38 protein-coding genes (1 of these 38 cut by a window edge) are annotated in these 45,966 nt (G+C 31.2%); 29 read left to right on the forward strand and 9 right to left on the reverse strand.

Going from position 1 to position 45,966, the window contains the following annotated elements; genetic code table 11:
• From ACFSTE_RS02575 to ACFSTE_RS02600, 6 genes are all read left to right on the forward strand, one after another.
• Positions 1–1,041, forward strand: partial view of a hypothetical protein gene (locus tag ACFSTE_RS02575; RefSeq protein ID WP_378258358.1) — the final stretch only. The gene continues 2,097 nt to the left of window position 1, outside the view; 1,041 of the gene's 3,138 nt are visible here — the last part of the coding sequence; its start codon lies beyond the left edge, outside the window; it ends in the stop codon at positions 1,039–1,041.
• Positions 1,042–1,043: 2 nt separating this feature from the next.
• The gene (locus tag ACFSTE_RS02580) at positions 1,044–2,015 is read left to right on the forward strand and encodes a hypothetical protein (protein WP_378258360.1); all 972 of its coding nucleotides are present in this window, start codon (positions 1,044–1,046) and stop codon (positions 2,013–2,015) included.
• Between the two features lie 156 nt (positions 2,016–2,171).
• Entirely contained in the window at positions 2,172–2,612 is a 441-nt protein-coding gene (locus ACFSTE_RS02585) for a hypothetical protein (RefSeq protein WP_378297935.1), read from the forward strand.
• Between the two features lie 69 nt (positions 2,613–2,681).
• A complete protein-coding gene (locus ACFSTE_RS02590; RefSeq protein ID WP_378258364.1) occupies positions 2,682–3,494 on the forward strand; it encodes a hypothetical protein in 813 nt (270 codons plus the stop codon).
• Between the two features lie 34 nt (positions 3,495–3,528).
• Complete coding sequence (locus ACFSTE_RS02595; protein WP_378258366.1) at positions 3,529–3,897, forward strand: WG repeat-containing protein; 369 nt, start codon at positions 3,529–3,531, stop codon at positions 3,895–3,897.
• Between the two features lie 167 nt (positions 3,898–4,064).
• Positions 4,065–4,301, forward strand: coding sequence for a hypothetical protein (locus ACFSTE_RS02600; protein WP_378258368.1), 237 nt, complete (start codon positions 4,065–4,067; stop codon positions 4,299–4,301).
• Between the two features lie 532 nt (positions 4,302–4,833).
• On the opposite strand, the gene ACFSTE_RS02605 is transcribed toward ACFSTE_RS02600, so the two are convergent.
• The 5 genes from ACFSTE_RS02605 to ACFSTE_RS02625 all read right to left on the reverse strand — a co-directional run bounded on the left by ACFSTE_RS02605 (position 4,834) and on the right by ACFSTE_RS02625 (position 9,724).
• Positions 4,834–5,070: a hypothetical protein gene (locus ACFSTE_RS02605; protein WP_378258370.1), complete on the reverse strand. Its 237-nt coding sequence runs from the start codon at positions 5,068–5,070 to the stop codon at positions 4,834–4,836.
• 1,381 nt (positions 5,071–6,451) lie between these two features.
• A complete protein-coding gene (locus ACFSTE_RS02610; protein ID WP_378258372.1) occupies positions 6,452–8,254 on the reverse strand; it encodes a DUF3987 domain-containing protein in 1,803 nt (600 codons plus the stop codon).
• Positions 8,241–8,819, reverse strand: a complete 579-nt coding sequence (locus ACFSTE_RS02615) for a BT4734/BF3469 family protein (protein ID WP_378297937.1) — start codon at positions 8,817–8,819, stop codon at positions 8,241–8,243. The genes ACFSTE_RS02610 and ACFSTE_RS02615 overlap by 14 nt, the downstream gene beginning before the upstream one ends.
• Positions 8,820–8,895: 76 nt before the next feature.
• Positions 8,896–9,192, reverse strand: coding sequence for a hypothetical protein (locus tag ACFSTE_RS02620; RefSeq protein ID WP_378258376.1), 297 nt, complete (start codon positions 9,190–9,192; stop codon positions 8,896–8,898).
• Between the two features lie 250 nt (positions 9,193–9,442).
• Positions 9,443–9,724, reverse strand: coding sequence for a hypothetical protein (locus tag ACFSTE_RS02625; RefSeq protein WP_378258378.1), 282 nt, complete (start codon positions 9,722–9,724; stop codon positions 9,443–9,445).
• A gap of 277 nt (positions 9,725–10,001) precedes the next feature.
• Here ACFSTE_RS02625 and ACFSTE_RS02630 point away from each other — a divergent pair, with 277 nt between their 5' ends.
• The 22 genes from ACFSTE_RS02630 (at position 10,002) to ACFSTE_RS02735 (ending at position 33,849) form a co-directional block, all read left to right on the forward strand.
• The gene (locus ACFSTE_RS02630; protein WP_378258379.1) at positions 10,002–10,853 is read left to right on the forward strand and encodes a hypothetical protein; all 852 of its coding nucleotides are present in this window, start codon (positions 10,002–10,004) and stop codon (positions 10,851–10,853) included.
• A 745-nt stretch (positions 10,854–11,598) separates the two neighbouring features.
• Positions 11,599–12,708, forward strand: a complete 1,110-nt coding sequence (locus ACFSTE_RS02635) for a hypothetical protein (protein ID WP_378258381.1) — start codon at positions 11,599–11,601, stop codon at positions 12,706–12,708.
• Positions 12,709–13,928: 1,220 nt separating this feature from the next.
• The gene (locus ACFSTE_RS02640) at positions 13,929–14,228 is read left to right on the forward strand and encodes a DUF983 domain-containing protein (protein WP_378258383.1); all 300 of its coding nucleotides are present in this window, start codon (positions 13,929–13,931) and stop codon (positions 14,226–14,228) included.
• The gene (locus tag ACFSTE_RS02645) at positions 14,225–14,857 is read left to right on the forward strand and encodes a Crp/Fnr family transcriptional regulator (protein WP_378258385.1); all 633 of its coding nucleotides are present in this window, start codon (positions 14,225–14,227) and stop codon (positions 14,855–14,857) included. Before ACFSTE_RS02640 ends, ACFSTE_RS02645 begins: the two co-directional genes overlap by 4 nt.
• Positions 14,858–14,926: 69 nt before the next feature.
• Positions 14,927–16,657, forward strand: a complete 1,731-nt coding sequence (locus ACFSTE_RS02650; RefSeq protein WP_378258387.1) for a SulP family inorganic anion transporter — start codon at positions 14,927–14,929, stop codon at positions 16,655–16,657.
• Between the two features lie 72 nt (positions 16,658–16,729).
• The gene (locus tag ACFSTE_RS02655) at positions 16,730–18,139 is read left to right on the forward strand and encodes an MBL fold metallo-hydrolase (RefSeq protein WP_378258389.1); all 1,410 of its coding nucleotides are present in this window, start codon (positions 16,730–16,732) and stop codon (positions 18,137–18,139) included.
• Between the two features lie 9 nt (positions 18,140–18,148).
• Positions 18,149–18,484 (forward strand): rhodanese-like domain-containing protein, encoded by a 336-nt coding sequence (locus ACFSTE_RS02660; protein WP_378258391.1) that lies wholly within the window; start codon positions 18,149–18,151, stop codon positions 18,482–18,484.
• Positions 18,485–19,003: 519 nt separating this feature from the next.
• On the forward strand, positions 19,004–19,561 hold the full coding sequence (locus ACFSTE_RS02665) for a YeeE/YedE family protein (protein ID WP_378258393.1): 558 nt from the start codon (positions 19,004–19,006) through the stop codon (positions 19,559–19,561).
• A gap of 3 nt (positions 19,562–19,564) precedes the next feature.
• Entirely contained in the window at positions 19,565–19,978 is a 414-nt protein-coding gene (locus ACFSTE_RS02670; RefSeq protein WP_378258395.1) for a DUF6691 family protein, read from the forward strand.
• Positions 19,979–20,447: 469 nt separating this feature from the next.
• Positions 20,448–21,152 (forward strand): hypothetical protein, encoded by a 705-nt coding sequence (locus ACFSTE_RS02675; RefSeq protein ID WP_378258397.1) that lies wholly within the window; start codon positions 20,448–20,450, stop codon positions 21,150–21,152.
• Positions 21,153–21,524: 372 nt separating this feature from the next.
• Positions 21,525–23,585 (forward strand): GNAT family N-acetyltransferase, encoded by a 2,061-nt coding sequence (locus ACFSTE_RS02680; protein WP_378258399.1) that lies wholly within the window; start codon positions 21,525–21,527, stop codon positions 23,583–23,585.
• Between the two features lie 6 nt (positions 23,586–23,591).
• Entirely contained in the window at positions 23,592–24,014 is a 423-nt protein-coding gene (locus tag ACFSTE_RS02685; RefSeq protein WP_378258401.1) for an ASCH domain-containing protein, read from the forward strand.
• Between the two features lie 478 nt (positions 24,015–24,492).
• Positions 24,493–24,843: a hypothetical protein gene (locus ACFSTE_RS02690; protein ID WP_378258403.1), complete on the forward strand. Its 351-nt coding sequence runs from the start codon at positions 24,493–24,495 to the stop codon at positions 24,841–24,843.
• Between the two features lie 876 nt (positions 24,844–25,719).
• A complete protein-coding gene (locus ACFSTE_RS02695; RefSeq protein WP_378258406.1) occupies positions 25,720–27,174 on the forward strand; it encodes an arginine decarboxylase in 1,455 nt (484 codons plus the stop codon).
• A 20-nt stretch (positions 27,175–27,194) separates the two neighbouring features.
• Positions 27,195–28,139 carry an agmatinase gene (gene speB / locus ACFSTE_RS02700; protein ID WP_378258408.1) on the forward strand — a complete coding sequence of 315 codons (945 nt, stop codon included), beginning with the start codon at positions 27,195–27,197 and terminating at the stop codon, positions 28,137–28,139.
• Positions 28,129–29,103 carry a deoxyhypusine synthase family protein gene (locus tag ACFSTE_RS02705; protein WP_378258410.1) on the forward strand — a complete coding sequence of 325 codons (975 nt, stop codon included), beginning with the start codon at positions 28,129–28,131 and terminating at the stop codon, positions 29,101–29,103. Before speB ends, ACFSTE_RS02705 begins: the two co-directional genes overlap by 11 nt.
• Before the next feature lie 303 nt (positions 29,104–29,406).
• Complete coding sequence (locus ACFSTE_RS02710; RefSeq protein WP_378258412.1) at positions 29,407–29,823, forward strand: VOC family protein; 417 nt, start codon at positions 29,407–29,409, stop codon at positions 29,821–29,823.
• Positions 29,824–29,826: 3 nt separating this feature from the next.
• Positions 29,827–30,606, forward strand: a complete 780-nt coding sequence (locus ACFSTE_RS02715) for an RMD1 family protein (RefSeq protein WP_378258414.1) — start codon at positions 29,827–29,829, stop codon at positions 30,604–30,606.
• Positions 30,607–30,622: 16 nt separating this feature from the next.
• Positions 30,623–32,011, forward strand: coding sequence for a 30S ribosomal protein S6--L-glutamate ligase (rimK, locus tag ACFSTE_RS02720; RefSeq protein ID WP_378258416.1), 1,389 nt, complete (start codon positions 30,623–30,625; stop codon positions 32,009–32,011).
• Complete coding sequence (locus ACFSTE_RS02725) at positions 32,008–32,595, forward strand: SET domain-containing protein (protein WP_378258418.1); 588 nt, start codon at positions 32,008–32,010, stop codon at positions 32,593–32,595. The genes rimK and ACFSTE_RS02725 overlap by 4 nt, the downstream gene beginning before the upstream one ends.
• A gap of 48 nt (positions 32,596–32,643) precedes the next feature.
• Positions 32,644–33,060 carry an NUDIX hydrolase gene (locus ACFSTE_RS02730; RefSeq protein ID WP_378258420.1) on the forward strand — a complete coding sequence of 139 codons (417 nt, stop codon included), beginning with the start codon at positions 32,644–32,646 and terminating at the stop codon, positions 33,058–33,060.
• Between the two features lie 432 nt (positions 33,061–33,492).
• Positions 33,493–33,849, forward strand: coding sequence for a hypothetical protein (locus tag ACFSTE_RS02735; RefSeq protein WP_378258422.1), 357 nt, complete (start codon positions 33,493–33,495; stop codon positions 33,847–33,849).
• A gap of 564 nt (positions 33,850–34,413) precedes the next feature.
• On the opposite strand, the gene ACFSTE_RS02740 is transcribed toward ACFSTE_RS02735, so the two are convergent.
• From ACFSTE_RS02740 to ACFSTE_RS02755, 4 genes are all read right to left on the reverse strand, one after another.
• On the reverse strand, positions 34,414–34,851 hold the full coding sequence (locus tag ACFSTE_RS02740) for a hypothetical protein (protein WP_378258424.1): 438 nt from the start codon (positions 34,849–34,851) through the stop codon (positions 34,414–34,416).
• A gap of 250 nt (positions 34,852–35,101) precedes the next feature.
• Entirely contained in the window at positions 35,102–36,475 is a 1,374-nt protein-coding gene (locus ACFSTE_RS02745; protein WP_176027720.1) for a phosphatidylinositol-specific phospholipase C domain-containing protein, read from the reverse strand.
• Between the two features lie 335 nt (positions 36,476–36,810).
• Positions 36,811–37,626: a phosphatidylinositol-specific phospholipase C gene (locus ACFSTE_RS02750; RefSeq protein WP_378297939.1), complete on the reverse strand. Its 816-nt coding sequence runs from the start codon at positions 37,624–37,626 to the stop codon at positions 36,811–36,813.
• A 945-nt stretch (positions 37,627–38,571) separates the two neighbouring features.
• A complete protein-coding gene (locus tag ACFSTE_RS02755) occupies positions 38,572–38,871 on the reverse strand; it encodes a transposase (RefSeq protein ID WP_378258430.1) in 300 nt (99 codons plus the stop codon).
• Between the two features lie 694 nt (positions 38,872–39,565).
• Between ACFSTE_RS02755 and ACFSTE_RS02760 the strand changes: the two genes are divergently transcribed.
• On the forward strand, positions 39,566–45,966 hold a 6,401-nt coding region (locus ACFSTE_RS02760; RefSeq protein WP_378297941.1), incomplete at its 3' end, for an amino acid adenylation domain-containing protein.

Below are 45,966 nucleotides of genomic sequence, written 5' to 3' on the forward strand. Positions count from 1 at the left end.
AGAGCAGCCAGAAGAAAAGAAAAAGAAACACAGGCAGCAATTAACAACCAGCCTGATGTACAAAAAGCCCTGCAAAAATTACAGGAGAACGAAAAAGAGATTAAACATCTTAAAAACAAATCCTACCCTATCGATAAATACCCATCACAAAAAGCATTGGATAAACAAAAGGCTAAGGATAAAGAAAGCTTATTAAGTCGCTACAGAAACCGGGATAACCTGCAACAAAGACTAAAAAGAAAAAGTGAAAAAGCAGAAATCAAGATCAGCAGGAATCTTGTAAACTTCAAAATTATTTACCCCAGCCTGTCCTTTGCTTTTGATTGGTACTTAAAAGGCACAAAAACATCTAATGCCAATATCACACAAAACATGGGGCATAAAGTGGGTACAGTACTAAAAGGTAAAATAAACGCCGACCCAATAATAGGATTAGAAATTAAACTGGATTTTCTGGCACTGGCACAGCGGTCACACCCTGCCGTACTGGCATTAATAGCCGCTGCTGATATTGCTATGGGTATGATTGGCGATGGGAGCAAGATCACCTGTGACCTCACTGCCACAGGCAAAATCAGCGGATATCTGCAAGGAGAGATCAATACCCTTACGGGAGAAAACAGTTTTAACCCCGATACCGCAAAATCATCTAGCGCAGAAGTAGCCACACTAAAAGGAAACCTAACCGTAAAACTGGAAGCTAGTATCAAAGCTGTAAAAAATGCACGTGTTTTTAAACATCAGGTAACCCTAACCGGGGCATTGGGGGTTAGTGCTACTGCATCAGACTCTGTACATGCCAAAATTGCAGCCGATACCAAAGGGTTTTATATGGATATAAGTAATACCTTTGAAGGATTGGAACTTATTGGATATGCTATTGTAGAAGGAGAGATAACTGAAGGTAAAGAAATAGAAGCAATCAATAAGGACACAAAACCAAAAGGAAAGAAAGCAGGAATCAAAGGTGAGTTTAAGTATAGAGTGATTGATAAACAACAAGCCATTCCTATAACCAAATTTTATTTTAACGATAACTAAGTATGAAACAACTATTCATCTGCCTATTAGCCATCAGTATAAGCAGTTGCGCACAACAACAAGAATCAAAAATGACACAAAAAATTAGCCAGATCTATAAAGAAGTAAAGTATAAAAACGAAGCCATTAACTACCATGCCGATTTTTATAACAGCGATTGTAGTTTTGAACTTTTGGTAAATGATATGAAGGTTTATAGTTATTATGATACAGGGGGCATTGGTACCAGTTTTCCTATTAATTATAAAATTCTTAAACCGGGCATACAAACCTATACCATACGCTTATACCCGCAAAAGAAACAAGATGGCAGCTTTATAGATAGTTTGGTCAAAAAAACCTCGTTTAAGCTGGTGGTATCCGGCGTTCGTTTTAGAGAAGGGGGTATCGATACCCTGGATGAGGGGTTTACCTTTACCACCCCTACCATACAGGGTACTAATGACGAAGGGGCGGAAGATGTACCCATCTTTGCCGGGCATGGGCTGCCTTATGTAGAATATACCGGCACCTTTGAAGCAAAAGTACCCTATACCATGACAGGTTGGTCACAATCTCAGGATTTAACCAAAGAAGACCCTGATCAATTGCTAAAAGAAGTGATTGCTATGTATAAACAATATGGGCAAGCCATTGTAGACAAAGATGAAGAAACCTTATTTGCTATGATCTATACCAAACAAAAGGAAATGGCACAGGCTGTCTATGCCGATAGTACATCTGTTCAAGAGGATTTGGATAAATATAGAAAATATTTTGATTATAATAATCTAGTAATTGAATCATTAGAAAAATATAAAATGCAATTTTACGGAAATGGAAAAGTAGTTACTTTAATGCGTATTAATGATGAACATAAAGGCAAAAATGCTATGCGAGTAAAATATATAGAAGGGGATTATTATGTTAGAGAATCTCTTATAATAAATTTCCACCGCCCTAAAGCAGGAGGGCCTTTAGAAATTATTAGATAATAGAATTAACTTATAAGGTTTTTAATCATGCAATTCAGGATAAAATGTTCAAAAATTTTAACTATATCTTCATTACTTATTTTTGCTTGTAACACCAGACCTCAAAAAAACAATCCTGACTTAGAGTGTTTTATAGCTAAACTTGAGGATAAAGACATGCATACAAAAGGAGAGTTGCTCAAAGAAACGATAGAAGTATTTAATGGGTTATTAGCTATCTATAATGAGGGGAACTCTTTAGTCCCAGAACAAATCAATATCGAAAATGAAATATATGATACTCCCTTTGTAATAGACACTACTAAAATCCCTGGTTTTTTTAACCAATTTCAAGAGGTTTCTCATATCCAATTCCCAAAAGATAGTCATAATTACGTGAAATTTCATGTAGAAAACGAAACAAATATTTTTATAAACCCAAATACTTTAGACGCAGGTATAGAAGTAGAGTTTACTCCGAAAACCATATATTATCGTGATACCATAGCTAGTATACCTAATTATAAAGTTAATTTTGACGATCAAATAAGGTGGGGAGTTTCTCGGGTAGTAGATAGTATTAACATTCAGTGTAGAGTTAAATACGTATCTGATTAAGATACCATAACAATTTCTAAAAATAACTCTAAGATTACATATAAAGGCGGAGAAATTGTTTTAAAGGAAATGAAAAATAATTTTGCTCACATACAGTTTAGCGATACAATTCATGGTCTTTTGGAAATAGAAGGTGTTACTTCTAAAGGGAAAATAGTTAACAAAAGATATCAAAGTGATTCTGAAATTCCTCTTATAGATGCTCAAAAGAAATATACCGAATTAATTGATGCTCTAAAGGAGGTAAGAAAAGAAGTGTATTTAGAACAATTAAATAATAACAATGAAGAATTTAGAAGATTATCGTATAACAAACTTTCTAAATTAGATTTTTTTAATCCAGATAGTGATAATGACGGATACTATTATAAAAACATATATTTTAATGGAGAAGTTGATAAAATCAAACTGTACATAAAAAAAAGTACTCGTGAATCAAGTATGAATTTTATGTCTATCTCTAATACAAATTATGGTTCTCTAATTGCTGAACATTCAGAAGATTTTGTCAGTTACAGAATACTAACTGATACAGGAGAACTAGTTACTAAAATACAATCTGAAAATTACCGTGTACTAAGTCAAGACTTTAGATATTATGAAATTAATGGCGAATATTTTCATTTAAATTTAAACAAAAAAGAACTAGATCATATCATAGCAGATAGTATTATTGCATTTGATAATGATATAGTGGCCATTAAAAAAGATAGAGATCATGAAGAATATGAATTATTTTCTTCTGAAAAAATAAAAATATCAAATTATAAGTATTCAAAATTCGAAAATGACTATGGATTATTATTTGGGTTCAGAGAAGGTTGTTTTTATATCATAAACTCCGAGGGGAAGGAGGAAGCAAAGCTTAAAAGGGGTTGTTGATATAGAGTTTGGTTCTGAAGGAAGATTTCAAATAATGAATAAAAATGATCAGTATGGATTATTAGATAGCAAAGGAAAAAGAATAACTCTTATGATATATCATTATATTGGTCTTTTTAGTGAGGGTTTAGCATTAGTTCAAAAGCATAATGATGGAAATTATGGGTTCATCAATACCAGTGGCAAAGTGGTACACCCATTCATCTATGAAGATGCCTATTTTTTCATAGATGGAGTTACAGCTGTTAAATTTGAAGGAACATACAAATTGATTAATACAGAAGGAAAAGTTATAGTAGATAGTAAATCCGATAACCTTTTTAAGCCCTCAGTAAATGGTAGAGAATATCATTTTGATCACTCAAAGGTATATAATAGTAAAGGAGAATTGATGTCAGAATAATATGTGGTTGAGAGTCTTCGTTCAAAGATATTTAATTAAATAAATATACCCCAAAGCAAGAGACCAATTAGAAATTATTAGATAATGAAGTTGATATATAAATTATTTGTTTTTTTTGATTTTATTGTTCCACAACCAGTTGCGCACAGCAACAAAATAAGTCCTTATTGTTTCCATGCTTTGGTATTGAAAAAAATATTGATGATTGGCTTTCTACTATAGAAAAGGAATTAGTGGTAAACAAAATAATTGATAATAAAAACAGTGAAATCTATCTTGACTTACACCTAATCTCAATATTTAATGCATATGATTCGGAATTTGATTATTCTCAAAGAGAAACGGTTAATCAAATCTATAATGATAATGGTATTACTATTAATACTCGGAGTGCTATTGCTTGATTTTAGTTGGTGTTTTTTATGTGTCTGTTTTACAGGTTTTTTATCTTGTTTTTAAAGTAGCCGAATTATATGATAACAATCTAAATTTTTCCGATCTGTTGTAAGTAAATAATAAAAAGGGGGATAACTAAATTAAAAAAGAATAATAATCCCGTTAACGCTAAAGATTATTACAGAAACATATATCAAGAGCCCCCTTTCTTGGCAAGATACATGCTTTGATATAATTTTACTAATTTTTCTGAGTTGTTTTTATAATTGCTGAATTCGGAAAATTACTTTTGAGCTATCTGAGTACAGATGACTTTAAAATTCTTTAAATTTTCCTGACCTATTAATATGTATTTGCTATTGATCTGGTGTTCCAAAACCTTAATTTCTAAGAGTCAAATTCGAGGTAACTTATCAATTAGGGTTCTTTTTTGTTTATCTAACTATTTATAAGAGGATAAATCTGTTGTTTAGTTTTGCTATTTTTCTTTACATAGTAAAGCTATAAACAGAACTAAAAATTTACAATTTTCGATTCAATTCATAATCTATGTGCGTCTCGTAGTTTTTTTGTTGCAGCAACTACTTGAGCATATTCTCTGATTATATATTTTGAGATAAATAACACTCCGTATAAAGCAGCTACAATAGCTACACTTTTTACAATAGGAGATTTTAAAAGTTCCTTGGAATAAATTATTATTTCTTGATTAATTTCTTCTTCTGGAGAAGATTTGACTGAAGGTCTTTTTTTTCTGATTACGGATTCTCTTCTCATAATTTTTTATGTTTATGAAGTTTCCTAGAATTATAAATATTATAGGCGATCTATCTATTGTTTTATGATGAAATAATTTTTAAAAATAGATGTGCTAATGCTAGGGAAGTATGATGAATATATTGGAAATTTCAGAAAAACAATTGATATCTCCAAGTTAAAAAGCTATATGAGTATTTGAAATCGATACGCTATCGTTGTGTAAAAGAAATGTTAAAGAAAATATAAATTCCCTCTTAAGCCATTAATAACAGGATATTCCAATTTATCCCCCCTGTAAATTAATCATAGGAAAACCGTAGTAAAAAAGGTGCAGAAATAATTTTCAAGCCTAATCTCATTTTATGCTTGCTTTATCAGGAATTCAGGAAATATGGTTCAAAATGGTATGGTAGACTAGGCGTATACTATGCTATAAAACTCATTTTAAGCTCTTTTAAGAGGTTTGGTTCTGCTTCCAATACAAAACCCTTGATAGTTTTTTGTTTTCTAAAAACAGCTTTATTTGGGGTTTAAAATTATTGATTTACGGGCTTGGTAGAATTAATCATTTCTTTGTGGTATAGTTATATTTATTTTTGTGGAGGGAATTACTAAGTCTTCCTTATAGGAAAGAGCTGTAACTTTTCCTTATAGGAGAGAGTTGTAACTTTTCTCTATAGGAAAGAGCTGTAACTTTTCCTTATAGGAGAGAGTTGTAACTTTTCTCTATAGGAAAGAGCTGTAACTTTTCCTTATAGGAGAGAGCTGTAACTTTTCCTTATAGGAAAGAGCTGTAACTTTTCCTTATAGGAGAGAGCTGTAACTTTTCCTTATAGGAGAGAGTTGTAACTTTTCCTTATAGGAGAGAGTTGTAACTTTTCCTTATAGGAGAGAGTTGTAACTTTTCTCTATAGGAGAGAGTTGTAACTTTTCCTTATAGGAAAGAGCTGTAACTTTTCCTTATAGGAGAGAGTTGTAACTTTTCCTTATAGGAGAGAGTTGTAACTTTTCTCTATAGGAGAGAGCTGTAACTTTTCCTTATAGGAAAGAGTTGTAACTTTTTCTTATAGGAAAGAGCTGTGTTTTTTAAAGTCACAAGAGGTAAGTTGAAATTCTAGATATTTCATCTTGTATAGGTGGTTTTATTATAAATACAATCATTAGAAACACCTCTATAAATTATTAGGTATCGATTATAGTTCTATATTATACATTTTAATACTATCATGATGTATAATAATACACATTTATTTGAATCTAAATAGCAAAAAAATGCATTTCATATAGTAGGATAAATGTAAATTACTGCATCCCTTTTAAAATTATAATAACTTAGATTAATTGTTGAATAAGAAATGAACCAAAACCTCACATTGTATCACATGAGGTTTTTAAGAAATTAAATAAACTTTTCTTCTTTTTTTAGTAGGTGTATATACTGACCGTGACCAACCCTCTTTAGATATTCTTTTCTCAGGAATTGATTGATGTAACGTTCAGCAGTTTTTTCAGGAATTTGAAGCTGTAGTGCTATGCTTTTATATTTCTGAGTAGTAAAAGTATTTGGTAATCCATCCAGTAAGCTTTCTTTTTTGCTTTTACCTTTTGAGTGTAGTTTTTTCTTTTCGGGTAAATAACGATATACTTTTTGTGTATGCACCAGTAACTTCTCCACAATGGCAATAGCATTTTTTATGTCAATATCTTGGGAATATAAGATACTGGAAAGTGTAGCGTTTTCCAATGACCGTATAGTTGTAAAGATTAATATGATTCGATAGCATATTAATCCCAGTCTTAGTAATGAAGCTTCTAGGTCTGTTTTTTGCAAGAACAGGAATTTATCATATTGTTTGCTAAAAAAAGCATTGAATAGCTCTATCTGTTGAGGTTTTAAAAGAATCCTGATCTGGCTTCCAAAACCTTCTAAGGATTGATAGTATTGGAGGTATTTATTACCTAAGTCATTAAAGGTCTTATCTAGAGATTGCTTATTATCTAGGGGAAATACATTTCTCCACTTTTTTTGTCGTTGCATTTCAAAAAAAATAAACCGACTAAATAGCCCGTTTTCTGCATCCGGCATTAAAGATAATACCTGGTCTATAGTACCAGAAAGCACAGCAGATAGTTGTGGCTTTTGAATATCTACATATTCATTAGCACTACGCCTATAATAACTTATTGGTTCATGATGGAACGCTTTTCTAAATCCATCACTATAATTACCATGTTCGCTTTTAAATGCTTGAGCAAGTGTATCCCCTTCGGTTTCAAATATAAGTCCCTTTCCATCATTATTTGCTAATAATTCAAAAGCTCCCGTGGCACTGCTATTGGCGGGGATAAATAATAGTTGTTCTCTGGGTTGTTCAGGTTTTAGTGGTCTTTGTTCCTTTTTATTTTTTTTAATGTCTAAATACTCACCGATTTCTATTTGATACTGTTCTTTTTGAGCATTGGTACTATCCCTTTTATGTTTGTGAATGGGGTATACCAATTTTCTGCACAGGTTAATTTTTCCTTTACCAGAAGAAGCGGGTGCGGTGACAAACAAAAACAAGTTGGGATATACTATACTGTTATCATACATTCCACAGACATTGGGTAAACAAGCGCTTATTGCTGTTAAACTTCCCAATAACAATACATCTTTTTCCTGATCTGTGATTGCATGTTTAGTTACCTGTTTAAAAAACTTAGGTAGTAGCTTATAAATTGCTGCAGGGATTCCTGGTAAAGGCGATTCTGGTATTTGCAGGGCTTCATCTTCAGGAGTTATCATTTTAGGTTTGGAAGTTGATAAAGCAACAACCTTTGTTTTGGTTTGAGAGGGTGTTACTCCTGCCGACTTTGCCAAATGGAAAAAAGTGCCTAATGAAACTCCGGAGTTATTACTTTGTAAACATTTTTGGTATTGTTTTCGAGCGATGGTAGCATCATATTTTGGATAATTACTACTGACACTTAAAAATAATTCTTCTCCCATATTTCCAAATGCATCTGCAAAGGCAAATCCGATTTTAATCCAATTTCCATAATTTCCAGTAATATCGATACCTGTACTTTCTAATAATAAGACTACTTCTTTTACTTTTTCATAATCATCGATTTTCAAAGCAGGTATAGCACCTTGTGAATTTTGTGCTTTTTCCTTTTGATTTTCTGATGACAAGTATTTTTTAGGATCAAATTTTAACATCACTTATATATTTTTGGTGGATAAAGGGGTTAGGGTCATAGGGTAATAAGCAAGCTCTGCAGACATCGCTACCTGAAGTATCTATATGAATGTTATAAGTTTGTTTTATGTAGTTGCTCACTGCCTGAAAATATTCAGTATGTGAAACTTCATCCAATGCTATTTTAATAATCCATTTTAGTCCATTTCCTCCAGGAGAGATGAATAATAGCTGAGAAGAAAAATAAGGGTCTTTTAATAATGTTTTTCTGATATCTGTTAATTCTGTAGTGTTTGGGATATCATCAATGTCAATAGTTAATAGTTTAGAATGTGTTTGCAAGGCATTATTGTTACGTTTGGTAAATACACCAGAAAAAGTAACATAATCAAAGTGTTTCTTTTTATACTCTTTTTGTTCTTTTTCGGAAGAGAGTTTTCGTAAGTGTGTAGTACGATGCTTACGGGAGATATCTGTAAGCATCCGATATACTTGTAATAATCCAATGGTTTTAGTAGGAATAAGATTATACAGGTTTTTAGAAAAGTAACTAAACCTTGGTTCCCATTTAGTATCAGGAATCATATCCAGATATTTCTGAATGTATGTTTGTCGTAATTTATAATCCGATAGCTTTGTTTCTAAGTTTAGATGTAAAGTATCATTGATCTTTAATAATAATTCTATTTTCAGTATCTGTATTAAAATACAATTGAGCAAAATCAAATGGATCTCCTTTACAAGTAGTGTCTTCTAGATCAATATAAGTTGCGCAATGATGCACAATAGTAATCTGTAATGTTTTTCTATGGTGTTTGGCAAATGGATTATAGGTTGGTTTGCATTGATTTCCACCTATACGCAGGACCGTTTCTTTCGGATAATATTGCCGAAGGATATAGGAGAAGATTTTTAACCCATAATGGGTTTTCTTTAAAATATGCTGTTTATTGATCATAGGTGTTTTTTTAAATGATCATACTTGTTTTTAAAAAGTAGTGATGTAAAGGCATGACAATTCTGTGCCTATAACAGGCAATATTTATACTCATACTTTTAAGAGTATTAAAGGAGTATCAATAATGATAAGAAATGTAACTAGTAGTTTCTTTATAGCAATATAGTAGTAACAATAGATTTGATAGCAATGTAGGAGGGAGATAGAAATATACTATTGCTATGTTTGAGTAAAAAGAGTTGTTTAAAGGTTATACTACTTTTCTCGATCTACGTTTGATTTTATACATGACTGTAGATTTGTTTACTTTATAGTTTTTCAGTTCATCAGCTGTGCATTCTAAATGAGAAGCTATCATATCTAGGTCCTGAGCAGGAATATCCGTATGGTCATCTGTTAATAAGTTACAATAGCGGTTAAATGTTCTGGCTGTTTTTTTTAAGCCTATAATAATCTGCTGCTTGGTAGCTCTGTACTTAGCTACAGGTAGTTCGGCTAATTTTTCCTTAATACAATACTTGTAGTCTTTCATGAGTTTTAATTTAGATGTGTATTTTGTAAACTAATTGTTTTTACATTTTATATAAAGTTTAAAGGTTTTTTACATACATTTACACTGCTTTCAATATTTTCAATGCATTGATTGCAAATAAGACTATTGATTATAGTAAAAAATGTCTTGATAATAAACATATTTATCCTTTTAAAATCAAAGGGGTTGAACAAATGTAAACTAATTATTTTACATTTTATTTGAATTTAGTAACTTTGTTGAGACAATTTTGTCCAACTTTTATAGAGGTATAGGGATGAGCAAACAAAATCCATCAGAAAAATATCATCACGGTAAGATTCTAAAAGATTACATCTTGGAGAATAGATTAAATCGTAAAGGTGGTATCAATCGATTGGCAAAAGCATTGCGTATGACCCGACAGGGGATTTATAGTCTCTACAAGCAAAAAGAGATCAAGATTTATAATCGAAGAACAATTACGGATTACTATAACCTCCCTGAAGATTTTTTTCCGGACCCTGATCAGCAACTAGATGAATTTAATGAATTGTTTAGGGATTATATAAATGCCAGTATTAAGATACAACGTTTAGAAGATGATTTAGGTAAAGCTCAAATGAGATATCTTACAAGAAGTTTTATGGATGCGCTTGTATTTAACCCAGATAATATAGAAAGAAATAATGTGTATGTATTAACAGGGGATTATGCAGATATCTATTTAGATAATTATTTTAAAGTTTCTTATTTAGATAGTTTATCAAGAATGAATGTAGCAGATGTGTTTAGAGGATATGCTTTTGAAGTAGAGAGAGAGCAGGATACTGTTGATTTTGGATGTACTGAGCGTAGAAATCTTGCATTATGTACCCATTTAGTTGAGTTCTATGAAAATATTGAAGAAGATATACCCTATATAGTGGTTTTTAGAAAAGCTTCCGGGATAGGTACTGTTTTATGTAAATATGTATCATATTTTAGAAGAAGATTTAGATTATACTCCCCCAATAAATCGGTAAAGGATATAGAGCTTATTCAAGAAGAAGTATTCCAGATATGGGAAGTAGAACGATTTTTGGATTTAGATAAGAAACAGTACGATGTTTTTTTAAAGGAAAGTGCAAAAATGCATGATTTTCTGTAATTACCAATACGGTGTGTACTCTTAGCTATATTAACACACAAAATCCATCTCAGGTCAAGCAGTGTTTTTAAAATGTAGATTTAATTTAAAAGAATTGTGTGGTCATATTTCAGAATAGTTCCAAGGTTGAGGTGACTGTTTTGTTTTGTAATTTGTATCTGCTGACTATAGGTAGTGTAGCCAATAAATTGTACTTATAGTGTGTATGTCCCTTTTAAAAAAACAGGAGTTTTTTAGAAGAAAAACCTCTTGTTTATTCTTTTAGAGTAAGTGTTATGATAAGCAAAAAATGTAAGAAATATTCTAATGCTGAGTATACTAATAGTTTTGATAGTACTTTAAAAAAATATTCTTCAAAGATACGTAGTTGATTATGGGAAACCCATAGGAATTGTTTTTATCAAAGTATTAGTCAAATCTTCCATTTTATCCCCCTGGATAATTAAGAATTAAAAACAGGGTACGAAATTAATTATTTGAAGGTATAAAATAAAAGAGGTTCTGATGGCAAATATTAAGGGGTTTCAGTTAATAATTATTATGCAGTTGTTTTTTTGTATTTTATAAACAATACTTATAGATTAATTTGAGTAAAACTATTTTTTTACTTTCGCGCTGTTTTTTTAGAGAAGTAAACTTTTTGCCCTTTTTTCTATGATAATAAAGTAGGATTATCATAAAAACAGAAACAAATCTAAGTTTAGTAACATTAATAATTAAGATGTAGTAATCTAAATTAAAAACTATGAAAAAAATAATATTAGCAGCCACTTTATTTTTAACCGTATTAACATTTTCTTGTAGCAGTGATGATGAGCATATATCTCCTGTTTTTCGGTTTTTGGAGTTTGAAAAAGATGTTTTGCTTCCAGCTATTAATGAACGAGAGATTACTTTTTTAGCTATTGATTTTGATGAAAATATAGGGAACTGGGAAATAATTTTATCTGGTGAACAGCAAAATAATCCAGTAAGCTTAAGTAAAGTCGAAACTACTGCTCATGGCTGGACTGGTATAGAAAGTAGATTACAAAGAATATATGTTAAAACTCCAGCTTTAGGGGAAGGTGATTATGTATTACAGATTAAAAATAAAACCAGTGGTCAAATTCATAGTGAAAAGTTTTTGGTTCGAAGTGATGTTTTTAATCAAATAAGTCAAGGGTATCCTAATACGTCATATACCCTTATAAGTTCATATAGTGAAGGAGAAACAAAGCCTATTACTGATTATTTGTATTTTCAGAATACCAGTAGCATAATCACGGCAGATATAACCAAAAACGGTATTCAAAAAATTACATTAGATAATAGAGACTTTTCAGAATCTTTTATTCTAGGTCATGAAATATCTACTAATAATGAAATAGTATTTACGATACCAGAAACTACACCAGTAGGAAGCTATTTTTTATCTGTACACTATGATAATGGACTAAGTTCTTATTTTGAAAAAGACATTATTGTTCTTGAGCGACAAACACCAGTTGTTGAGTCTATAAATAAAGAAATATTTTTAGAAGGAGAAACACTGATTCTAAAAGGAAATAATTTTCGTTATGATATAAAACCGGGCATACTCCCGGCAGATGGTTTGAGTAATCCAAGAACAACTTCTTTTTTAGTGTTCAAGGACAGTCAGAAAGAATATACTCTCTCTTTTGGTGCATATGCAGAATATGACCAGAGGTATGAAGATATAAATACCGAAGCTACAGAATTAATCTATAAAATACCATCAAAGTCAGATGCTTTTTTTTATATAGAAAATGGAAAAAACTATTTTGAAGGAGAAGTTTTTGTAAGAAATGGTCCATACGATAGTAACCCTATGCCAATCAGGATTGAATACTAAAAAGATACGATTGTGGCAAAATTGAGCTTCATGGTAGAGTTATATATAGCTGTGAAAATTTAAGCCACCTTGTCTAATTATTTTATTAAAATCGTCAGATCAAGTCTTGACTACTATAGTTAAAGAGCTAATTATATTAGCTCTTTCTTTTTCCTCTCTATTTTTTAATTTTAAAAGATGAATACTTAAATAAACTATAGATTAAATAAAAAATGTTCTCACATAAAAGAACAAGCGCAAACTAATTTTTTATGGTTTAACCGTAAATAAATGTTTTTAAAAATATTTATTATATTTTTGCAAAGTGAATAATCAAATAAAGTAATTTGTCCCCATTAAGTTGCTTTATTATAGATACTTAAATTTACAAACAATATAAGAACTGTTTTTTTAGAAAACAGTTCTTTTTAGTTTATATAACATTTCTTACTTTTAAGAAGTAATTGAGTCGTTACGGGGTAGTACTCAATTATTTTAACTAAATATTACTAGGTAAGAGCTAATTTATTAGCTCTTTCTTTTTCCTCTCTATTTTTTAATTTTAAAAGATGAATACTTAAATAAACTATGGATTAAATAAAAAATGTTCTCACATAAAAGAACAAGTAAAAATCAATTTTTTTACGGTTTAGCCATAAAAACATGCGTTTCTTCGATGTTATTTGTATATTTAAGAAGTGGACATAGTAGAATTATTTATTCTTCTATCTATCAATATTTACATTTGTTAAAAAGAGCTATTTTTTTACAATAGCTCTTTTTATTTGTTTTTAATTTTCTTAAATTTAACATATTAGGTTTTGGCTTAATAACCATTTTATCGAATAACATAGGGTGAAGGGCTAGTGCAAAAATATTAGCCCTTCTTAATTCTTTTCTTTTTTTAAAATCAACAATGAATACTGAAATTCCTCCCTAAAATAGGAGAAGCAACTACTATTGAGATTAATGTAATTGCCTAGTAAATAAAAATAAAAATGGCGTTTGATAAAAAGTTCTTTTATGTATATCTTAAAACTCCTTTATAATTACTGAACTATTTTATCAAAAAACTCTCTATGTAACCTATGTTACTAAATGAGAATTTATGATAATCTAATTTTACTATAAAAAACAGAATGCTTTTAAAAGGGAATAAACTATATAATATTTTATTTTTAAAATGTCCAAGATGCCAGGAAGGGCACTTTCTAGAATCACATCCTTATAATCTAAGAAAATTGAACAAGGTCAAAGAAAAGTGTCCTAAATGTGAATTAAAATATAGTTTAGAGCCTAGTTTTTATTATGGATCTATGTATGTTTCATATGGAGTTGGTATTGCAATAGCTGTGGCGGTATATATCTTATCCGTAATTTTTGGACTCCAATTAAGCCCGTTAGGGATATTTATAGCTATTGTTATGGTTTTAATAGCTTTAATGCCTTATATTGGTGCAGTCTCTAAATCTATTTGGGCTAGTTTCTTTTTTAAATATGATAAGAAACTGGCAAAAAAAGTAAGAAACCACAAGTCATGATTCAAGAGCTAAAAGATAACTACGGTCACCTTTTTGAAGGAATACTAATCAATGAAATCATTCAGGTAGGGACATTTAAAGAAGTTCCTGCGGGCTTTAAACTAATGGAAATTGGATCTTATGTGAAAGGGATGCCTTTACTAGTTTCCGGAGCTATTAAAGTACTACGAGAAGATAAAAATGGAGATGAACTTTTACTGTACTATCTTGAAAAGGGAGAGACCTGTTCTATGACGATGACTTGCTGTATGGGACAAACCAAAAGTGAGATTAGGGCTATAGCAGAAACAGACACAAAACTTATTATGATTCCCATCCAAAAAATGGAAATCTGGACTTCAAAATATAAATCGTGGAGAAATTTTGTTTTTGAAAGTTATCATAACAGGTTGAATGAACTCCTTCATACTTTAGATAGTATAGCCTTTGATAAAATGGATCAACGTTTAATTAACTATTTAAAGGAAAAATCCAGAATCACAAATGACAATATAATTTATAATACCCATCAAGGGATTGCATACGAACTCCATAGTTCTCGGGTTGTTGTTTCACGATTGCTTAAAAAGTTAGAGAAAATAGGAAAAATAGAACTGCATAGAAATTATCTAAAAGTTTTAGATTTATAGGGATATGTAACCAGTGTTACTGAGGTTGAATTTAGAACTAAATATTTTTGATTCTCTAAATTCATCAGTATGCTACGAAATTTATTTCCTATTCTTGAATGGTTTCCAAACTATAAAAAGACTTATCTAATAGGAGATATTTCAGCAGGTATTACTGTTGGCATTATGCTGGTTCCTCAAGGTATGGCTTACGCAATGATTGCTGGATTACCGCCTGTTTTTGGTTTATACGCATCTCTTATTCCCCAGCTAGTTTACGCGATTATGGGTACTTCCAGACAATTAGCTGTTGGTCCAGTTGCTATGGATTCACTTTTAGTTGCTTCCGGATTAAGTGCCTTATCCCTTTCAGGTATGGATGAATATATTTCTATGGCAATCTTCTTAACCTTGTTTATGGGTAGTATTCAATTTTTTCTGGGTTTACTTAGAATGGGGTTTCTAGTCAATTTACTATCGAAGCCCGTAATAAGTGGGTTTACATCAGCTGCAGCCATTATTATTGGACTCAGCCAGTTAAAGCATCTATTAGGGACAAGTATTAAAATGAGCAATCAAGTTCATATACTTCTCAAAAATACTTTAAATACCATAGAAGACACAAATCTTATAACGCTGACAATAGGTATTTTGGCAATGATTATAATGAAAAAGATCAAAAGTGTGAACAGGAAAATTCCAGGAGCATTAATCGTAGTTGTTTTAGGGGTTTTTAGTGTTTATATTTTTGATCTAAATGAGTTTGGAGTTAAGGTTATAGGAGTTGTCCCTAAAGGACTACCTGGTTTTAGTCTGCCTACTATTGATTTTTCAAGGATCAATGAGTTAAGCTCGATAGCAATTACTCTTGCACTTATTTCTTTTATGGAATCAATATCAGTTGCTAAAGCAGTTGAAGAAAACCATACAGAATATGAAATAGATTCTAATCAGGAACTTCTAGCATTGGGTGGGGCAAATATAATAGGCGCTTTTTTTCAATCTTATCCTATAACCGGTGGTTTCTCTAGAACAGCTGTAAATGATCAAGCTGGAGCAAAAACTGGAATAGCATCTATTGTAAGTGCTGCAATTGTTGGGCTTACCTTACTGTTTTTGACTCCTTTGTTTTACTTTTTACCTAATTCTGTTTTAGCTGCTATCATTATGGTAGCGGTATTTGGATTAATTGATGTAAGATATCCAATTCGGTTATTTAAAAATGGAAAAGATGAGTTTTTATTGTTAGTAATCACATTCGTAATAACTTTAATTGTTGGGCTCAAAGAAGGAATGCTTTTGGGAATCTTACTTTCTCTTTTGTTATTAGTCTATAGGAGTTCTAAGCCCCATTTCGCAATTTTAGGAAGAATAAAAGAAACGAATTATTTTAAAAATATTGATCGCTTCAGAAATGATGTTGAGATAAGCAATTCCATTTTAATTATAAGATTTGATGCCCAATTATACTTTGGTAATAAAGACTATTTCAAGAATGAACTTTATAAACAAATAAGAAAGAAGGAAGAGACTATCAAGGCTGTTATCTTGAATGCCGAAGCGATTAATTATATAGACAGTAGTGCAATACATACTTTAAAAACTATAATAAAAGATCTACAAGGTCAGAATATTCGATTTCTAATTGCAGGAGCCATAGGTCCCACTAGGGATATTATGTATAACTCAGGATTGGTAGATTTAATGGGGAAATCAAACTTCTTTGTAGTAACAAGCGAAGCTTTTGAAAACTTAACGAATAAGACTGAAAAAAACTTGTTACAAGAAAAAGTCTCTCTTCAGGTAAAAAACCTTATGTGACCTAAGTGGCTGAAAGAGAAAAGTAATCACTTTAAATTTATAATGTCAATTTTTTTTAAAAAATAATTCAAAATGAAAATAGAACAAATCTATACGGGTTGCCTAGCACAAGGAGCCTATTATATAGAAAGCAATGGTGAAGTTGCCATTGTTGATCCGCTGAGAGAGGTACAACCTTATTTGAATAGAGCCAAATTTGATAATGCAAAAATCAAATATATTTTTGAAACACATTTCCACGCAGATTTTGTTAGCGGTCATCTAACATTAGCCAAGGAGACTGGAGCATCTATTATTTATGGTCCCAATGCAGATCCTATCTTTGATGCTGTTATAGCAGAAGATGGGCAAGAGTTTAAACTTGGAAATGTAACTATTGTTACTTTACACACCCCGGGACATACTATGGAAAGTACTACCTATCTTTTAAAAGACGAAGAAGGTAAAGATCATGCAATATTTAGTGGAGATACTCTTTTTCTTGGGGATGTAGGCAGGCCTGATTTAGCTCAAAAAATGGGGTTATTCACAGAGAAAGATTTGGCAGGATTTTTATATAATAGCCTCCGTGAAAAAATAATGCCTTTAGCAGATGATGTAATTGTTTATCCTGCTCATGGAGCTGGTTCTGCCTGTGGAAAAAATATGATGAAAGAAACAGTAGACACTTTGGGTCATCAAAAGCAAATAAACTATGCTTTACGTGAAGATATGACGGAGGAAGAGTTCGTAGCTGAAGTAATAAATGGTCTATTACCCCCACCAAAATACTTTCCTGCTAATGTTAAGCTAAATAAAGAAGGCTATGATGATATTGAGGAAGTATTAAATAGGGGAAGACAAGGACTTTTACCAAGTGCTTTTGAAGAGGCAGTGAACAAAACCGGAGCTATTGTTTTAGATGTACGACATCAAGATGATTTCGCTAATGGACATATTCCTAGGTCAATATTTATAGGTTTAGACGGTAGTTTTGCTCCTTGGGTTGGTGCTCTAATTGTAGATATAAAACAACCTATACTTTTAGTTACTGACACGGGGCGTGAAGAAGAAGCTATAACCAGGCTTTCAAGAGTAGGTTTCGATAATACCTTAGGTTACTTAAAAGGAGGTTTTGAGGCATGGAAAAAGGCTTCAAAAGAATATGATACAGTAAGTTCTGTTACTGCTTCACAATTCAAAAATGACCTTGAAGGACAGAAAATATCAGTATTTGATGTTCGTAAAGAGAATGAATACCTTTCTGAACATGTTATAGGTGCTTATAAAACACCTCTAGATTTTATAAATGATTATCTGGTAGAGTTTCCAGAAGATAAACCGTTTTATGTCCATTGTGCAGGAGGGTACAGAAGTATGATAGCATCATCAATTTTAAAAAGCCGTGGTATTCATAATTTAATAGATGTAAAGGGTGGTTTTAAAGCCATTAAAGAGGCAGGAGTAAAGGTTACTGATTATGTTTGCCCATCAATACTTTAAAATAAGGTTATGAGAAATATAAATCAAGAAGAATGGTTAGAATTAGTAGCCAATGATAGCAGTGCCGTGATTATTGATGTAAGAATGCTTGAAGAGTGTATTGAGGGGATTATCAAAAATGCAATAATTATCGATTTTTTGGATGCTCCTAAATTCAAAATAGAGATTGAAAAATTAGATAAGGACAAGAATTATTATGTCTATTGTAGGAGTGGTAACAGAAGTAGCCGAGCGTGTCGATTATTAGAAGGGATAGGAGTTGAAAGCACCTATAACCTTATAGGAGGAATGCTTTCTTGGACAGGAATTCAAGTTATTCCTACAAAGCATAATTTTATTAGTTGATGGATTTTAAAGAAATTACATAAAAACATTTTAAATCCTGAGTTTGAGATAATATTAGATTGCATTATTAATTTATAATATCAAAGAAGTATTACTGAAATATGTGGTATCGGATTCTTAATAAGTTTTTGACTTTATATTATTCCATAGCAGGGTTGAGTATATTTTGATTAAATAATCTTAATCCTAATCAGGGCTACTAATTTACTGTAAATAGGTTTTTAGATGTATGATAAACAGTTTTTATTTCAGGATAGTCCTAATGACCTTTAGCTATGAATGTAGAAAGAGCCACTTTGCAAAGTGATATTTCATCATTATCGTATACTTTATTACACTATTTTGTTTAAAGTCTTTAAATAAAGAAGAACGTTCGAAGCTACTATCTAGATATTGCACGTTGTACCATCAAAAAAAGAGCTCAGTTTTTCCTAAACGGTAAAGCAAATATTTTTAATGTAACATTGGTTACTTCCTTACAACAGTTTTTATTGTTTTTTCGCATTATAAAAAATAACAATGGATTGGATATATAAACCCTGGCCTTGGTATGTAGCAGGTCCAATTATAGCTTTTATTATGTTTTTACTTATAATGGTAGGTAAGAATTTTGGAATGTCCTCAAATCTACGCACATTGTGTACCATCTGCGGAGCAAGTAGTAAAGTTGAATTTTTTAAATTTGACTGGAAATCCCAAAAATGGAATTTAGTAGTAGTACTTGGTGCTATTATTGGAGGCTTTATAGGCTCATTTTTTTTAAGTGATGATACAACTGTAGCAATAAATCCGGATACAATTTTAGATTTAAAATCTTTAGGTTTTAAAAGTGCGGGGGAGACTTATCTTCCAATTGAATTATTTGACACAAGCGCTTTGTTAATTATAAAAAATGTATTCGTTTTAATTATAGGGGGGATATTGGTAGGTTTTGGTGCTCGATATGCTGGAGGTTGTACTTCGGGTCACGCAATTTCAGGTTTAAGTAACTTACAATTACCATCTCTTATCGCTGTAATAGGCTTCTTCATAGGAGGTCTAATAATGATTCATTTTCTTTTCCCTTTAATTTTTTAAGTAATGAGAACTCTTATATATTTATTTATAGGAATCCTTTTTGGAATTACAATGTTCAAATCTGAAGCAGCCTCTTGGTTTCGTATTTATGAAATGTTCAAATTTGAATCCTTTCATATGTATGGTATCATTGGTTCAGCTTTAATTACAGGTATTGTTTTAGTTTGGTTTATTAAGGCTTTTAATGTAAAAACTTTTTATGGTGAGAAAATATACTTTAATCCAAAATCCAAAAGCTTTAGCCGCTATATGTTCGGTGGGATTATTTTTGGGTTAGGTTGGGCTTTAACAGGTGCTTGCCCAGGACCTATGTTCACGCTTATAGGAGCTGGTTATATTCCTATTTTAATTATAATTGGCGGCTCAATCTTGGGAACTTTTTTATACGGGTTATTAAGAAGCAGATTACCACATTAGGTCATAAGAAATTGAATTAAATATTGAAGTTTTTAAACTGCCTCCTAAATACCTTTTGAATAATAACAGCTTGAAAAAAAGTAAAAAACGGTCCCTATTTCATGTAATCGATTTTTATCTTTTGGTTACTTTTCTTTAAAGGTATAAAATATCCTTAAATTGACTCAGGGAATCTTGTCAAAGAGGTTCTTCGTCATATTTGGAGAAATATCAACCAGTTTGAGATAATATCACCTTCTTACGTAATAGGTCAAAACTAGCTCTACCAAACATTTGTCTTTTTATACTCTTTATTCGGTTTACAGAACCATTACTCCAGCCCATATTGATTCCGTATACGCTTATCAGAAACAAGAAAGGACTGAAGGTGAAATCATCGGATAATTATTTTTTAATCCAAGAAAAAGGAATAAATCATTTTTTTAAGAAATTAATTTGGTTTGTATAAATATTTCATTTTGTTTTATTTATGGATATTACAGGAAAAAAGTTTGTTTTTAAATTACAAAACTATTTTTTAATCGTAGTAGAGTGTAAAAAGACTAATAATATAAATTCTTCAATGAAACATTGTTTTAATATAGATTATAAATTTTCCCATTGTCTAGGTATAGAGAATTCTGACTACCCAAATGTAGATGAAATTTATGGTGAAATATTTTATAGTAATTATGAAGATGCCCCTATTAGAATAGGTTATATAGAGCTTCATTTTTATAATTACTCATTTATTGATTATGGATTTAACTTATATGATGCATTTGATAGATCAATGAATACTTTTAATTTAGGAAATGCCCTTTTTGATTATAAATCAAGCGAATTAAAACCAGAAATAGAAAATGAAATAGGGTATGGATTTAATTCAAATATTTTAGTGATACATGAAATAATGTTGCTTCCAGAGCATAGATGCAAAGGTTATGGGAAAGAAATTATATTAGGTATAGAGGAGTTTTTTAACGGAAGGTGCGGGTATATAGCATTACAAAGTTTTCCAAAACAACACGATGCTGGTATAGTAGATATTGAGGAATTTAAAGAATTTAACCTTAAAGAACTAAACAGTAATTACAAACAGGCACAGCAAGATCTTGATGAATTTTATTCAAAATGTGGTTTTTATAAATTGAAGAATCAAAAAGAATCCTACTTCATTAAAAATATAGGATAGTCTTTTAGGTTAACTCTGGCATTTAACAATTTTACTGATTCCTTATTTTAAGCAAATCTTATTGAGCTTTATGAGAAAATTAAAGAGATTTTTTTAAATTAAATAATAACTTTAAATATTACATAATCATGGAATTTTACAGTATTAACTAACAACTAGGTTATTGTGGTCTAAATAATAAGTACTACAATGTATAATGTTTTTTAAAAATACATTTAATTCAAGACTAATTATGGATTTATAAATAATTACGTTTTTTTTGTATTTTACTCTTTAAACCAACTTAAAAAATGAAAGCAAAAAATCTTGTACTTGATTATCATCTTCCATATTCAATAAATAGATTAACTCTAATAATATTTTAATTATAGGATGGAGTTAAGAAGGCTAAACTTGGATGAAGAGATGTTGGTGAAAAAAGTAGTTCAATTAGGTAATAAAAATTCTAGAACTCTTGGGTTGCTGCCCGAAGGAGCCATTCGAAATCATATAGAGAAGGGTTTTTTATTCATTAGTGTTAATTCGGAAAACAACCTATATGGATATGTGTTATTTTCTGTTACTCAAAAAAAGAGAAATATAAGAATTATCCATTTGTGTGTAGAAGAAGAACATCGAGGGAAAAGAATTGCTAAAAAATTGCTAGATTTTTTAAAAGAACAATTTCTGGATAAATTAAGAGGGATTTCTCTTTCTTGTAGAGAGGATTATGTGGAAGCTTCTCAGTTTTGGGAGCGATATGGTTTTAAACCAGTACAGAGAAAAAGAAGTAGAAGTAAAGAGGAGAAATATCTTATAGTTTGGTGGTATGATTTTGGAAGTGTTGATTTGTTTTCCAATTTAATTGAAGAGACTAATTCCATTAAAGCTGTATTGGATGCAAATATTATTATCAAAGCACGTGATAAATGTGAAGATGGTGCTGGAGTAAAATATTTATTTTCTGATTGGTTGAATGAAGTTGATTATTACTATGCGCCTGAAATTTTTAATGAGATAAATAGAGATGAAGATAAATTGCGAGCAAAAAAAACAAGACAATATTTACAAAATTTTTTACAAATAAAATTTAAACCTGATTTAAGAGATTCTATTTATAATCAGATTTGTAAAATAGTTCCGGGTGATTCTCTGAATGATAAGTCAGATAAACTACAATTATCAGAATGTCTTGCAGCGGAAATAGAGTACTTCATTACAACAGACAAAAATGTACTGGAAGCATATGATTCTATCTTTGAAAAATATGGAGTTCAAGTATTAACCCCTACTGATTTTATTTTAGAAATAGATGAGGTGAATAATAAAACTAATTATTACTCATCTCGACTAGCTGGAGTAAATTCTGAGTATAAACCAATACAAAGCTTGGAGACGGGTAAATTGATTGAAACATTCTTAGCAAAAGAACAAAGTGAAAAAAAACACCATTTGAGAGAGATAATAACGTCACTTTCTGGGGATGTTAAAAATTCCAGAACTATGATAGTTGGAGATAATGAAGGTAATAGCATAGGAGTTTGGGCTGGAAAAATTTGTGGTGATAGATTAGAAATTAAATTACTTCGAACTAAAAAAGGAAAACTATCTGATATATTATTTAAGCAGTTGGTTTATAGGCTTGTTAACTTGTCTATTGAGAAAAATAAACGTTATCTTTTTGTAATAGATGAGTACTTAGCAAATTCTCATAAAAACATTATGAGTACACTAGGTTTCTTTAAAAAAGGAAATAATTGGATAAAATTGATAGATGTAGGAGTGGTTAATTCATCTCAATATTTTACTAAAAAAAATATAACGGAAGGGTATCTTAGAATAGATACAGTAACGAATTGGCTCAAATCTGGAAGTGATGCTTATAAACTGCAATTAGAAAGACGTTTATTTCCGTTGAAATTTAGTGATATTGATATTCCCACATATATAATTCCAATTCGGCCATATTGGGCAAGTGAGTTATTTGATTACTATAGTGCAAATCAAAATATATTTGGTGTAAAGCCAGAACTTTCATGGAACAGAGAAAATGTATATTACAGAAGTGTTAAGCCGATAACAGAAGAATTCCCATCGAGAATTCTATGGTATGTAAGTAAGGGACAATCAAATAATAATAGTAGATGTAGTTCAATTGTAGGGTGTTCTTATTTGGATGAAATGGTTACTGGTAAGCCAAAAGACTTGTTCAGGAGATACAAAAGATTTGGAGTATATGAATGGAAGCATATTTATGAATTAGCGGGTCACGATATTGAAAAAGATATAAAGGCTTTGGAGTTTAGTGATACAGAAGTTTTTAAACAAGTGATCCCACTTGAAAAAGTTAAAGAAGTTTTTATGAAAAATGGAAGAAAATCAAATACATTTGCATGCCCTGTTAAAGTAAATAACACTATTTTTAATCAAATTTATATATTAGGCACAAAATAGAAAGTAATGAGTAAAGTGATAATTCTTTCCATAAAACCAGAGTTTTCTGATCAAATTTTTGAAGGAACAAAAAAAATTGAGTTAAGAAAATCTAAGCCTAATGTAGGGAAAGATGATTTGGTTATTATTTATAATACAATTCCAGATAAAGCTATTGTTGGGATATGTAAAATAACAGAAATTATTCAGTCTACTCCTGATGAAATTTGGAATAATTATTCAAATGACTTGGGAATCGATAAAGATAGATATTTTCAATATTACTTTGGTAGAGACAAAGCGGTTGGTCTTAAAATAGATAGTTTTAGAAGATTTAAAAAAAAAATATCTTTAGATAAAATTAGAGAGTTTATCCCAAGTTTTTCGCCTCCTCAAACTTTTAAATACTATAATAGAGACTCATTAATGGGTATTTTTACCTTAGGTTAATTTGTAATAGTTACTACTTAATCTGACAGATGTGATTTTACAGATAAATGAAAAGTATCCTTAAACTCATCGTTATAAATGGGCTTTTGTCTAGCTAAAGATATAGAATTTTTAAAAGTTAGCGAAGGTGTTCAACTTTTTTTAATTTCCCCTTCTTTTATTTGGCTGTATTCGGTTACACAAACGTTTACAGATGGTATCTTTTCTTTATATCGACAGTATCTCTGGTTATTTGGTTAGCATTCTATTTAAAACCAAAATACAAGTACTTTACTGATGTAACTTTAGAAGAGATTCCTTTCATAATTATTAAAATACCGATACAATACTTTTTCGTCTTTATGGCACATACCATATTTGTTTGTTTAATATTACTTTTCTTTTATTGATATGAGTATGGATTTTTATGAAATTCTACTAGGGGCTTTAAGTGTGACAATTTTAATAGCAATTGTTACAGCTATAATTACTCTAAATAGTGGTCAAAAATAGATATTCTACTCAAATAAAAAAGAAACTTATAGATGATGTTAAAGTAAGTAAATTTATAGCCACTTATTCAATAATAGTATTTGTTTTATTAGAAATGGTAAACTATGCTAATAGTTCTTTTTCTGATACTCTAAATAATGAAAACCTCTTTTGTTTTTTGGATACAGTATATTTTGAAAATCCTGTACAAGACTATCAATTATTGTATTTTAATGATAAGTTTGTTTTTGTAGAGGTGTTTTTTGAATATGAAAATATTACATCTCAAAATATTGCAGTAAATTTTGAAACCTTATTAGATTTTAAAATATACAAAAACATAGAACCTGATGATTAATAGCACACATCTTATTTCGTTACTTTTTAACTATCCAGTAATACCTATAACAGCTTTATTTATTTTTTAGATAGGTAATAATTGTTTCGAGTTTTTTTAATTCAAGATCTATATCTTCTTGGAATATTTCATCAATCAGCTCACTAGATAGATCATTCATTCTACACCTTGATTTTAAAAAATTTAAACTACTTTGCTACATGAAAGTTGAGATAGAGAATAAAACCTTTGTAATAAAACAAAAACAGAAAGTTTATTATAACATAAAAAAATGATGATTTTAATTAGATAAAAGTTGTTCTGTACAAATAAAAAAGAGTTACTAGGTTTAACAATGTCGAATATTTTATTTTTAGTAAAAAAAAGAGATTTTGAGATCAAAGATGATGAGAGTAAATAGACTAAATGTTAGATAAAATTAATGATGTAGAATAGGGCTTTTTAAGGAACTGATTTTTAACAATTAAAAATTAACAAAAAAAAGTTGTTTAATTTATTTTTTTATTATGTTTGCTTTAAGAATGAGTTCATAAATAGAACGCATTGCCTATACAAAATGGAATCTTTTTTCAGATTCGGGCTTAGGAGAATAAAGAGGTCTACTCCAAAAGCTGCCCTAGGGATAGGGAACCGAATTCTAAGGCTGACTTCTAAAAAACACACAATTGCACTTCAGTTTTTAGAACGAATCTCCTTCGTTGCTTATATTATTTCTGTTATACGGATATGAGAATAGGTTGATACGAATGATTTAGTCATTCATTTTACCAATTTATTTTTTTCAAATCACACATTATGGAATGATCCATAGGATACTCAGGCTATATATGCCATATTTCTATTGGTGATTTTCTTCTACAAAACAAAACCGAATAGATGAAAACAAAATATATCGATCTTATCGATCAAACCTTTTATTTTCCTCAGGAAGAATTTAATCTGGAGAATGACCAATTGCAATTCCACGGTATCAACCTAATGATGTTGATAGCCCAATATGGAGCGCCTTTAAAGTTTACCTATCTACCTAAAATATCTGAAAATATTAATAGAGTCAAAGGATGGTTTTACAATGCTATCAAAACTAATAATTATGCTGGTACTTATAACTATTGTTATTGTACTAAAAGCTCTCACTTTCAGTACGTATTGAATGAAGCTCTAAAAAATGATATTCATTTAGAAACTTCTTCGGCTTTTGATATGGATATTGTCGAAAACTTAAAAACTCAAGGGAAAATCAATAATGATACCTATATAATCTGTAACGGTTTTAAAAGAGATCAGTACATTCAAAACATTGCAAGATTAATCAATGATGGGTATCAAAACTGCATTCCTATCATTGATAATTATGAAGAATTGACGTTGTTGAGTGATGCAATAGACGGTAAATTTCAAGCAGGCATTCGTATTGCTTCTGAAGAAGAACCAAAATTCGAATTTTATACCTCTCGCTTAGGAATTGGATATCGTAACATTGTTCCTTTTTATAACGATCAGATCAAAGGAAATCCCAAGGTAGAACTAAAGATGCTACACTTCTTTATTAATACAGGAATTCGTGATACTGCTTATTATTGGAACGAACTGCTAAAATGCTTAAAGGTATATATCAATCTCAAAAAAATATGTCCTTCTTTGGATAGTCTGAATATCGGAGGTGGTTTCCCAATTAAAAACTCATTAGCATTTAATTATGACTATCAATATATGATCAATGAGATCGTAAACCAGATACAAATTGCCTGTGAAGAAGCTCAAGTAGATGTCCCAAACATATTCACAGAGTTTGGAAGCTTTACTGTAGGTGAAAGTGGCGGGACCATTTATGAAGTATTGTATCAAAAACAGCAAAATGATCGTGAAAAATGGAATATGATCAATTCTTCATTTATTACTACCCTGCCAGATACCTGGGCTATCAACAAGCGTTTTATAATGCTGGCAATAAATAGGTGGAACGATGAATATGAACGGGTTTTGCTTGGGGGGTTAACCTGTGACAGTGACGATTATTACAACTCTGAGCAGCATATGAATGCTATTTATCTACCTAAGTATAAAAAAGAAAAACCATTATACATAGGATTCTTTAATACGGGGGCTTATCAGGAAACTATTGGTGGATTTGGTGGTTTACAGCATTGTCTGATCCCACAACCTAAACACATTATTATTGATAGAGACGAAGAAGGTAACCTAATAACTTCTGTTTTTTCAGAACAACAGACTTCAGAACAATTATTATCAATTTTAGGATACCAAAAACAGGATAAACATAGTCCTTCTCTAGAGAACACGAAACAACATTTAGAAACCATTATTTAAAAACCACTTAAAATTAAAAAATGAAAACTGATAAAACATTTGCTGGTATTCCTAAAAAATATGCGGGCTATGACAAATCACAAATAGTATTAATTCCGGTTCCTTATGATGGTACCAGTACCTGGGGTAAAGGAGCTGACAGAGGTCCTGAAGCTTTTTTAGACGCTTCAGAAAATATGGAATTATATGATGTTGAAACGGATAGCGAAGTATACACCAGAGGGATTCATTTATTAGATCCAATAATTGTTAACGATTCTCCAGATTCGATGGTAGAAGCTGTTTACAATGTCACCAAAAATCATATCAAGAGAAACAAATTTGTCACCTTATTTGGCGGAGAACATTCTATCTCGATTGGAGTTATTAGAGCCTTTGATGAGTGTTTTAATAATCTTACGGTTTTACAGATAGATGCACACGCAGACCTCAGAAAAGAATATAATGGTTCTAGATATAACCACGCCTGTGCAATGTATGAAGCTAATAATAATACCAATTTAATTCAGGTAGGTATACGAAGTATGGATGCTTCAGAAAATTTGGTAATGAATGAAGATCAGGTATTCTTTGCTCACGAAATGGTGAATGATGATTATTGGGTGGATAATGTGATCGATCTAATGACCGACAATGTATATATCACCTTTGATTTGGATGCTTTTGATCCTTCCGTACTACCCGCAACAGGAACTCCTGAGCCAGGTGGATTATTATGGTATGAAACGCTAGAATTCTTAAGAAAAGTATTTGCTGAGAAAAACGTAGTAGGATTTGACATTGTTGAACTATGCCCTAATCCAACCAGTAAAGCATCCGACTTTGCGGCAGCTAAGCTCTATTATAAAATGCTGAGTTATAAGTTTGAAGATAGTGAAGAAACCTTGGATTATGAGAATGACATCACGGAAAATGAAAGCTTAAAGAAATTCAAATCTAGTTACGATGAATACGATGAAAGGTAAAGGCGAAATTTCAAAATTTATAGAAAAGTACTTTCTCCATTTTAATGCCGCTACACTAGTAGATGCAGCAAAAGGATATGAATTTCAATTAGCTAATGGTGGCAAAATGTTAGTTTCTCTAGCAGGTGCGATGAGTACTGCAGAGTTTGGAAAAATCTTTGCCGAAATGATTCGCCAGGATAAAGTACATATTATTTCCTGTACTGGTGCCAACCTCGAAGAAGATATTATGAATCTGGTAGCACATAGCCATTATAAAAGAGTTCCTAATTATAGAGACTTGACTCCACAACAGGAATGGGAATTACTAGAAAAAGGATTAAATCGCGTCACCGATACGTGTATTCCAGAAGAAGAGGCTTTTAGAAGGCTGCAAAAACATATTTTCAAAATCTGGAAGGATGCTGAAGAGACTGGAGAGCGCTTTTTTCCGCACGAATTTATGTATAAGTTATTACTCTCCGGTGTACTTGAAGAATATTATGAAATAGACATCAAAGATTCTTGGATGTATGCTGCAGCCAAAGCAAATTTACCTATGGTAGTGCCTGGATGGGAAGACAGTACGATGGGTAATATTTTTGCTAGTTATGTAATGAAAGGCGAACTGAAGACCAGCACAATGAAATCGGGTATTGAGTATATGATGTTCTTGGCCGATTGGTATACTGATAGTTCAGAAAATGGTATAGGGTTTTTCCAAATTGGAGGAGGTATATCAGGTGATTTCCCCATTTGTGTAGTACCGATGTTATATCAGGATTTAGAAAGAACAGAAACTCCTTTTTGGAATTATTTCTGTCAGATAAGTGACTCAACTACAAGTTACGGATCTTATTCTGGTGCAGTACCTAATGAAAAGATTACTTGGGGAAAACTGGATATTAATACACCTAAATTTGTAATAGAAAGTGATGCAACTATTGTAGCTCCATTAATATTTGGCTACCTATTAAATATGTAAAAATTAAAATACAACGAAACGTACATTTGAAACAAGTAATTGTTGATTACAAGAAGTTAAATAATAAGATTCTAGATCTATTATAAATATCCTGATGGATATGATGAAGATATCATCACTTTTAGAAATGCCCAAAATGAAATAGTAGAATGTGTAGAAGTAAAAACCGAAGACACGCTATATCTTTTAAAAATTAGTAAACGATTAGTGCCTGTAATGGAAGATCATGAAGATGATAATGGTGAAAAAAAGCAAGACATATCTGATGCATCTGAAATTGAAGAAGAATAAAATATCAAAATAATGAAAAATGCAGAATTTCATCTAGCACTTCCATGTGAAGATCTAGAAAAAACCAAGGACTTCTATATTAATAAACTTGATGCCGAACTAGGAAGAAGTACTGATAATTGGTTGGATGTCAACTTGTGTGGTAATCAAATCACTTTCACCAAAACTGGAGACTTTAGCTTTGATTTTAAGAATTACCGTTTAAATAATCAAATACTACCGTCCTTTCACTTTGGAGTTATCATTGATGTAGAAACCTGGGGGAAGTTGTATTCACGTTTGTTTTCTATGGATCTTGAAGTGACTACAGAGGTAACTTTTTTTGAAAACAAAGTTGGAGAACATCTCTCTTTCTTTGTTAAAGACCCTAACGGATATATGGTAGAGTTTAAAAGCTTTAAAGACCATAGAGAGATATTCAACATATAGAAGATGACAAGTGAAGTATATGCCGTACATATTGCCGATACAGTTTCTATAAGAAACTGTAAAAATAATTTTGAAGCCGAATTATTATTTTATGATAGCGACGAACTGTTTTATCAGTGGTTTCAAGGGCAATATATCTATGTTTTTAAATATGGAGTAGTTTGCTTTCATAATATTAATAGAGGTGAAGTAGAACAAATTTGTAATGAGATATTGATGTATGCAAAAGGGATTGTTAAAGAAGATATTTCGGAAAATATCAATGTCGTTATTGGAGGAACAGTAAATAAAGTATCTATTGGTACTATTACATTAAAAGAATATAGTGTAGAACCACTTCGCTTGGTTATGCTAAATATTTCTCAATCTGTTGCTTTAGATCATTATGCTAATGTGTCAGAGCAAATATTAGAAGATACTCGATTACATACTACCTATCTTGAAGAAAAAGGAAAGTTAGATATAAGTGGTAAAAAACTCAAAAAATATATTGGTCGGGTATTAAATATAAAAAACAAAATCTCAGAGAATTTATACATTTTTGATTCGCATGGTGTGACTTGGGATGATGAAAACTTAAACAAGTTGGATCAAGATCTTAAACGAGTACTTGATCTTAAAGATCGATATCGCAGTATTCACGACCAGATAGAAATCATTAAAGAAAATCTAGAACTTTTTAAGGATATCATGTTTCATAGAGAAAGTAGTAAGTTGGAGTGGATCATAATCATCTTGATTCTGGTAGAAGTGATTGACCTTTTTATTCAAAAATTAACATAATAAGAAATCTAATTAAGTGGTAGAAACTATAATAAATAACGAATTAAAAGTAATTGGAAGCGAGGAATGGTGTGTTTTTGATGAATTTGGCATTCCAGCTATCAAAGCAAGAGTAGATTCAGGAGCTAAGACCTCTTCTATCCAAGCCAATAACATTAAACTCTTTCATAAAGGAACTGAAGAATGGGTTCGTTTTGAGGTAAACCCTATCCAGGATAATAGAAGTATTATGATTCGATGCGAAACCAAACTTCATGATAAAAGAGTGGTAAAAAGTTCTTCAGGGATTGCGGAAGAACGTTTTGTAATCAAAACACCTGTAACTTTAGGGGAAACTACCTTTGATATTGAACTTACACTTGCTAATCGTGATGCTATGGAATATCGTATGCTATTAGGACGAGAAGCGATGATTGATCGATACATTGTAAATCCATCAATAAGCTTTGTACAGCAAATTTTTACAAATGATGAAATTCAATTAAAATATAAACCTTTCCTTAAGGAAAAATCAGGGTTAAAAATTGCATTGTTAGCCAGTAATCCAAATCTATATAGTAATAAGCGCATTGTAGAAGCTGGTATTGCTCGAGGTCACGAAATGGTATTTCTCAATGTAGAACAAGCATATATGAAGCTGGACGCGGCCGAACCAGAAATACGTTATCGAGGAGGAAATATAATTGACGAATTTGATGCTATTATCCCAAGAATAAAACCATCAATGACCTTTTATGCTTGTGCTTTAATCCGACAATTCGACTCGATGGGTGCATATTGTTTAAATACTGCCGAAGCTATTGCTCAATCAAGAGATAAATTATTAGCCACTCAACTTTTTGCTAAAAATGATATCCATATCCCTATTACCGGATTTGCAAAATCTCCTTTGGATACTAAAGACCTAATCAAAATGGTTAATGGTGCACCATTAATCATCAAACTTTTAGAAAGTACTCAAGGAAAAGGGGTGGTGTTAGCAGAAACCAACAAAGCTGCAGAAAGTGTAATTAATGCCTTTAAAAGTGTTCAAACCAACATCCTAGTGCAAGAATTTATTAAGGAAGCTAATGGGCAAGATATTCGATGTTTTGTTGTGAACGGAAAAGTGGTGGCCTCAATGCAACGGCAAGCTGCCAAAGGAGAGTTTAGAGCTAATATTCATCAAGGTGGTTCTGCTTCTAAAATTAAAATCACCACAGAAGAGCGAAAATTGGCGATCAAAGCAGCCAGAATATTGAATTTACCAGTGGCAGGGGTAGATATTATTAGATCAAACAAAGGTCCTCTCCTATTGGAAGTGAATTCATCTCCAGGTCTTGAAGGTATCGAAAATGCCACAGGATTAGATATCGCCAATATAATGGTTGAGGCTATAGAAAAGAAGCTAAAATTTAAACGATGATACATCCCAATACAGAAATACGGTTTATAAGTGATGAAGTTGGTTATGGTGTAATAGCTAAAGAGTTAATACCCATGGGAACAATTACTTGGGTGTTAGATAAGTTTGATCGTGAGTTTACCCCGGATCAATATAACGCATTAGAACCCATTTACAAAAACATTTTAGAAACTTATGCGTATAAAAACAATCTGGGTAATCTGGTATTATGCTGGGATAATGGACGTTTTGTGAATCATAGTTTTAATGCCAACTGCCTTACCACGGCTTATAATTTTGAGTTGGCTGTACGAGATATTTACCCAGGAGAACAACTAACTGATGACTATGGTTATCTAAATATTGATACGCCATTTAGAGGTATTGATGAAGGAACCCGAAGAAAAATTGTTTATCCAGATGATTTATTGAAATATCATAAATCTTGGGATAAAAAATTAATAAGAGCCTTTAAACACATATCAAAAGTAAAACAACCTTTAATTGGATTAATAGATGAAGAGCTATGGCAAATAGCAGTACAGATTGAAAAAGGAGAAAAAGAAATGGAATCAATATTAAAAAATTATTATCAGAAGGGTTGAAAATGGAAATCACGAATACTGTTACTTAATTTAACAAATTAACTGACTATGAAAATCAAAAAACACAAACAGAAATCAAGATTAATAGTGTGTCAAGGAGATGAACTATTGGTATTCCAAAAAAGAAGCAACAAACTAGAATATGGACTGGTTGGTGGGTTTTTAAAAAAAGGAGAAACTCCAGAAAATGGTCTTATCAGAGAAACCTATGAAGAGACAGGTGTTCAACTTTCTGAAAAGGATCTGGACTACTATGATTCTTTAACTCTTGATTACGGTAATAATCAAAAACTCTCTAAACACTATTTTGTTTGTAAAGAAGCAAACAAATCATTTTTACTCAATGAGCCTGATAAGTTTGCAAAAATTGAATGGGTATACTGGAAAGACACATTAGCATACCTTGGTAAATCCGATCGAAAAGTGGTAAAGTCACTTTTCAAAACCTGTAAGATTAATTACTGAAATAAATATATGAATGGTCTTATTATTAATCGGAATATGGAGTATTTAAGAAATACTTTGATGGGTACTATTTATTTTTAATGGATAATGGAGAAACTATTGTTTTTGAATAAGTTGCTCCTATTGTTATTAAAAAATTTGACCTTAAATCCGAAGCTTTTAAAGGTACAGCTTTCGAAATAATGTATTCAGAATATGTCCAAAATGATAATGAAGATTTCGTATCCTTTAGAATCGAAGAATTAGCTTAAATGTAAAAACTAAAATAATTGATATAATTTAATAAACAAAAATGTGTCATAAGTAAAGAGAAATAATATAAACCACCAATCACGTGTAAGTATCTAAAAGATTATTTACTAAAAGCACCAGACTTGAAGTGATAACAATCTGGTTTTTTAAAAATAAAGTAAAACTTAAATTTTTTATATAATGAAAAAATCAAAAAACCTAGTATTTGTTCTAATTGCATTATTTTTTTGTACCCTAACTGTAAAAGCTCAAGAATCAGATCAAGAAACGGAAACCATCATTGGAGTATTTGATGGTTTTGATGGGGAAAACTTTTCTTTCAATTACACCACAGAAGAGGATGAAGAGGATATTATGCTCTTCCCAAACATTAAACCTGAATTACTTAAAAAATATAATTTAAATGATGAAAAGTTTATGGGTAAAACTTTTAACATCACTTTCATAACAGAAACTGAAACAGAAATTGATGAAGATGGTGACGAACAGGAATACGATGTTAGAACCATTATAGGCTTAGAACTTATAGACCAATAATATAATAACACAAGAATTTCTAATCGTTCTAAAGGAGTTTGGACCGATATTAATTTGCAAATTTTATTAAAAGTTAGAAATGCTGTTAAAAGCATAAAAATTTGAGCTCATTAGTTCTCAAAGAGAGTATCTTACTATCATTAAATATGAAAAGCCCTTTTTGATACCTTTATTAATAATTTTATCTAATTTTTACCTATCAATTAGATATTACTGTCGATAAGATTGAAATGGCATTGGGAGCGATTCTGGTAAAATTAGCTTATTCCATGTATTCGAAAGTACTAGAAATACTACAATCAGTATATATTTCAGGATTGGATTAATAATGTAGAATGGTTTTTTATAAATACCTCTAATTCAAGTAAATTTTCAATAGAATGGTTAGATATTTCAATCTCTCCCGCTACTTTTAAAAGCTAAATCATTTTAAATAAATGGTTTAGCTTTTTTGTTTTAGCCCTAATTCATCTAATTAGGGTACTGTTTTTCGCTTTAAAAATATCTGACTTTTAATATTAAAGAGCAGGGCTTCTCTTTCCTAATTTCTAAAATCATCATATATCAAAAAACAACATTAAAAAAGAAAGTATCAGACTTACTCACATTCCCTTTACTATCAATAGCTTCTACACTCCAAGTAACTCGTACTTCTACTTGATTTCCTGCTATGGGAGCATTTAATTCTTTAATTTTTCTCGCTAATTCTTGAGAAAAAATAAATGAAGTTTCTTCCCCTACATCAAATTTTTCATCCAGATAAGTTGATGAAGTATATCTTATTGTTACCCGATATGTAATCGCTTCTTTTTCTTCAGAAACAGATGGAGTCCATTCTAATTTTAAACCTTCTAAAAAAAAGCGCTCTTCATTATTGATGGGTAATATCAACTGGGGTGGGGATAGTAACGAAGTTTTAGTTTTAATCGGTGTATCTTCTTTTTCACAAGAAGTTAGTATGCATAGAATGATCATTACAAAAATGAAAATGCTCTTTTTCATAGTTTTAAAATCGTTAAAAATTAATAATACAAGGTAATAGCTTTAATCATCAATTCGTTTATGTCTTTATAATTCATTATATCTGTTTATAAGTAGGTCATTTTTCAAAGATTTGTTATTGTTGTCGACGGTCTGTATAAGGCAAGTAGGGTTGGGGAAAAGAAATTACCTTTCGTGTTTGCACTAAGTTAAAACAAATGTTTTTACTTTTTAATTTCTTTAAATTGTTAGGTTAACTATTAAACATAATCTATTTAATGAACAACTTCTTGATTAGACGTACTCCTTTTGAATTTTTAATCTCTACAAAATAAACACCTTTTGATTTACTTTTAAAATCAGAAGTTTCAATTGGGATTTTATTCTCCTCTTCTACCAAACCAAGGTTCTGTTTGTAAACTAATTTACCTAATGAGTTATATATTTTTAATTCTAACTTCTCATGAATCGATGTGTTAATTACAAGGTTAAACTTGTGAAATTTAACAGGATTAGGATGCAGGCTAACAGATATCTCATTTCCTCTAATTACATCGCCTTCAAAGTTCGATTTTTTATAAAATGTAATTTCTGGATTAAGAGCCCATGCGTGGAAATTGACTTTATAAATAGCCTCAATTAGAGATGAGTCAACCCAATCTAGAATGAGTACTCCATAACTCTTACTAAAGCCCTTATTAGCTTTCATGTAATTTTTAACTCTAGGATTCATGTAGTCCGAAACTGCGGTAATATCAGGTTCTGGAATAGGAATGCCAACAAGATGATTAGTAAGATAACCATTTACAGCATTTAAATAAAGGCGATTATTACTTCTATTATCATTGGCTTCCTGCATTAACTCTTTGACTCTGCCCCATTTTCGATCTTTGTTTGCATCACAATTTGTAAAGGGCCACGATAAACAAGAATCGATACCCAAATCATAATAATTATTAACTTTAATATAAGGATTATATATAGGTTTTGCTCCTTTTGGGTATGGAAACTTGCGTGTATTTGCGACCGAAGTAACATTATCTTCATGCTTATAATGAATACCTGGTACATGATTAAGTTTTTTTGTAATTAATAATATTTTACCTCTTAATTCTTTAAGTTTAGGAAGTCTATTGTCCGTGAAAAACAAATTACTATATATAGGGTCTTTAATTATATTTTTGAGTTCAGTTGCAAGTTTACTTGCACTTCCTTGATCGCTTTGGATAGTCATAATAAGTGCTTCGTTTTTATTTTCATTAAAAAACCTTTTGATAGCACTTAGTACATCTCTTTTAAATCTAGTATGAAATTTTATGATACCATGAACAATTATAGGATCTCCAGGTATATGAGAGTCGCTTTCTTTCAATCGAATGTCAAAAAAACGTATTCCGTTATTTAATTGCTCATAAAACGATAAATTTTGGGTAATGTAAGTTGAGTGATGAATGATATTCTGAACCCCTGTTAAATCGGCTTTTCCATAGGCTCCAGTATCATGTGTACCCGGAATTGTTATGTTAGAAACATTAGTTTCTGGATGTAAATAACTCATCCAGTCATTTCCTTGTTGGCTAAAAATTGATAAAGATTGACAGAACAGAATAATGGTTAAAACTTGTTTGAAAATTAATTGTTTCATGTTCTAAAATTTTATAATTAATAAATGACCTCCTTTAGAGTTGGTGTTTTAAGCGTTTCATACATATTGTATTGAAAAGTTTCTTCCCGTAATTGAACTGAAAAGCGTTTTAAATCATCTATTACGCCTCTATTTAGTCAAGAAATTAAAATCTTCTTCCACTAGGTTTAAAAGGGATTGAATTTTTTTTCTTAATGAAATTGATTATTGCAACAATTATAAGTTAATATTAAAAGTAAAAAGCTTTTAAAAACCGTCACAACAAAACCAGGTATTCCAATCTTGGAATTTGATATGTTTTTAATGATTATGAGTTGAAAAGATGTCTTCGAATCTCACGATTTATGGTTAATAAAATTAGTGTCAATAATTAATCTATTTTTACTTTCTTCTGCAAAATCCATTAAGATCGATCCATATCTGCCACGTGGACTATGACGGAAATAACTTGTTAGTTCTTGGTTAATTTCATTGGCGACACTGGGGATATTGGGAATAAGACCGGAATACCCACTGGTAAAGTTAATGTACATTACGTGGCGATTGCGGTCATTTAGAGCTTCAGAAAATAAGCCTATTATATCACTCCATTTTTGGTGAGTATCTGATACCTCGTATTCATCCTGAACTCGTAAAATTTGGGAACCATTAAATATGAAAAAAGAGGAGTTGTTTTCCCAAAGAGAAGGGTTAGCGTCTATACCTTTAGGTGTTCTAGCCGCATGAAATCTTCTTACTAATACAATTTGTCCTCTTGCAATCTCTAATATGGGGATATCTTTTCCTAAATACCACATTGTAGGGTTTTTATTAATATAAGAATCAAAAATAGCTTCAAATGACATATTGCTATTACTAGGAGTGTGCTCTTCTTTTAAAGACATAATAATGGTCTCTGAAGGGTTTTTGTTTAAAAAATCATAGCAATAGTCTAGTACATCTGTAAAATTAATTTTTTGATAAACAGGTCCATGATGTATAGTAAAACGATTATTAATACGTCTACATCTGATATCTAGAAATCGGGTGCCTTGCTTTAATTGTTCTCCGATTGTTAAATCTTGGCATTTTGCTGTACCAGAATAATATGGAGAATCGTATCTTGCTCCAGAATCATGTGTTCCAGGAATACTCAGTCCAGAAAGTTTCATGTGTCCAGGCATCTCATCCATCCATCCATCTTGATAAAGAATAATGAGGTTTGTTTTTTTTGATATTATTAGTTTTAAGTGAGGAATTAGAAATAATGGAGTCTACTTCATCATCCTTTTCACAGGATTGAGATAATAAGAATACTATTATCACCAAAATTGCCTTAGTGATAAAATTGGTTTTCATAAATTGTTTTTTTAAGGTTTTATTTTTGTGTGATCATGAGATCGAATGTAATTATAAAAAGGATATTCTTCCTTTTTTAGATCTTATTTCATATTTTTTTAACTATTGTTTGTGTTTTTTAACTTTTTCTTTATTGTTTTTTACAAATAATCTATTTTATGGCTTTTGTTTGATTTTTGTGTTAATTAAATAGCTTTTTATTGTTTTTTTATTGTTTTTTTGTTGCTTTGTTTTGATTTTGTTTTGAAGGTAAGCTTGTTTCGTTTAATATGTAAGAAGTGATTTTACCCCCTCGATATATTCTGGTTTTATAATGTAACTTTTTTAAAACGCCTTAGATAGGTGCTTTTTTGTTTAGTCTGATTTGTCTGTTTTGAAGATTTTTGAATTAAAGAATTGTATGGTTTATATTAACTGAGTAGACTTGTCAATTTTTCTTTTTATTGATGCTTAGAATCTGTTGTGACAATAAATCTCTTTTTACTAACTGCTTTAATCCCATATTTTCTCATCAATCGACTACTCTGTGTCTAGATACCTTAAACCCTTTTGCTTTGAGTTCCTCTGTAATTCTAGGACTACCTAAGTAGATTTACTTCGCTTACAAATACGTTGAATATCAGAAAGTAACATACCTTTTCTCCATCTCTATCTGATGGAATATAATTCTTACTCCAGTAAGAACTATTCTTGCTAATTTTAAAAAACGTTACACATCTTCCCAATCAGATATTTTCTATTGTGATCTTTGATAAATTTCAATACTTCCGATCGCTCTTGGAGAAGATGCTCACGGCCTTTTTTAAGATATCTCTTTCCATGGTGACATCCTTGAGTTGTTTACGTAATTGCTCTAACTCTTTTTGATCTTCTGTTAATTGTTTAACTCCGTTATCACTAAATGCTAAATCAGGATGAAGTTCTAACTCTCTACGCCACCTGTAAATGAGATCTGAACTGATGCTCAGCTCCATGGCAATCTCTTTGGTGTTACCTTGAACATTGCTCAATTCTACTGCTTTAATTTTAAACTCTTTACTGAGTTTTCTTCGTTTCATTTTGCTAAGTTATTTAAGATAAAAATGAGCTTAACTTATTGTGCCAGTAAATCTAACAACTTCAAAATGGTCATGTTATCTTATTTGGTTTTAGATAGCTTTGTTTTATCTTTTTATTTTACAAATTAGTGGTGCTAAAATCATTTAGAGTGCAGTATTATTGTATACCTATAACGACATAGTTTTTAAAATTAAAAGAAGATTCCTTTTAGATCTTTAGGTGGGGCTTTTTTTACATGTTTTTACAATTTTTAAAAATACGAAACATTGATAATTATGGTATTTAAGGGTGTGATTTTCGCCCTCATAACCCGAAGGTCACAGGTTCGAGTCCTGTTCCCGCTACTTTCAGGGTGTTTTTTTCTCGAGCGAGACAATTTTGTCTGATTTTTATTTTATGAGGTTAATTACCCCCAAGGTTTGTCTCGCAGAAACAATTTAAAGTGGTTTCCTCTGATCGCAATAGTAAGATTGGAGATGATAGTTAATAAATTAGATTTTCTTCTATTTCCTTCATAATGTGATTGTTCTTACATGTCTTTTTTTAAATAGTAAATTCTCTCTAATCTAAAATTTACGGAACCGTTCAAAAGGCTAGATAAATTAAGATTTTATTACCAAAATTTTAATAGAATTTAATCAGGGTCAGATATGTATTTTCAGTCATTATATGAAATTCTTAAAATCAAAAATATTGAAAAACGAAATACACCTTGCGCAGCAAGAAATATACTACGGACAAATAATAAATAATAAAAGTTCTTTATATAATGTAGGAGGTTATATCTCTCTAAAGGGAGGTATTGAAACTAAATTATTAATAAAAATTATTCAAGAATTACCTCATAAATTTGACGTTTTTAACTTCGAATTTGATTTAGATAAAGAAATTCCTCAGTTTCAATTAAAAGAAAAAGTTGATAAAATTCATGTAAATGAGCTAAATTTTTCAAGAGAAAAAAATCCTGAAAAAACAGCAAAAAATTGGATGCAAAATCAATTTAATGCAGCATTTAATATATATACTGATGATTTATATAGGTACACTCTTATAGAAATTGCTGAAGATGAACATTGGTTGTTTATGTGCTTTCACCACTTATTGGTTGATGGATACAGTTTTATGATTAAAAATAATTATATAGTTCAGGAATATGATAGGCAAAAAATAGGGAAAGAGAAAATTGAAGATAAGCAGATACCCTTATACTATGATGCAGTTATAAGAAGTTCGAATTATCATAAATCAGAGGACTATATAAATGATAAGAACTTTTGGAAGACAAAGTATGAGAACATCCCGAATTCACTTCTAAATCATTCAAAAAAGAGAAAAAATACTGGAGGAAAACGCATTTCTTTTTCTATTCCAGAATCGGATAGATCTCTATATGAAAAATTAGTAAAGAGTACAAAAGTTAGTTTACAACAATTTACTTTGGCTTCATTAATTATATACTTTGGTAAAAGTACTAAAAATGATGTTTTTTGTTTTGGGGTACCAATACATAACAGAGGAAGCAGAGAGGAACGAAAAATGGTAGGTATGTTTTCTTCTGTACTTCCATTCAAGGGAGAATATGATGAAACTCAAACATTATTAGAGTTAATAACAACAATAAAACAAACTCAACGAAAAGACTATAGGCATCGTAGATACCCTATTTCTCATTTAAATCGAGAACTTGGTTTAATGAAGCAAAATAGGCATCAATTATATGATATTGTTGTGAATTACGAACCTTTTGATTTTCTGGAAGAGCTTTCTTCTGGGGTGACTGTTGTTACTAAACACTTGACTAGTGTATCTAATTTAGAAGCGCCAATATCGATCCGCTGGTGTGATTATGGAAAAAATCACCCTTTAGAATTACAAGTGGATTATCAGGAGGCATATTTTAATCAAGAAGATATTGAAGGATTAATTAATAGTTTGTTCCATGTCTTGAGACAGTTTGAGGGTAATTTAAATGAATTATTGACTAGTGTTTCAATTGTACCAAAAAATCAGGAAAAGCTGTTATTAGAAAAGTTTAATAACAGGGAAGTATCATACCCTAGCGATAAGACAGTTATAGACTTGTTTAGAGATCAGATTAAAGCATTTCCAGAGGCTATTGCTTTAGAGTTTGAAGGAGCTACAATGAGCTATAGGGAGTTAGAAGAGAGGTCGAATCAGCTAGCGCATTATTTAATAGAACAAGGAATTGGAAAAGAGACATTAGTTCCTATATGTATTGATAGGTCATTAGCCATGGTAGTTGGTATCTTAGGAATTATTAAGGCAGGAGGGGCTTATGTTCCAATAGATCCTTCATACCCACAGGAGCGTATTGATTTTATTTTACAAGATACAAATGCGAGTTTGGTTGTCACACATTCTGATGTATTACACCTCTTCAAAGAAAACAAGCTGGTAAAGACCTCTGTTTTACTGGATCAAGGAGAACAAATATTACAAGGACAAAGTGTATCGATTCCAGAGGTTAAAATAAGTCCAGATCAGTTGGTATATATAATATACACTTCTGGAACTACAGGAACGCCTAAAGGGGTGATGATAGCGCATAAGTCATTAAACTCATTTTTGTGTAATATACAAGATGTTTACCCAATTAATAAAGGAGATAAAATTCTGCTAAAAACCAATTATACTTTTGATGTGTCTGTCCATGAGTTATTTGGTTGGATAAAAGGAGGAGGGAATTTGGTAATTCTTCCAAATGGAGTAGAAAAAGAAAGGCATGGAATCTTAAATAGGATAGAAAAGCATAAAATAACACATGTAAATGTTGTTCCTTCCATGTTTTCAATTCTTTTAGAAGAGCTTAGTACATATAAAGAACTAAAATTGCCCTCTTTAAAGTATTTTCATGTAGCAGGAGAAGTATTACCTGCTAATATGGTAAAAAAATACAATAAATTAAATATAAGTGCGCTTGTAGAAAATGTTTATGGACCAACAGAAGCGACAATATACAGTACGCATTACAGTACAACTAATTTTGAAGAAAAAGTAGATAATATTTCTATAGGTTCTCCACTTCCTAATACTTCTGTTTATGTCTTATCGGAAGACTTATCACTATTACCGATTGGAGTCACAGGAGAATTATATATAGGAGGTACTCAATTAGCTAGAGGATACTTAAACCGTCCGGATTTAACGGCAGAACGATTTGTAGCCCATCCTTTTAAGAAAGGAGAACGGGTTTATAAATCGGGAGACTTAGCCAGATGGCTACCCGATGGCACCTTAGAGTTTATAGGAAGGAAAGATAATCAGGTAAAGATTCGAGGTTACCGAATCGAATTAGGAGAGATAGAATCAATCATAGCCACCAAAGAAAGTATCCAGCAATCTATAGTAGTAGCTATACCTGATAATAGTGGTCATAAGCGATTAGTTGCTTATATCAAAACAGTTTTATCGGACGATATTGAACATCAGGAGTTAAAGCGTTATTTGTCAGAAAAGCTTCCTGATTATATGGTTCCCGGGGTTTATGTTTTCTTAGATGACTTTCCTTTGACACATAATGGGAAGATAGATAAGAAAGCATTACCAGCACCAGAAACTTCTTTTAGTAGGATTAACAACTATGTAGCTCCAACCACGGAAGAAGAAAAAGAATTAGTATCAGTTTGGGAAGAGCTTTTAGGTATAGCAAAAATAGGGGTTGAGGATAATTTCTTTGAATTAGGAGGGGACTCTATAAAAGCGATTCAGTTAGTTAGTAAAAGTAAATCATTAGACATACACTATCAGGTTAAAGATATTTTTGATTATCAGACAATATCCGGTATTTGTTCGAATTTACAGTTGGCTTTTGATACGGTAACAGAAGAGGGGCTTTTATCAGGAGAGGTACCTTTGCATCCTATCCAACATTACTTTTTTGAACAAGATTATAAGGCATCGAATCATTATAACCAATCACTTATTCTTACAATTCCTAAGTCTATATCTATTGATAGGTTAGCAGTATGTTTTCTTCAATTATTTCATCATCATGATGCCTTACGTTTAAAGTATGATTTCTCCTTAGAAGGGGTAGAACAGCGTTATAGTAATTTTATAGGAAAGCCATCAGCATGTAGTGTTACATCATTATCCGAAATACCTGATTTATGTAATAGCTATCAATCAGAATTAAATATCAAAGAAGGGGATCTTTTACGAGCATTACTGATTCATACGCCACATACAGAAAAGAAGAATAGATTATTTTTAACCATTCATCACCTAGCCATAGATGGTATTTCGTGGCGAGTTTTACTTGAAGATTTAGAGGTTTTATTATCTAAAGAGGCTATAGAGGGTTCAACTATTTTACCGGCAAAAGGGACTTCTTATCGTCAGTGGACAGAAAAATTACAAGAGTATGCCGTTTTACCATCCACACAATTAGAATATAGTTATTGGAAAGAAGTGCTGTCTAAGTATAGACCTTTACCTGTTGACTTTTCTAGTGATATAGAGACAACTTATGAGCAAACGCATACAATTCAAACACGATTATCTAGAGCAGATACAACGTCTTTAACACAAGAGATTCACCATGCCTATGGGACAGAGATTAATGATATCTTATTAAGTGCTTTGTCAAAAACCATGGAAGGATGGATTTCATCATCTGAGTTTGTTATAGGTTTAGAGGGGCATGGACGGGAAGAGTTATTCAGAGATGTTGATTTGAGCAGAACAATAGGTTGGTTTACTAGTTTGTACCCTGTTTGTTTATCGGTTCCTTCATCAGGCACGGTTAGTTATGAAGATCTTATTTCAAGAACAAAAGATAGCCTTAGAGAAATCCCTAAGAAAGGGATCAATTATCCAATATTGCGATACCTGTCAGAGGAAGAAATAAGAGAAGAATTGTCATTGCAGTATGAAGATCTTATTTTTAACTATTTAGGTGATTTTGATCATTATAATGCATCTGAGAACTCTTTACTATCGATATCCAACGAAAATACAGGAGAAGCATTTGGTTTAAAAAATCAGAATCCTAATAAAATTGCAATCAATAGTATTATAGTTCAGGGGCAGTTAGAGATAAACTGGAGTTATGATAGTCATCGATACGAGGAAAATACAATAAAAACGTTGTCCGATAAATTTGATAAGATTCTACGATCAATTATACATCATTGTAAAGTTCTTTCGGACAGAGAAAAAACACCAGGAGATTATGGGTTACCTTCAAAAATTTCCTATACGAATCTGGTAAACTTTAAGCAGGGTAGAGAAAGGTTACTTAATTCTAAAATAGAGGATATTTATCCGTTGACGGCTTTACAACAAGGGATGCTATTTCATAGTTTATACAATCCTGAGGATACGGCTTATTTGGTTCAATTTCACTGTGATCTAGCAGGTAATTTTTCAAAAGATTCTTTTCTGAAAAGTTGGAAGGTCTTAATGGACGGACACAGTACTTTAAGAAGTTGTATTTATGCCAATGAATTAGCTATTCCCGTACAATGTGTATATGAGTCAATGGAACTACCTGTTCAGATGTATGATTATACGTCCTATTCAGCAGGGGAGAAAGAAGTAGCGATTCAATCATTTTTGGAAAAAGACAAACAGACAAATTTTGATTTTGAGAAGGAACCTCTTTTCAGAATAACACTATTTAAGGTAGATTCCGATACAGTTCGTATGGTTTTTACTAATCACCATATATTATGGGATGGTTGGTCATTTGCCAAGTTGATGAGCAATTTTATAGAAGTTTACCAGCAAATGGTAAATGGTACAGAGTTGACAGTATTGAGTACGGATAATTATCGTTCTCATATAGATTATATAAATAGTCAAAATAGAACTGAAGGGCTAGCTTATTGGGGAAGATATCTTTCGGGTATAGAGCAAGCTACTTATCTTCCTTTTACAGGGAATGTTTCAGAAAGAAATAAAACATTTGGGAACTCAGAGAGGACTTTATTAATTTCTAAAGAAGTTAGTAATCAGATAAATAGTTTTGCAGAACAGAACCATATTACCACTAGCACGGTATTGCAGGGGACATGGAGTTATTTGTTATCTAAGTATACAGGGATTTCAGCTGTTACTTTTGGAGCAACAATATCAGGTAGGAATTCTGATGTAGAAGGAATTGCAGACAAAGTAGGATTATATATAAATACTATTCCAGTATGTAGTCATATAGAAAGTCAGGCAAATATTGTAGATTGGTTACAAGAATTACAGCGAGGTCACACAATAGGAAGAGAGGATCATGGTTATTTATCATTGCTAGAGATAGAAAAGCAGTCTGTTGTATCGAGTCCTTGTTTTGATACCCTTATGGTTTTTGAAAATTATCCGATAGAAAATTTGGATAGTACTTCTTTTGATTTAACCATAAAAAACATAGAAAGTAAAGAAAACACAAATTATACATTATCGCTCTGTGTTTTTGATACAGAAGAAGGAATATCAATAAAGCTGACTTATAATAATACGATACTACCCGATGATGTGGTAGTAATGATTGAAAAACACATTTATCAATTATTAAGTAGTATTACAAGTGGAGTAAAAACTTTAGGAGAGTTAACCTATTTAGGTAAAGAAGAAAAAGAGGAATTACTAACTCTTTTTAATAACACGGAAGTATCATACCCTAGTGATAAGACAGTTATAGACTTGTTTAGAGATCAGGTTAAAGCATTTCCAGAGGCTATTGCTTTAGAGTTTGAAGGAGCTACAATGAGCTATAGGGAGTTAGAAGAGAGGTCGAATCAGCTAGCACATTATTTAATAGAACAAGGAATTGGAAAAGAGACGTTAGTTCCTATATGTATTGATAGGTCATTAGCCATGGTAGTTGGTATCTTAGGAATTATCAAGGCAGGAGGGGCTTATGTTCCGATAGATCCTTCATACCCACAGGAGCGTATTGATTTTATTTTACAAGATACAAATGCGAGTTTGGTTGTCACACATTCTGATGTATTACACCTCTTCAAAGAAAACAAGCTGGTAAAGACCTCTGTTTTACTGGATCAAGGAGAACAAATATTACAAGGACAAAGTGTATCGATTCCAGAGGTTAAAATAAGTCCAGATCAGTTGATATATGT

The organism is Aquimarina hainanensis (assembly GCF_042684685.1).
In the GTDB taxonomy this organism is placed as follows: domain Bacteria; phylum Bacteroidota; class Bacteroidia; order Flavobacteriales; family Flavobacteriaceae; genus Aquimarina; species Aquimarina hainanensis.

Coding starts and splice junctions, on each gene's coding strand:
- ACFSTE_RS02580 (WP_378258360.1), top strand. CDS start 1,044: ATGAAACAACTATTCATCTGCCTATTAGCCATCAGTATAAGCAGTTGC.
- ACFSTE_RS02585 (WP_378297935.1), top strand. CDS start 2,172: ATGCATACAAAAGGAGAGTTGCTCAAAGAAACGATAGAAGTATTTAAT.
- ACFSTE_RS02590 (WP_378258364.1), top strand. CDS start 2,682: ATGAAAAATAATTTTGCTCACATACAGTTTAGCGATACAATTCATGGT.
- ACFSTE_RS02595 (WP_378258366.1), top strand. CDS start 3,529: ATGAATAAAAATGATCAGTATGGATTATTAGATAGCAAAGGAAAAAGA.
- ACFSTE_RS02605 (WP_378258370.1), bottom strand. CDS start 5,070: ATGAGAAGAGAATCCGTAATCAGAAAAAAAAGACCTTCAGTCAAATCT.
- ACFSTE_RS02610 (WP_378258372.1), bottom strand. CDS start 8,254: ATGTTAAAATTTGATCCTAAAAAATACTTGTCATCAGAAAATCAAAAG.
- ACFSTE_RS02615 (WP_378297937.1), bottom strand. CDS start 8,819: ATGATTCCTGATACTAAATGGGAACCAAGGTTTAGTTACTTTTCTAAA.
- ACFSTE_RS02620 (WP_378258376.1), bottom strand. CDS start 9,192: ATGATCAATAAACAGCATATTTTAAAGAAAACCCATTATGGGTTAAAA.
- ACFSTE_RS02625 (WP_378258378.1), bottom strand. CDS start 9,724: ATGAAAGACTACAAGTATTGTATTAAGGAAAAATTAGCCGAACTACCT.
- ACFSTE_RS02630 (WP_378258379.1), top strand. CDS start 10,002: ATGAGCAAACAAAATCCATCAGAAAAATATCATCACGGTAAGATTCTA.
- ACFSTE_RS02635 (WP_378258381.1), top strand. CDS start 11,599: ATGAAAAAAATAATATTAGCAGCCACTTTATTTTTAACCGTATTAACA.
- ACFSTE_RS02645 (WP_378258385.1), top strand. CDS start 14,225: ATGATTCAAGAGCTAAAAGATAACTACGGTCACCTTTTTGAAGGAATA.
- ACFSTE_RS02650 (WP_378258387.1), top strand. CDS start 14,927: ATGCTACGAAATTTATTTCCTATTCTTGAATGGTTTCCAAACTATAAA.
- ACFSTE_RS02655 (WP_378258389.1), top strand. CDS start 16,730: ATGAAAATAGAACAAATCTATACGGGTTGCCTAGCACAAGGAGCCTAT.
- ACFSTE_RS02660 (WP_378258391.1), top strand. CDS start 18,149: ATGAGAAATATAAATCAAGAAGAATGGTTAGAATTAGTAGCCAATGAT.
- ACFSTE_RS02665 (WP_378258393.1), top strand. CDS start 19,004: ATGGATTGGATATATAAACCCTGGCCTTGGTATGTAGCAGGTCCAATT.
- ACFSTE_RS02670 (WP_378258395.1), top strand. CDS start 19,565: ATGAGAACTCTTATATATTTATTTATAGGAATCCTTTTTGGAATTACA.
- ACFSTE_RS02675 (WP_378258397.1), top strand. CDS start 20,448: ATGGATATTACAGGAAAAAAGTTTGTTTTTAAATTACAAAACTATTTT.
- ACFSTE_RS02680 (WP_378258399.1), top strand. CDS start 21,525: ATGGAGTTAAGAAGGCTAAACTTGGATGAAGAGATGTTGGTGAAAAAA.
- ACFSTE_RS02685 (WP_378258401.1), top strand. CDS start 23,592: ATGAGTAAAGTGATAATTCTTTCCATAAAACCAGAGTTTTCTGATCAA.
- ACFSTE_RS02695 (WP_378258406.1), top strand. CDS start 25,720: ATGAAAACAAAATATATCGATCTTATCGATCAAACCTTTTATTTTCCT.
- speB (WP_378258408.1), top strand. CDS start 27,195: ATGAAAACTGATAAAACATTTGCTGGTATTCCTAAAAAATATGCGGGC.
- ACFSTE_RS02705 (WP_378258410.1), top strand. CDS start 28,129: ATGAAAGGTAAAGGCGAAATTTCAAAATTTATAGAAAAGTACTTTCTC.
- ACFSTE_RS02710 (WP_378258412.1), top strand. CDS start 29,407: ATGAAAAATGCAGAATTTCATCTAGCACTTCCATGTGAAGATCTAGAA.
- ACFSTE_RS02715 (WP_378258414.1), top strand. CDS start 29,827: ATGACAAGTGAAGTATATGCCGTACATATTGCCGATACAGTTTCTATA.
- ACFSTE_RS02725 (WP_378258418.1), top strand. CDS start 32,008: ATGATACATCCCAATACAGAAATACGGTTTATAAGTGATGAAGTTGGT.
- ACFSTE_RS02730 (WP_378258420.1), top strand. CDS start 32,644: ATGAAAATCAAAAAACACAAACAGAAATCAAGATTAATAGTGTGTCAA.
- ACFSTE_RS02735 (WP_378258422.1), top strand. CDS start 33,493: ATGAAAAAATCAAAAAACCTAGTATTTGTTCTAATTGCATTATTTTTT.
- ACFSTE_RS02740 (WP_378258424.1), bottom strand. CDS start 34,851: ATGAAAAAGAGCATTTTCATTTTTGTAATGATCATTCTATGCATACTA.
- ACFSTE_RS02745 (WP_176027720.1), bottom strand. CDS start 36,475: ATGAAACAATTAATTTTCAAACAAGTTTTAACCATTATTCTGTTCTGT.
- ACFSTE_RS02750 (WP_378297939.1), bottom strand. CDS start 37,626: ATGAAACTTTCTGGACTGAGTATTCCTGGAACACATGATTCTGGAGCA.
- ACFSTE_RS02755 (WP_378258430.1), bottom strand. CDS start 38,871: ATGAAACGAAGAAAACTCAGTAAAGAGTTTAAAATTAAAGCAGTAGAA.